Origin of the sequence: Gillisia sp. CAL575 (assembly GCF_000403785.1) — a bacterium.
In the GTDB taxonomy this organism is placed as follows: domain Bacteria; phylum Bacteroidota; class Bacteroidia; order Flavobacteriales; family Flavobacteriaceae; genus Gillisia.
This window is the reverse complement of sequence record NZ_APHJ01000027.1, coordinates 1-57,671: the sequence shown is the minus strand read 5'-3', so window position 1 is coordinate 57,671 and position 57,671 is coordinate 1. Positions and strand designations below refer to the sequence as shown.

The 57,671-nt window shown below is 33.8% G+C and carries 52 protein-coding genes and 2 tRNA genes (1 of these 54 running past the window's edge); 27 read left to right on the top strand and 27 right to left on the bottom strand.

Features of this window, described 5'->3' with window-relative positions:
* Window positions 1-1,182 carry the 5' portion of a M14 family metallopeptidase gene (locus tag I130_RS09995; RefSeq protein WP_034922656.1) on the bottom strand. It extends 570 nt beyond the left edge of the window, so 1,182 of the gene's 1,752 nt are visible here — the first part of the coding sequence; the start codon lies at window positions 1,180-1,182; the stop codon falls past the left edge of the window.
* A 167-nt stretch (window positions 1,183-1,349) separates the two neighbouring features.
* On the opposite strand from I130_RS09995, the gene I130_RS09990 reads away from it, so the two are divergent.
* Together I130_RS09990 and I130_RS09985 are read left to right on the top strand one after the other, a co-directional pair.
* Window positions 1,350-2,633, top strand: coding sequence for a PQQ-dependent sugar dehydrogenase (locus tag I130_RS09990; RefSeq protein ID WP_034922464.1), 1,284 nt, complete (start codon window positions 1,350-1,352; stop codon window positions 2,631-2,633).
* An 11-nt stretch (window positions 2,634-2,644) separates the two neighbouring features.
* On the top strand, window positions 2,645-4,939 hold the full coding sequence (locus tag I130_RS09985) for a TonB-dependent receptor (protein ID WP_034922461.1): 2,295 nt from the start codon (window positions 2,645-2,647) through the stop codon (window positions 4,937-4,939).
* A gap of 326 nt (window positions 4,940-5,265) precedes the next feature.
* On the opposite strand, the gene coaD is transcribed toward I130_RS09985, so the two are convergent.
* Window positions 5,266-5,715: a pantetheine-phosphate adenylyltransferase gene (gene coaD / locus I130_RS09980; protein ID WP_034922459.1), complete on the bottom strand. Its 450-nt coding sequence runs from the start codon at window positions 5,713-5,715 to the stop codon at window positions 5,266-5,268.
* A gap of 53 nt (window positions 5,716-5,768) precedes the next feature.
* Entirely contained in the window at window positions 5,769-6,749 is a 981-nt protein-coding gene (locus I130_RS09975) for a D-alanine--D-alanine ligase (protein ID WP_034922456.1), read from the bottom strand.
* A 101-nt stretch (window positions 6,750-6,850) separates the two neighbouring features.
* On the opposite strand from I130_RS09975, the gene I130_RS09970 reads away from it, so the two are divergent.
* The 5 genes from I130_RS09970 (at window position 6,851) to I130_RS09950 (ending at window position 14,069) form a co-directional block, all read left to right on the top strand.
* Window positions 6,851-7,483, top strand: a complete 633-nt coding sequence (locus I130_RS09970; RefSeq protein WP_034922453.1) for a PASTA domain-containing protein — start codon at window positions 6,851-6,853, stop codon at window positions 7,481-7,483.
* Entirely contained in the window at window positions 7,470-8,531 is a 1,062-nt protein-coding gene (locus tag I130_RS09965; RefSeq protein WP_034922450.1) for an RluA family pseudouridine synthase, read from the top strand. Before I130_RS09970 ends, I130_RS09965 begins: the two co-directional genes overlap by 14 nt.
* 321 nt (window positions 8,532-8,852) lie before the next feature.
* Window positions 8,853-9,614, top strand: coding sequence for a peroxide stress protein YaaA (gene yaaA, locus I130_RS09960; protein WP_034922447.1), 762 nt, complete (start codon window positions 8,853-8,855; stop codon window positions 9,612-9,614).
* Between the two features lie 178 nt (window positions 9,615-9,792).
* Window positions 9,793-13,242: a pyruvate carboxylase gene (locus I130_RS09955; protein ID WP_034922444.1), complete on the top strand. Its 3,450-nt coding sequence runs from the start codon at window positions 9,793-9,795 to the stop codon at window positions 13,240-13,242.
* A 167-nt stretch (window positions 13,243-13,409) separates the two neighbouring features.
* Window positions 13,410-14,069, top strand: a complete 660-nt coding sequence (locus I130_RS09950; RefSeq protein ID WP_034922441.1) for a uracil-DNA glycosylase family protein — start codon at window positions 13,410-13,412, stop codon at window positions 14,067-14,069.
* 16 nt (window positions 14,070-14,085) lie between these two features.
* On the opposite strand, the gene I130_RS16475 is transcribed toward I130_RS09950, so the two are convergent.
* The 12 genes from I130_RS16475 to I130_RS09900 form a co-directional block, all read right to left on the bottom strand.
* Window positions 14,086-14,220 carry a 30S ribosomal protein THX gene (locus I130_RS16475; protein WP_083932903.1) on the bottom strand — a complete coding sequence of 45 codons (135 nt, stop codon included), beginning with the start codon at window positions 14,218-14,220 and terminating at the stop codon, window positions 14,086-14,088.
* 2 nt (window positions 14,221-14,222) lie between these two features.
* The gene (locus I130_RS16895; RefSeq protein ID WP_010228758.1) at window positions 14,223-14,351 is read right to left on the bottom strand and encodes a hypothetical protein; all 129 of its coding nucleotides are present in this window, start codon (window positions 14,349-14,351) and stop codon (window positions 14,223-14,225) included.
* Between the two features lie 81 nt (window positions 14,352-14,432).
* Window positions 14,433-15,194, bottom strand: a complete 762-nt coding sequence (gene trpA / locus I130_RS09945) for a tryptophan synthase subunit alpha (protein WP_034922438.1) — start codon at window positions 15,192-15,194, stop codon at window positions 14,433-14,435.
* A 121-nt stretch (window positions 15,195-15,315) separates the two neighbouring features.
* Entirely contained in the window at window positions 15,316-16,497 is a 1,182-nt protein-coding gene (gene trpB, locus I130_RS09940) for a tryptophan synthase subunit beta (protein ID WP_034922435.1), read from the bottom strand.
* Window positions 16,498-16,507: 10 nt separating this feature from the next.
* Entirely contained in the window at window positions 16,508-17,176 is a 669-nt protein-coding gene (locus I130_RS09935) for a phosphoribosylanthranilate isomerase (protein ID WP_034922432.1), read from the bottom strand.
* 1 nt (window position 17,177) lies between these two features.
* Window positions 17,178-17,966 carry an indole-3-glycerol phosphate synthase TrpC gene (gene trpC / locus I130_RS09930; protein WP_034922653.1) on the bottom strand — a complete coding sequence of 263 codons (789 nt, stop codon included), beginning with the start codon at window positions 17,964-17,966 and terminating at the stop codon, window positions 17,178-17,180.
* Window positions 17,967-18,141: 175 nt separating this feature from the next.
* Window positions 18,142-19,137 carry an anthranilate phosphoribosyltransferase gene (gene trpD, locus I130_RS09925; protein WP_034922429.1) on the bottom strand — a complete coding sequence of 332 codons (996 nt, stop codon included), beginning with the start codon at window positions 19,135-19,137 and terminating at the stop codon, window positions 18,142-18,144.
* 2 nt (window positions 19,138-19,139) lie between these two features.
* Complete coding sequence (locus tag I130_RS09920) at window positions 19,140-19,769, bottom strand: anthranilate synthase component II (protein ID WP_083932902.1); 630 nt, start codon at window positions 19,767-19,769, stop codon at window positions 19,140-19,142.
* Between the two features lies 1 nt (window position 19,770).
* Window positions 19,771-21,165 carry an anthranilate synthase component I family protein gene (locus I130_RS09915; protein ID WP_034922426.1) on the bottom strand — a complete coding sequence of 465 codons (1,395 nt, stop codon included), beginning with the start codon at window positions 21,163-21,165 and terminating at the stop codon, window positions 19,771-19,773.
* Between the two features lie 222 nt (window positions 21,166-21,387).
* The gene (locus I130_RS09910) at window positions 21,388-21,957 is read right to left on the bottom strand and encodes a YceI family protein (protein WP_034922422.1); all 570 of its coding nucleotides are present in this window, start codon (window positions 21,955-21,957) and stop codon (window positions 21,388-21,390) included.
* 19 nt (window positions 21,958-21,976) lie between these two features.
* Window positions 21,977-22,609, bottom strand: a complete 633-nt coding sequence (locus I130_RS09905; protein ID WP_034922419.1) for an NAD(P)H-dependent oxidoreductase — start codon at window positions 22,607-22,609, stop codon at window positions 21,977-21,979.
* Window positions 22,610-22,614: 5 nt separating this feature from the next.
* The gene (locus tag I130_RS09900; RefSeq protein ID WP_034922416.1) at window positions 22,615-23,067 is read right to left on the bottom strand and encodes a MarR family winged helix-turn-helix transcriptional regulator; all 453 of its coding nucleotides are present in this window, start codon (window positions 23,065-23,067) and stop codon (window positions 22,615-22,617) included.
* A 240-nt stretch (window positions 23,068-23,307) separates the two neighbouring features.
* On the opposite strand from I130_RS09900, the gene I130_RS09895 reads away from it, so the two are divergent.
* The 4 genes from I130_RS09895 to I130_RS09880 all read left to right on the top strand — a co-directional run bounded on the left by I130_RS09895 (window position 23,308) and on the right by I130_RS09880 (window position 26,357).
* Entirely contained in the window at window positions 23,308-23,619 is a 312-nt protein-coding gene (locus tag I130_RS09895) for a rhodanese-like domain-containing protein (RefSeq protein ID WP_034922413.1), read from the top strand.
* A 10-nt stretch (window positions 23,620-23,629) separates the two neighbouring features.
* Window positions 23,630-24,001, top strand: a complete 372-nt coding sequence (locus tag I130_RS09890; protein WP_034922410.1) for a rhodanese-like domain-containing protein — start codon at window positions 23,630-23,632, stop codon at window positions 23,999-24,001.
* A gap of 190 nt (window positions 24,002-24,191) precedes the next feature.
* Entirely contained in the window at window positions 24,192-25,433 is a 1,242-nt protein-coding gene (locus I130_RS09885; RefSeq protein WP_034922407.1) for a S8 family peptidase, read from the top strand.
* 204 nt (window positions 25,434-25,637) lie between these two features.
* Window positions 25,638-26,357, top strand: a complete 720-nt coding sequence (locus I130_RS09880; protein ID WP_034922404.1) for an outer membrane beta-barrel protein — start codon at window positions 25,638-25,640, stop codon at window positions 26,355-26,357.
* A 122-nt stretch (window positions 26,358-26,479) separates the two neighbouring features.
* Here the strand turns inward: I130_RS09880 and I130_RS16995 are convergent, their stop codons facing one another.
* Genes I130_RS16995 through pepT form a run of 3 tightly spaced genes read right to left on the bottom strand, consistent with a single transcriptional unit; the run spans window position 26,480 to window position 28,268 of the window.
* A complete protein-coding gene (locus tag I130_RS16995; protein WP_083932904.1) occupies window positions 26,480-26,554 on the bottom strand; it encodes a hypothetical protein in 75 nt (24 codons plus the stop codon).
* Between the two features lie 29 nt (window positions 26,555-26,583).
* Entirely contained in the window at window positions 26,584-27,021 is a 438-nt protein-coding gene (locus I130_RS16250; protein WP_083932900.1) for a DUF1801 domain-containing protein, read from the bottom strand.
* 5 nt (window positions 27,022-27,026) lie between these two features.
* On the bottom strand, window positions 27,027-28,268 hold the full coding sequence (gene pepT / locus I130_RS09870) for a peptidase T (protein ID WP_034922400.1): 1,242 nt from the start codon (window positions 28,266-28,268) through the stop codon (window positions 27,027-27,029).
* Window positions 28,269-28,397: 129 nt separating this feature from the next.
* Here pepT and I130_RS09865 point away from each other — a divergent pair, with 129 nt between their 5' ends.
* The 9 genes from I130_RS09865 (at window position 28,398) to guaB (ending at window position 42,129) form a co-directional block, all read left to right on the top strand.
* Window positions 28,398-31,337 (top strand): TonB-dependent receptor, encoded by a 2,940-nt coding sequence (locus I130_RS09865; RefSeq protein ID WP_034922397.1) that lies wholly within the window; start codon window positions 28,398-28,400, stop codon window positions 31,335-31,337.
* Window positions 31,338-31,487: 150 nt separating this feature from the next.
* Window positions 31,488-32,510, top strand: a complete 1,023-nt coding sequence (locus I130_RS09860) for a quinone-dependent dihydroorotate dehydrogenase (protein ID WP_034922393.1) — start codon at window positions 31,488-31,490, stop codon at window positions 32,508-32,510.
* 21 nt (window positions 32,511-32,531) lie between these two features.
* A complete protein-coding gene (locus I130_RS09855) occupies window positions 32,532-33,140 on the top strand; it encodes a LysE family translocator (protein ID WP_034922390.1) in 609 nt (202 codons plus the stop codon).
* A 113-nt stretch (window positions 33,141-33,253) separates the two neighbouring features.
* Window positions 33,254-34,117 carry a hydroxymethylglutaryl-CoA lyase gene (locus tag I130_RS09850; RefSeq protein ID WP_034922388.1) on the top strand — a complete coding sequence of 288 codons (864 nt, stop codon included), beginning with the start codon at window positions 33,254-33,256 and terminating at the stop codon, window positions 34,115-34,117.
* A gap of 138 nt (window positions 34,118-34,255) precedes the next feature.
* Window positions 34,256-35,464, top strand: a complete 1,209-nt coding sequence (locus I130_RS09845; protein WP_034922384.1) for a DUF4856 domain-containing protein — start codon at window positions 34,256-34,258, stop codon at window positions 35,462-35,464.
* 54 nt (window positions 35,465-35,518) lie between these two features.
* The gene (locus tag I130_RS09840; protein ID WP_034922381.1) at window positions 35,519-36,619 is read left to right on the top strand and encodes an imelysin family protein; all 1,101 of its coding nucleotides are present in this window, start codon (window positions 35,519-35,521) and stop codon (window positions 36,617-36,619) included.
* A gap of 10 nt (window positions 36,620-36,629) precedes the next feature.
* Entirely contained in the window at window positions 36,630-37,994 is a 1,365-nt protein-coding gene (locus I130_RS09835; RefSeq protein WP_034922378.1) for an HTTM domain-containing protein, read from the top strand.
* The gene (locus tag I130_RS09830; RefSeq protein ID WP_034922643.1) at window positions 37,975-40,440 is read left to right on the top strand and encodes a TonB-dependent receptor; all 2,466 of its coding nucleotides are present in this window, start codon (window positions 37,975-37,977) and stop codon (window positions 40,438-40,440) included. Before I130_RS09835 ends, I130_RS09830 begins: the two co-directional genes overlap by 20 nt.
* A 216-nt stretch (window positions 40,441-40,656) precedes the next feature.
* The gene (gene guaB, locus I130_RS09825) at window positions 40,657-42,129 is read left to right on the top strand and encodes an IMP dehydrogenase (protein WP_034922376.1); all 1,473 of its coding nucleotides are present in this window, start codon (window positions 40,657-40,659) and stop codon (window positions 42,127-42,129) included.
* Between the two features lie 127 nt (window positions 42,130-42,256).
* Here guaB and I130_RS09820 read toward each other — a convergent pair whose 3' ends face one another.
* Window positions 42,257-42,769 carry an OmpH family outer membrane protein gene (locus I130_RS09820; RefSeq protein WP_034922373.1) on the bottom strand — a complete coding sequence of 171 codons (513 nt, stop codon included), beginning with the start codon at window positions 42,767-42,769 and terminating at the stop codon, window positions 42,257-42,259.
* A gap of 71 nt (window positions 42,770-42,840) precedes the next feature.
* Complete coding sequence (locus I130_RS09815; protein ID WP_034922371.1) at window positions 42,841-43,077, bottom strand: hypothetical protein; 237 nt, start codon at window positions 43,075-43,077, stop codon at window positions 42,841-42,843.
* Window positions 43,078-43,706: 629 nt separating this feature from the next.
* Here I130_RS09815 and I130_RS09810 point away from each other — a divergent pair.
* The 6 genes from I130_RS09810 (at window position 43,707) to I130_RS09785 (ending at window position 51,808) form a co-directional block, all read left to right on the top strand.
* Window positions 43,707-44,567: a hypothetical protein gene (locus tag I130_RS09810; RefSeq protein ID WP_034922368.1), complete on the top strand. Its 861-nt coding sequence runs from the start codon at window positions 43,707-43,709 to the stop codon at window positions 44,565-44,567.
* Window positions 44,530-45,987, top strand: coding sequence for a peptidylprolyl isomerase (locus tag I130_RS09805; RefSeq protein ID WP_034922365.1), 1,458 nt, complete (start codon window positions 44,530-44,532; stop codon window positions 45,985-45,987). The genes I130_RS09810 and I130_RS09805 overlap by 38 nt, the downstream gene beginning before the upstream one ends.
* A gap of 8 nt (window positions 45,988-45,995) precedes the next feature.
* The gene (locus I130_RS09800; RefSeq protein ID WP_034922363.1) at window positions 45,996-46,949 is read left to right on the top strand and encodes an AAA family ATPase; all 954 of its coding nucleotides are present in this window, start codon (window positions 45,996-45,998) and stop codon (window positions 46,947-46,949) included.
* A 378-nt stretch (window positions 46,950-47,327) separates the two neighbouring features.
* A complete protein-coding gene (locus I130_RS09795) occupies window positions 47,328-49,595 on the top strand; it encodes an aconitate hydratase (RefSeq protein ID WP_034922359.1) in 2,268 nt (755 codons plus the stop codon).
* An 841-nt stretch (window positions 49,596-50,436) separates the two neighbouring features.
* Window positions 50,437-51,195 (top strand): XRE family transcriptional regulator, encoded by a 759-nt coding sequence (locus I130_RS16245; protein WP_051119672.1) that lies wholly within the window; start codon window positions 50,437-50,439, stop codon window positions 51,193-51,195.
* A 52-nt stretch (window positions 51,196-51,247) separates the two neighbouring features.
* Window positions 51,248-51,808: a TlpA family protein disulfide reductase gene (locus tag I130_RS09785; RefSeq protein ID WP_034922357.1), complete on the top strand. Its 561-nt coding sequence runs from the start codon at window positions 51,248-51,250 to the stop codon at window positions 51,806-51,808.
* Here the strand turns inward: I130_RS09785 and I130_RS09780 are convergent.
* The 5 genes from I130_RS09780 to I130_RS09760 are packed head-to-tail and all read right to left on the bottom strand — an operon-like array spanning window position 51,800 to window position 56,614.
* The gene (locus I130_RS09780) at window positions 51,800-52,936 is read right to left on the bottom strand and encodes a lycopene cyclase family protein (protein ID WP_034922639.1); all 1,137 of its coding nucleotides are present in this window, start codon (window positions 52,934-52,936) and stop codon (window positions 51,800-51,802) included. The two genes, I130_RS09785 and I130_RS09780, sit on opposite strands and share 9 nt — an antisense overlap.
* Window positions 52,937-52,963: 27 nt before the next feature.
* Window positions 52,964-53,413 carry a sterol desaturase family protein gene (locus tag I130_RS09775; protein WP_034922354.1) on the bottom strand — a complete coding sequence of 150 codons (450 nt, stop codon included), beginning with the start codon at window positions 53,411-53,413 and terminating at the stop codon, window positions 52,964-52,966.
* Complete coding sequence (locus I130_RS09770) at window positions 53,413-54,252, bottom strand: phytoene/squalene synthase family protein (RefSeq protein ID WP_034922352.1); 840 nt, start codon at window positions 54,250-54,252, stop codon at window positions 53,413-53,415. The genes I130_RS09775 and I130_RS09770 overlap by 1 nt, the downstream gene beginning before the upstream one ends.
* The gene (locus I130_RS09765; protein ID WP_034922349.1) at window positions 54,249-55,715 is read right to left on the bottom strand and encodes a phytoene desaturase family protein; all 1,467 of its coding nucleotides are present in this window, start codon (window positions 55,713-55,715) and stop codon (window positions 54,249-54,251) included. The genes I130_RS09770 and I130_RS09765 overlap by 4 nt, the downstream gene beginning before the upstream one ends.
* Window positions 55,715-56,614: a MerR family transcriptional regulator gene (locus I130_RS09760; RefSeq protein ID WP_034922346.1), complete on the bottom strand. Its 900-nt coding sequence runs from the start codon at window positions 56,612-56,614 to the stop codon at window positions 55,715-55,717. The genes I130_RS09765 and I130_RS09760 overlap by 1 nt, the downstream gene beginning before the upstream one ends.
* A gap of 226 nt (window positions 56,615-56,840) precedes the next feature.
* Here I130_RS09760 and I130_RS09755 point away from each other — a divergent pair, with 226 nt between their 5' ends.
* On the top strand, window positions 56,841-57,290 hold the full coding sequence (locus I130_RS09755) for an RDD family protein (protein WP_034922344.1): 450 nt from the start codon (window positions 56,841-56,843) through the stop codon (window positions 57,288-57,290).
* 155 nt (window positions 57,291-57,445) lie between these two features.
* Here the strand turns inward: I130_RS09755 and I130_RS09750 are convergent.
* Together I130_RS09750 and I130_RS09745 are read right to left on the bottom strand one after the other, a co-directional pair.
* Window positions 57,446-57,529, bottom strand: a tRNA-Leu gene (locus I130_RS09750).
* Between the two features lie 69 nt (window positions 57,530-57,598).
* Window positions 57,599-57,671, bottom strand: a tRNA-Lys gene (locus tag I130_RS09745).

Below are 57,671 nucleotides of genomic sequence, written 5' to 3'. Positions count from 1 at the left end.
ATCATTATAATAATCTACTTCTTTTTTAAAGGGCTTTTTTCTGTCATATTTTAGTCTAGAATTTCCAGTTACATCACTGGTGATTTCTTCACCTTCAAATCCTTTAAATTGAAGCTTACTAATATTTGTGCTATCCACTTTAAAATTCACAGGATAAAAACGTTCTGTTAGATATTTTCTTTGAGCTCTGGCTCTAAGATCTTTGATCTTTTCTCTATCTCTTTCAGCAATTTCTATTATAGAACGTAAGGTTCTATAAGTACCCATAACTCTTTTCTTGTAAGGCTTAAGCATATGAGTTTCTATCATTAATCCTAAGGTGTTCCATAAAGCTGTATAACCTGTAGAGTATCTTGGAGTGTCCATAAATTGCGTAAACCCTTTTTCTGGTACCTCATTATGGACATTTACGTAAGGTGTAATGTCCCATTCATTTTCCCATAAAGAAGCTTTTAAAGACGGCATCATCTTGTCATTAAGATAAGCTCCTAATTCGCCGCCAAGTTTGTTATGTTGAGTAAAAAGATGAGTAAGAGTGTATTGATAATCTGCACCATTGCTTACATGAGTGTCAACAAAAATATCTGGTTTTACTTTATGAAAGATCTCAGAAAAACTTCTAGTATTTTTTGTATCGGCTTTTATAAAGTCTCTATTTAGATCGTAATTTCGGGCATTACCTCTAAAACCATATTCTTCGGGACCATTTTGATTAACTCTCGAAGTGGAATTTCTATTTAGCGCTCCTCCTATATTATATACTGGAATAGTTGCAATTATTGTGTTTTTTGGCACTGTAATAGAATCCTGTGCTAAATCTCTAAATAACATCATGGTGGCATCTATACCATCGCTTTCCCCAGGGTGAATTCCGTTATTGATGAGAATTATGGTATAATTTTCTCTAACTTCATCAAGATTAAAATTTTCTGAAGGATTAAAAATTGCCAAATGCAGTGGTTCGCCGCTATCAGTTTGACCAAATTCTTCAAGCTGAATTGAGGTAAAGGACTCATCTAGTTCTTCATAATATTTTATTATTTCTGAATACGTAGAAGTTTGTGTGCCTCCAGATTTTTCGAAAAGCGTCTCTAAATCATACTCTTTGTTGAGTTTGTATTTAGAAAGATCACAAGAAATAAAAACACAAGCTATTAGGGAGACTATAAAAATTTTCTTCATAAGAAATGATCCGTTTTGCGCTATAAACTTAGTTAAAACTGCAACGGCAGCCAAAACTATTATATTGGAGCTTGTTTTTATGAATGTAGTTAAAGTAAACCTAATGCCCACATAATATTTTAGTGCATTTAAATTATATCTTATTTTTAAATTTTAATTGATAAACTATGAGAAATATCACGTTCGGTTTGCTGCTTGCCGGGGCTACTTTAACCTCCTGTGCACAAATGAAAGAAGTAAAGGAATTTAATGAACAAGAAAAACATGAACTATCGCAACGACCTGCAAATACAGTAGAAACAGCTGTTGGAAAGTTAGTGATCCCACCACCCTTTCATTCTAAATCAATTCAAAAAGAAAGTAAAGTTATAGGTTGGAAAGAAGGCGAAATGCCAAAAGCACCCGCAGGTTTTAAAGTTGAAATGTTTGCAGATGGATTTGAACATCCACGTTGGACGTATGTAGCACCAAACAACGATGTATTTGTGGTAGAGTCTAACACAAAAAACAGTGCCAATAGGGTTACAATATTAAGGGATAAGGATGGCGATGGTATTTTTGAACATCGTGGAGCTTTTAAGGAGGGATTAAATCAGCCTTTTGGAATGTTGGTTTTAGGAAAGTATTTCTATATCGCGAATACAGATGGTTTATATAGATATGCATATAAAGAAGGAGCGCTAAAGTTAGAGACTGAAGGTGAAAAAATCTTAGATCTTCCGGCAGGTGGTTATAATAATCACTGGACAAGAAATTTAATAGCAAATGAAGATGGCAGTAAAATATATATTTCTGTAGGTTCGGCAAGTAATGTTGGAGAATATGGAATGGATAAAGAAGTACGAAGAGCAGGGATATTAGAAATTAATCCTGATGGTTCTGGCGAGCAGATTTATGCAAGCGGAATTAGAAACCCAGTTGGGATGGATTGGAATCCTGTTACAGGAGAATTGTGGACTGCAGTTAATGAAAGAGATAAATTAGGTAACAATTTAGTGCCAGATTATATTACAAGTGTAAAAAAAGGAGGATGGTATGGATGGCCTTATTCTTATTTTGGCCAAATTAAAGATCCTCGTTGGGAAGATAATCCTCATAACGAGTTAGTAGAAAAATCAATCATGCCAGATGTGCCGGTAGGACCACATACTGCCTCTTTAGGATTTACATTCTATAACCACGATGCATTCCCGGAAAAGTATAAAAACGGAGCATTTGTAGGTCAGCACGGTTCTTGGAACCGGGATCCGCTTTCAGGATATAAAGTTGTTTTTGTTCCATTCGTAGATGGGCAGCCACAGCCGCCAGAGGATTTCTTAACAGGATTTATAGCCAATGAAGAAACTGGAGAAGTACATGGAAGACCTGTGGGTGTAACAACCTTGCCTGATGGTTCTTTATTAGTAAATGATGATGACTCTAATGTGATCTGGAAAATTTCTGCGGAATAAAAAATTGACTATTGAATAAATTTATTTTCGTTTCTGTTTTACTATTTAGTTTTGCGGAAGTATCAGCACAAATCGTAAAAGGTAAAATAATTGACGCATCAACTTCAAGTCCTATCGAAAATGTAAAAATTTTTGAAAGTGATTCTGAAGTTTTTGTTTTTTCTGATTCTGAAGGAGTTTTTGAAATAGAGGTCAACAGTAATAGTTTTTCGTTGGAGCTTTCAGCGCTGGGATATCTTTCTGCAAAATATGAAGGAATGCCTAATTCTAATTCTAATTTAACTATTTCATTAATTCCTTCAAGAGAGAATCTTTCCGAAGTAATTGTGAATGGAGCCTTGATTTCAAAATCATTACAGAGTATGCCAGCTGCAATCAGTATTTTAACTAGTGGAGATATTCGAAAAACAGATCCTTCCAATTTCGCGCAAGTTTTTAATAGCGTTCCTGGTGTTTATGTAAATCAAGGAGCTTTAAATACCACAAAATTAAATATTCGCGGGATTGGAGCACGCTCGCAATATAGCACCAATAGAATTCAGGCTTATTTTAACGGGATTCCCTTAACCACTGGAGAGGGAGATTTAACCATAGACGATTTTGATGCCGAAGCCATCTCTACGATTGAAATTATTAAAGGTCCTACTTCGAGTATGTATGGTGCTGGATTAGGCGGAGTAATTAATATGTATGCAGGTAATGCTGAAATAAATAAAACTCAAATTGGAATTTCTTTACAAGTAGGAAGTTTTGATACTAATAAAAAAACGATCTCGGCATCTCATGGAACAGAGAACACTTCTCTATTTACAACATTTAGTGATTTGGAAAGTGATGGTTATAGAGACAATGGCTCTTATAAAAGACAATCAGGTTTAATTAGTGCTAATGTCTTTACTGAAAATGGAAACAAGCTATCTTTTTTGGGAAATTTCACCAAATTAAAAGCTTTTATTCCAAGTTCTATAAATGAAAATGACTATTTAAATGACCCTGAAAAAGCAGCTTTTACATGGGGAAGTTCTAAAGGATTTGAATCTTATGAGAGAGGATTGCTTGGAATCTCCTATTTGCATCACTTATCTAACAGTCTCACAAATCTAACTAGCATCTTTGTGAATTTTCGAGATGCATATGAGCCGAGACCTTTCAATATTTTAAAAGAAGAACGAGTAGCAACTGGAGCTAGAACTAAATTCAATCTTAAAACGACTATTTTCAAATTTGCCTCCGAATTAAGCTTTGGTGCCGAATATTACAAAGAGTGGTATAATATGCAAACTTTTGAGAATTTATATCAGGATTTTGAAGATCGAGGGAGCATATTAGGTAATAGTTTAAGTAATAATGAGCAAGACAGGAGCTATGCTAACTTCTTTGCGCAGTTGAATTTGGAACTTTCTAAGAAGTTAAATCTGGAAACTGGTTTCAACGTAAATACTACTAGTTATAGTTTGGAGGATCTTTTTATTCAAGATGAAATAGATCAATCAGGGGATTATAGATTTAGAACTGTTTTCTCTCCAAGAATAGGCTTGACTTATGAAATTGAAAAAGGGAAGAATATTTATTCGTCTGTAAGTCATGGATTTTCAACTCCAACAGTTGAAGAAACCTTAACTCCAGAAGGACAAATTAATACTGATCTAAAACCCGAGACTGGAATTAATTACGAAGTAGGTTTTAAAGGCAATTGGTTGAACCATAAATTATATACAGAAGTTGCTTTGTATTCTATTCAGATAGAAAATTTATTGGTGGCTCAAAGAATCTCGGAAGATCAATATGTAGGAATCAATGCAGGAAAAACCAATCATAATGGGATTGAAGCGACTATTAGATATAAGCTTGATTTAAATGACAAAATCAGGATTCAACCTTATTTGAATGCTGCTTTAAATTATTTTGAATTTGAAGAATTTACTAATCGAGATGTAGATTTTAGCGGAAACAGGTTACCGGGAGTCCCGAAAAGCACATTAAATACAGGCTTTGAATTAAATTACGGAACGAACTTTTCGTTTTACACCAACCTCTTAGCGGTTGGAGAAATACTATTGAATGATGCAAATTCTTTGAATACAGAAAATTATCAAGTCGTAGATATAAAAGCACGATATGATTTTAAAATCTTTAAAAATTTCGAATCAAATGTTTCTGCAGGAATAAATAATGTACTGGACGAGAAATATGCTTCTAGTGTATTGCCTAATGCAGTAGGTTTTGGTAATTCAGCTCCACGATATTATTATCCAGGAAACCCGAGAAATTATTTTGTTGGAGTTGGATTGAATTATGTTTTTTAACAAAACGATTTGGGTCTTATGAGATCCTTGGACAGGTTCAGTATGACATTTGCGCTTTTGTCACTTCGAGCGAAGTCGAGAAGTCTTTAATTTATTGATCTTGTCATTCCGACGGAAGAGGAGTCTCTAGAATAGGATATTTTAATTCGCTGAGATCCTTCGACAAGCTCAGGATGACATTTTGTGCTTTGTCATTCCGACGACAGGAGGAATCTATATATTGGAATAAATATTTACCACGAATTCACGAATAGTTTCTTTTTGTCATTTCGAGCGAAGTAGAGAAATCTTAAAGGAACCATATACTTATTCTTAAATAAAACTTTTTATTTAACGTCTTTTGGAACCATAAAAGAAAAGTCACCACCATTTTTTCGAACGTCACGTACTACGCTAGAGGAAATATGCCCTTTGCCAGACGAAGAGATTAAGAAAACGGTTTCTATCCCCGACATTTTATAATTGGTTTGACCTATGGTTTTTTCGAATTCCAGATCTATAGAATTTCTTAAACCTCGTAAGATAAATGCTGCATTTTCCTTTTTACAAAAATCTACAGTAAGTCCTTTATATGTCATCACTTTTATTTTAGGTTCATTTTTAAAAGTTTCTTCTAAAAACTGAACTCTATCTTCTAAGGAGAACATATATTTTTTATCGGAATTGGTTCCAATTGCAAGAATAATTTCATCAAAAAGTGGTAGTGACCGGTCCAAGATATCTACATGACCTAAAGTTATGGGATCAAAAGACCCTGGGAAAACTGCTCTTTTCATGAAGTTGTGTTTGTGATGTATAACAAATATAGCTAATTACACTAAGTTCAGAATTAATGAACCTTCAAGGCAGCTTCAATAGCGCTTCCAAAAAGCTGTGGTAAACTGATCTCTGCTTTTTCGGCTTGTTGAGGTAAAATACTAGCTTCGCTGAGCCCCGGTGTAGTGTTCATCTCTATAAAATGAGGTTCGTCGTTATGAAATATAAATTCTGAACGTGTAAACCCTTTCATTTTTAATTTAGAGTATATCAATTCAGCCAGATTTTGGACTTTTTTAGTTTGTTCTTTAGTAATTCTAGCAGGGGTGATCTCTTCAGACTTTCCTAAATATTTAGCTTCATAATCGAAAAATTCATTTTCAGAAACAATCTCGGTGACTGGCAATGCTAAAATCTTTCCTTTATACATAATTACCCCCACAGAAACTTCAGTCCCATCTAAAAACGATTCAATAATCACTTCGTCATCTTCCTTAAGTGCAATTTTTACCGCTTGTTCCAAGTCTTCAGCAGCTTTCACCTTAGTGATTCCAAAACTACTACCAGCTTTATTAGCTTTTACAAAGCATGGTAATCCAACTTTGGCAATAATTTCTTCCACTTCAACTTCATCTCCTTTATCAAGGAAATAGTTAGATGCAGCTTTAATTCCGTAGGGTTTTAGAACACTAATAAGATCGCGTTTATTAAAGGTAAGGGCGGCTTGATAGAATCCGCAAGAGGTTTGAGGGATGCCTACCAAGTCCAAATATGCTTGTAAAAGTCCGTTTTCTCCTGGAGTTCCATGGATGGTATTAAAAACACAATCAAATTGAATTTTTTTGTCCTTGATCTTTACTGTAAAATCACTTTTATTTATTGGATAAGGAGTGTCATCATCTGCAACTACAAACCATTCATTTTGCATAATATGAACTCTATATGGCTCATAAATAGCACGATCTAGATTTTTGTAAACTACGTTTCCGCTGTTAATAGAGATCCTGTATTCACTGGAATAACCTCCCATGGCAATGGCAATTCTTTTCTTCATATTAAATAAACAGCTTTAATTTACGTTAACAAAAATATGACTAATAGTGGGTGCTACCAAAACCCTTGCGTTTTTATATCTTTGCCTTTTATAAATAATTTATGAGCCTATTCAAATTTATCTTCAGCAAAACCTTTTTAATTCAAATAGGTTTAGCAATTGCTGCACTTGTGGTGCTAGCTTTTCTAACTATGCAATGGTTAGAACATTCTACCAATCAGGATGAACGCATAAAAGTTCCAGATTTGGCAAAATTATCCTTGGGTAGGGTAGAGATAACTTTAGATGAATTGGATCTTCGTTATGAAATCTTAGATTCGGCAAACTTTAATCCAGATTACCCTAAATACTCGGTGATAGATCAAGTGCCGCAACCTGGAAAATTCGTAAAAGAAAATAGAAAAATATACCTCACCTTAAATCCATCAGGATTCGGAAAAGTAATGATTCCAGATCTTATACGTAGAACGAGAAGACAGGTAGAACCTACTTTACGTTCATTAGGTTTCGAAATTGGATCGATTACTTATAAGCCAGACATCGCTAAAGATGCAGTTTTGGAGTTAAGACACAAAGGAAAATTGGTGCAAGCGGGAGAAGAACTTATGAAAACGGCCAAAATAGATTTAGTTCTAGGAGATGGATCTGGAAGATATACCGGAAATTTAAATGAAGATGATAGCATCGATGAAGATGCAATCGAAAATGATAATGACAACAATGACGAATTCTAAATTAATAGGTCCAGAACTGGAAGACACTCAAGACGACGATCTTTACGAACACCATAAATTTACTGCAGATAAAGGCCAACAGCCACTTAGGGTAGATAAATACCTTATGAACTATATTGAGAATGCCACGAGAAGTAAAATTCAGAAAGCAGCCAAAGATGGTAATATTTATGTAAATACCACGCCAGTAAAATCTAATTACAAGGTGAAACCGGGAGATGTAGTGCAAGTGATGTTCGAACATCCTCCTTACGAGTTTTTACTTACTCCAGAAGATATTCCGCTAAACATTGTTTACGAGGACGATTCTTTAATGGTGATCAATAAGCCGGCAGGGATGGTAGTGCATCCAGGCCATGGGAACTATAGCGGTACCCTTATAAATGCTCTTATTTTCCACATAGATAATTTACCGAATAATAGTAGCGAGCGTCCAGGATTAGTCCATAGGATAGATAAGGATACTAGCGGATTGTTGGTGATTGCCAAGACAGAGACTGCGATGACGCATTTATCTAAGCAATTCTTTAAGAAAACCAGCTCTCGGGAGTACATCGCTTTAGTTTGGGGGAATGTGGAAGAAGATGAAGGCAGAATAGAAGGAAATATAGGGAGACATCCAAAAAATAGATTGCAAAATACTGTTTATGTGGACGATCATGAGGAGCAAGGGAAACCTGCAGTAACTCACTTCAAGGTTTTAGAGCGTTTTGGTTATGTAACTTTAGTTTCCTGTAAGTTGGAAACCGGAAGAACTCACCAGATTAGAGTTCATATGAAACATATTGGACACACGTTGTTTAACGATGAGCGTTATGGAGGAGAAAAGATCTTAAAAGGAACCACCTTTACTAAATACAAACAGTTTGTAGACAACTGTTTTAAAGTACTTCCTAGACAGGCTTTGCATGCTAAAACTCTCGGATTTACACATCCTGAAACTAAGGAATGGATGAGTTTCGATTCTGAAGTTCCACAGGATATTCAGGAATGTATCGAGAAATGGCGTAAATATTCTATTAATCAAAAGGATTATATGGATTCTTAGGGCGTGCCCCCAATAAAAATTGGGGTCGGGCTTTTGGCGGTCGCTTCCCGATGAAAATAGGGAGAGCTTCAACAACGCCTTAATCCCTCACGCAACAAAAGCAACTCAAAACGATTCTTTAGTACTTAACTAGGAAGCATCAAGATAAAAATTAAGGCGACACTTCTAATTTATAAAACCCAAAAGTGAGAATAAAATCTTTCAATACTTGTATTGATAAGAAGTTAGATAAAGCGTTTTTAACTTCTGCTTAGATTGTTATTTTTGAGTTCATAATTCAGGAATTAAATTTCCGCTTACAAATAAAAAAATCAACTCTTTATGAAGATTGTTTTATCCCCGGCTAAAAGTCTCGATTTTGAAACTAAATTACCCACCTCACGTGGTACTCAACCTCAGTTTTTAGATACTGCAATAAAGATCAATCGCAAAATGTCTAGAATGTCCAAAGATGAAGTTTCTAAACTCATGGATATAAGCGATAAACTTGCAGATCTCAATTATGGGAGATATAAAGATTTTCAGGAAGAACATACTAAAGAAAATTCAAGACCCGCTATGTACGCTTTTAACGGCGATGTCTACACGGGTTTAGATGCGTATTCTTTACCTATAGAAAAACTTGATTTTATTCAAGAGAGATTGAGGATTCTGTCTGGTCTTTATGGTGTTTTAAAACCATTAGACATAATCCAGCCTTATAGATTAGAAATGGGAACCAGCGTTGGACTTTATTCTAAGAAGAATCTTTATGAAATCTGGCAAAAGAAAATAACAGATTTCTTGAATAAAGAAATGCAAAAAGAGGAGCTTTTCATAAATCTTGCTAGTAACGAGTATTTTAAAGCAGTAGACAGCAAAAAGCTAAAGGCTAGGATAATTACACCGGTTTTTAAAGACTTCAGCAAAGGGAAACTTAAAATAGTAAGCTTCTTTGCTAAGAAAGCTAGAGGATCCATGGTTCGGTTTATTGTGGATAAGGAAGTTGAAACTGTCGAGGAACTTAAGGGTTTTGACTATGATGGTTATAAATTCAGTGAAGCGGAATCTTCAAACAATACGGAATTAGTATTTATAAGATGATATAATCAGGATATATCAATTAATGAGGCCTATTTTTTTGAATACTCAAAAAGCTACCAGATTGGTAGCTTTTTTTGTTAATTCTTTCTTTTAATCGAGGTTCTTCCTTGCTGCGTACCTATTTTATTTAATAACTTTCAGAACATAAAATTATAATATCCAAAAACATAACGCATAGATGAAGATTAAAAAGGTTTTAGTAGCAAATAGAGGAGAAATAGCCATCAGAATTTTTCGTGCCTGCACCGAAATTGGATTAAAAACAGTGGGGATTTATACCTTTGAAGATAGGTACTCTTTGCACCGCTACAAAGCCGATGAATCTTACCAAATAGGGGAGGACAACGACCCGCTGAAGCCATATTTAAATATCAAGGCAATTATACAAGTTGCTAAAAAAAATAATGTAGATGCTATTCATCCTGGCTACGGTTTTCTTTCAGAAAATGCTGAATTCGCAAAACAATGTGAAGAAAATGATATTATTTTTATAGGACCAAAAGTTTCAGTTTTGAAGTCTTTAGGAGATAAAGTAATGGCTAAGAAAGTTGCTGTTGCTAATAATGTTCCCATTATAAAGAGTAATGAAAAGGAGCTAACTTCCGTAGAAATCGCTTTAGAAGAGGCAAAAATTATAGGTTATCCTGTCATGCTGAAAGCTGCTTCTGGAGGAGGAGGACGTGGAATGCGGGTGATTAGAGATGAAGAACAATTAAGAAAGGCCTTTCCAGAATCTAAACGAGAAGCGGGAAATGCCTTTGGTGATGACACAGTTTTTATTGAAAAATTCGTTGAGAATCCAAAGCATATAGAAATTCAGATAGTAGCAGATAACCATGGCAATATGGTGCATCTTTTTGAGAGAGATTGCTCTGTGCAAAGGCGTTATCAAAAAGTGATTGAATTTGCTCCTTCTTTAGGTTTAAAAGAAGATACAAAGAACAAACTATATAAGTATGCTTTAGATATATGTAGAGCAGTAAATTATAATAATATTGGAACGGTTGAGTTTTTGGTGGAAGACAATGAGATCTATTTTATAGAAGTAAATCCACGAATTCAAGTAGAGCATACGGTTACCGAAGTGATTACAGGAATAGATCTAGTAAAGGCTCAAATTTTTATCGCTGGCAATTACAAATTATCTGACGAGCAAATAAAAATAGCAGGTCAGGAAAGTTTAAAGACAAATGGTTTCGCATTACAGTGTAGAATCACTACAGAAGATCCACAAAATGACTTTAAACCAGATTACGGAACGATCACTACTTATAGAAGTGCTTCTGGTTTCGGGATACGTTTAGATGCAGGAAGTATTTATCAAGGGGTTAAGATTTCCCCATTCTTTGATTCGATGCTAGTAAAAGTTTCTGCCAGTAGTAGAACTTTAGACGGAGCTTGTAGAAAGATGAGAAGGGCCCTCGCAGAATTTAGAGTGAGAGGTGTAAAGACCAATATGAGTTTTCTAGATAATATCTTGGCTCACGATACCTTTAGAAAAGGGAATGTGACGGTGAATTTTATAAATAAGAATCCAGATCTTTTCATAATTAAGGAACCAAGGAATAGAGCGAATAAAATAGTTAGTTTTCTAGGTGACATTACTTTAAATGGTAATCCAGATGTTAAGGTTAAGGACCCTTCAGCTAAATTCTTAATTCCTAAGGTGCCTAAGTTTGATGAATTTGGGGACTATCCAAAAGGAACAAAGGATCTACTTACAGAAATGGGTCCTGAGAAATTCTCTCGTTGGTTAAGACACCAAGGGAAAGTTCAGTTTACAGATACCACAATGCGCGATGCGCACCAAAGTTTACTCGCAACCAGAATGCGAACTTATGATATGGTTAAGGTTGCAGAGGGTTTTGCAAAAAATCATTCAAATATTTTCTCTATGGAAGTATGGGGAGGTGCAACCTTTGATGTATGTCTTCGTTTCTTAAAAGAAAATCCTTGGGAACGTTTACAGTTGCTTAGAAAAGCAATGCCAAATGTTTTATTACAAATGTTATTAAGAGGTTCCAATGGAGTAGGATATACGGCATACCCAGATAATCTTATCGAGAAATTTGTGACGGAATCTTGGGAACAGGGGGTAGATGTTTTTAGGATATTCGACTCTTTGAACTGGATGAAATCTATTGAGCCTTGTATAAAATATGTTAGAAAAAACACTGGCGGACTTGCAGAAGCCTCTATTTGTTATACGGGGGATATATTGGATCCTAAAAGAACAAAATACACTTTAGAATATTACGTTCAATTGGCAAAGCAAATGGAAGATGCCGGAGCACATATCTTAGGAATTAAAGATATGGCTGGTCTATTGAAGCCATACGCTGCAGAAGAATTGATCTCTGCATTAAAATCTAGAATTAATATTCCTATTCATTTACATACACATGACACTTCATCAATCCAAGCGGCCACCTATTTAAAAGCGATAGAAGCAGGAGTAGATGTGGTAGATGTAGCCTTGGGAGGATTATCAGGTTTAACTTCTCAGCCTAATTTCAACTCTATTGTAGAAATGATGAAATTTCAAAATAGGGCGAACGATTTTGATATGGATAAATTAAATGAATATTCAAATTACTGGGAAGCAGTTCGAAGTTATTATTACCCTTTTGAAAGTGGACTAAAAGCTGGTTCCGCAGCGGTTTATAAGCACGAAATTCCTGGCGGGCAATATTCAAACCTAAAACCACAAGCCGAATCTCTTGGGCTTAGTAATAGGTTTCATGAGATCACAAAAATGTATGCGGAAGTAAATGATCTGTTTGGGGATATTGTAAAAGTTACACCTAGCTCTAAAGTTGTTGGAGACATGGCTCAGTATTTAGTGAGTAATAATCTTTCTATTGATGATGTGTTGGAAAATGGAGAAAATATCTCTTTCCCAGAATCTGTAAAAAGTTTCTTTAAAGGTAGTTTAGGTCAGCCTGTTGGAGGTTTTCCTGAAAAGATTCAGAAGATCGTTTTAAAAGATGAAGAGGCTTTTACCGAAAGACCTAATGCACATTTAGAGCCTATAGATTTTGATAAGGAGTTAGCAGAATTTAAAGAAACTTTTAAAAATGGAATGGGCAGAGAATTGGATATGTCCGATTTCTTATCTTATAAATTATACCCAAAAGTGTTTATAGAAGCCTATAATCATCATAAAGATTATGGTAATGTAATCTCTATCCCCACCAAGAATTTTTTCTATGGATTGGAAATAGGAGAGGAAATTATTGTAGAGATGGATAAGGGGAAAACTTTATTAGTAGAACTTGTCTCTGTGGGTGAATCTGATAAAGAAGGAATGGCAAGTATTTTCTTTAAAATAAATGGTCAAACAAGAGCAGTTCAAGTTCAAGATAAATCTATTAAGGTGGAAAAAGTAGTTCATCAGAAAAAAGACAAAGGGAACGATCTTGAAATTGGAGCACCCCTGCAAGGGTCACTTGCCTCAATATTGGTAAAGGTGGGTCAAAAAGTTAAGAAGAATGAGCCTTTGTTTATTATTGAAGCAATGAAAATGGAGACAACGATCACCGCACATACAGATGGAGAAGTTGATAAAGTGATCTTACCAGAAGGGCGAATGGTTTTTTCTGATGATTTGATTGTTGTTATGAAGTAAGCTAGGAAATTTAAAATATCCATGTTATAGTAGAATAAAGATGTCGTCACCCTGAATTTATTTCAGGGTCTAGTTTCATTTTATTAATTTTCTTTATTATGAGATTCTGAAACAAGTTCAGAATGACGTCTTTTACAAGTTCATAATTTTTTAAGTTCAGTCAAAAAATGTTTCATCATACGCATCCATATAAACCTTTTATTCCAAAGAATGCAACGAAATTAATTGTAGGTACCTTACCACCTCCTAGGTTTACTATGGGTGATTTAAAGCCTGATGACGTTAATTTTTGCTACGGAAGCAGAGATGGATTTTTATGGCCAATCTTAGATAGATTATTCGATCTCAATTTAAATTATGAAAATACCGAAGCTGCCGTAGTTCAGCGAAAGGATTTTTTAATAAAGCGGGGAATTGGTATTTGTGATGTTGTTGAAAGTAGTAGAAGAAATAAAATTGATGCTTCAGATCTTGGTATGAAGGAGGTGGAGCTAAGAAATTTTCTTTCAATACTTCGAGAAAATCCACTAATCGAAACTCTTCTATTTACTGGAGGAAATTCTAAGAATGGCCCTGAATATTTTTTTCGGAGACATTTACGAGAACAAGGAGAAGGGATTAAATTAAAAGTGATTTCAAATATAGTTCCTAAGGTCCATCAATTTTTGTTAGATGGCAGATTAATAAAAACAGTCTCACTTACGGCACCTTCAGGCTCTGCCAATAGAGCAATTGGGAGTATGGATCTTTATAAAAGAATGAAAATAAAGAATCCTGATTTCAATACTATTGATTTCAGGATTCTTCAATATAAAGGGTATTTCTAAATAAGATTTAACGAAGTTATTTTAGCTCTTTTTTATCTAGATCTGCAAGCGTGGAAGGTTTAGTCTTAAACTTTCCTCTTTTAGGTCTCAATTTTCCTCGAGTTCCTAAAGCTATTTTACCTCGTTTAGTTTTCTTATCTCCTCTCCCCATAATTACTTTTTATTTTGCTGATCTTTAATTGTCTTTTTATCGAAATCTACCTTATTGGTTTTTTGATTTCTATCACCCGTAGGATTAGTAGGATTTGTTTGCTCGGTTTTTCTTTCAAACTTCTTTTCCATGATATTTAGTTTTAAATTCATTTAAATATAAGGCAAATCAATCACAAAAAGTATTAATGCGTTGTTACAGTTAGGTTAAAGCTATCTAATGGTTTTGACAAAATTGGAATTTTTTCCAACTCCATTTTTAGTAAGGTGCTTGATATAGGCACTCCCGATAATCGCTCCATTAGAATATTCTGTTGCTTCTTTAAAACTTTGTTTATCACTAATTCCAAAACCTACTATCTGCGGATTCTTCAAATTCATTTTTGAAATTCTTTTAAAATAATCTTTAGTTTCAGTTCCAAATCCTGAAGTTGCCCCAGTAACACTTGCACTACTCACCATATAAATAAATCCATTAGATACAGAATCTATAAATCCAATTCTCTCTTCTGAAGTTTGAGGAGTAATTAGGAAAACATTGATAAGCTTGTGTTTTTCGAAAATAGCTTGATATTTTTCTGAATAAACGTCTACTGGAAGGTCAGGAATTATCAAACCATCAATCCCAATCTCTTCGCATTTTTTACAGAATTCTTCTACTCCGTATTGTAGCATCGGATTAAAATACCCCATTATGATCAAGGGTATTTTTACTGTTTTTCTGATATCTTTTAATTGTTGAAATAACTTCTCTGTGGTCATCCCATTTTTTAATGCCTTTGTACTGCTTTCCTGAATAGTTGGCCCATCTGCTAATGGATCACTAAAGGGCAATCCAATTTCTATCATATCTACTCCATTCTTTTCAAGATCTTCAATAATAGATACAGTATCATCAATTTGTGGATAACCTGCGGTAAAGTATATAGAAAGAAGCTTTTTACTCTCTTGTAATTTCGATTTAATTCTATTCATTTTTCAATATTTATATTTTTCAATCGTCACACTGAATTTATTTCAGTGTCTAATAAAATAGTTTCTGAAATGCCCCCACTACTTCTACTACAAAGGCATCAAAATGATCTAGGTGGTAGAATTATAAATTAAAATATTCTATATAAGTACTAAGATCTTTATCACCACGTCCCGAAAGATTCAAAACCACGATATCATCTTTCTTGAACTTGCGATCTTCAAAAATCGCAAGTGCGTGAGACGTTTCGATAGCTGGGATAATTCCCTCTAACTTGGCTAATTCCTGTCCAGCTTTCATTGCATCTGCATCGGTTATTGAAATAAACTCTGCTCGGCCAGATCTAAATAAATTAGCATGCATTGGTCCGATTCCAGGATAATCTAATCCTGCAGAAATTGAATAAGGCTCGGTGATCTGTCCATCTGGACTTTGCATTAAAAGTGTTTTACTACCGTGGATAATTCCTTCTTTTCCTAAGGCAGAAGTTGCGGCACTTTCACCAGTTAATACTCCTTTTCCAGCAGCTTCCACTGCGATGATCCCCACTTCTGGATTATCTAAATAATGATAATAAATTCCAGCAGCGTTACTTCCTCCACCAACACAAGCCACCACATAATCTGGTGCTTCTCTTCCTTCTTTTTCCAGAAGTTGAGACTTGATTTCCTCGGAGATCACACTTTGAAAACGTGCAACCATATCTGGATAAGGATGAGGTCCTACTACAGATCCTATAATATAATGGGTGTCTACCGGATTATTTATCCAATCTCTAATAGCTTCATTAGTTGCATCCTTCAGAGTTCTACTTCCAGATTTTGCTGGAATTACAGTAGCACCCAACATTTTCATTCGTGCAACATTCGGAGCTTGGCGATCAATATCTATTTCTCCCATATACACGATGCACTCGATTCCCATCAAAGCGCATACTGTGGCAGTTGCAACTCCGTGTTGTCCTGCGCCAGTCTCTGCTATAACCCTGTTCTTACCCAAACGTTTAGCCATTAAGATCTGCCCAATGGTATTATTGATCTTATGTGCTCCTGTATGGCAAAGATCTTCACGTTTTAAATAAATCTTCGTGTTGTATTTTTCACTTAATCTAGAAGCAAAATATAGAGGAGTAGGTCTGCCTACATAATCTTTCAGAAGATCTTTAAATTCTTTCTGAAAAGACTCCTCTTGCATGATCTGTATATATTGTTGCCTTAATTCTTCCACATTAGGGTATAGCATTTCTGGAATATAAGCTCCGCCAAATTCACCGTAATAGCCTTTTTCGTCTGCCTGATAGGTCATAGTGTATATGTTATGCTTGAGCTTTTAAACCCAAATTGTCTTTAAATTTTTTTAATGCATTCGCATCTTTTAAACCTGCTTCCACTTCAAATTTACTATTTACATCTACTCCATAAAGCAAACCAGCCTTATTGTTTTTTTTGAAATAAGTATAAAGTTCCAATATCTTTTGAAGTTCATCCTGCCCAATTCCGCCACTTAGAAAAAATGGAGTAGAAGAAGGATAATCTTTTAATAATTCCCAATTAAAGGTTATTCCATTTCCTCCTTTATTTTTTCCTTGAGTATCGAATAGGAAAAAATCTATAATGCCTTCATAAACTTTAAGTTCATCAAAATTGAATGTTTCTTTTACAGAAAACACTTTTATCATTTCTACTGAATTCTTTTTGCCCAATGCTGATCTTAAATTTATGCAGTATTCAGCTGATTCTTTTCCGTGAAGTTGAATTGCTCTGAACTGGTATTTTTCAACTTTCTCTAAAACAAAATCGATCTCTTCATCTACAAAAACTCCTGTTTTTTTGATGCTTGAATCTATATCAGGGATCTCCCCCGAAAAATTTCTTGGAGATCTTTCATAAAAGATGAACCCAAGATAATCTGGATTTAAAGCTGCAATTTCAAGGATATTTTCTGGTTGCTTCATTCCGCAAATCTTCAATTTAAGAGAGCTCATTTTAATTACTTGTTAATTCTTGAATAAATTGTGACGCGCTACTTCCGGGATCATCGGTTTTCATAAAGTTTTCTCCAATTAAAAAACCTTGGTATCCATATTTTTTTAGATCCTTGATAGCTTCAACACTGCTAATACCACTTTCTGAAACTTTCACAAAATCACTTGGGATCTTTTCTGAAAGTTGTTTGCTAATATCCGTACTCACTTCAAAGGTCTTTAAATTCCTATTATTCACTCCTAACATATCTAAGCTAGGCATGATAGATTTTTCTAATTCCTGTAAGTTATGAACCTCCAAAAGCACCTCTAAGTCCAAACTTTTAGCTAACTCAGAAAATGTTTTTATTTCATCTCGAGTCAATACCGCAGCAATTAGCAGAATAACATCGGCACCATGAGCTTTGGCTTCAAGAATCTGATATTCAGCAATAATAAATTCTTTTCTTAGTAACGGCATTTTTACCGCTGCTCTTGCTAAAATAAGATCGTCTAAAGCGCCACCAAAGTATTTTCCATCTGTTAATACCGACATACCGCAAACACCGGCATTTTCATATCCTAAAGCTACATCTTGTACATTTAGATCTTGATTGATCACAGATTTAGAAGGCGATCTGCGTTTATGTTCAGCAATAATTCCGCTAGAGCTATTCTTTAAAGCAGAAGCTAGTGATTTTGTTTTGTAACCAAAAAGTGGATAACGCTCCAGATCTTCAGCAGAAATCAGTTGTTTTTTAAGAGCAACCTCATTTCGTTTATCGACAATAATTTTATCTAGAATATTCATTTTATAATTTTCAGTATTAAGTAAAACCGTAAAGTCTGGTAAATGTTTTATAACGTAATTCTGAACTTGTTTCAGAATCTTATAATACATAGATCAATATAGCAACATGAGACCCTGAAATAAATTCAGGGTGACGAAACAACTATAGTGCAAAAATGGCATACAATTCAATTATTTATATAGCACTCAGTTCTTGTAATTTCTTTAGCGATTTCAGGGCCATTCCTGAATTTAGCGATTCTTGAGCCTTAATAAATCCTTCCTTCGGAGTGCATCCAGTAGAAGTCGCAATGGCCATTCCTGCATTGGCACAAACCACATTATTTTGTGGAATGGAACCATTGCCTTCCAATATATCAACAAATATTTTGGCAGAATTTTCTATGGAATTTCCACCAGAAATTTCAGAAGCATTTAAAGCTTCTACTCCAAAATCTGATGGCTCTAAAATTCCTTCAGTAGTATTTGAAATTGTTTTTGTAGCTCCAGTTAAAGAGATCTCATCATAGCCATCTAAAGCATGTAGAATTGTGAAATTCTTATCGGTGTTCTGATAGAGATATCCATACATTCTAGCAAGTTCCAGACTAAAAACCCCAACCAACTGATTCTTTGGGAATGCTGGATTTACCATAGGTCCCAACATGTTGAAAAAAGTTTTTACGGCAAGAGATTTTCTTATAGGAGCAACATTTTTCATTGCCGGATGAAAGAGTGGTGCATGCAACACACATATCCCAGATTTATCTATGCAACGTTCTAAAAAATCTGCTTTATTGCTGAATTTTATGCCTAAATATTCCATTACATTGGAACTTCCGCTTATAGATGAAACTCCATAATTGCCATGCTTGGAAACTTTAATTCCAGCTCCGGCAGTTACAAAGGAAGAAAGTGTAGAAATATTAAAAGTGTCTTTTCCGTCTCCGCCTGTACCACAAAGATCGATTGCATTATAAGCACTAAGGTCTATAGCAAGACATAGGTCCAAAAGTGCATTTCGAAATCCTTCCAACTCATCTATAGTAATGCTTCGCATCATATACACCGTTAGAAATGCCGCGATCTGGCTCTCGTTATATTCTCCTCTCGAAATGTTTACCAAGACTTCGTTTGCTTCCTGCTTCGAGATGGTTTCGTGATTTATTAACCTGTTGAGTATATGTTTCATATCTATTTTCCGCTTTCTAAGATCCAGTTCTTCATAATTTGTTTTCCCATAGGAGTCAATACCGATTCCGGGTGAAATTGAACCCCTCTTACATCGTATTCTCTATGTCGAAGGGACATCACTTGCCCATTCTCATCGAAAGAAGTAGCTTCCAAAGATCCGGGTAAATTAGGGTCTACTACCCAAGAATGATAGCGCCCTACTATAAGTTCTTTATCTAAATGATAGAATAAGCTTTCGTTTTCTACTGTAACATTGATCTTTGAAGAAACCCCATGAAAAACCGAATCTAAATTGATCAATTTTCCACCGAAAACTTCCCCGATTGCTTGTTGGCCCAAACAAACTCCCAAAATGCTTTTTGTTGGAGCATATTTAATGATGATCTCTTTTAGTAAACCAGCTTCATCTGGTATCCCCGGGCCGGGAGAAAGCAAGATCTTATCGTATTTTGCAATCATGTCCAGATCAACTTCATTGTTTCTAATTACAGTTACATCACAATCTAATTCTTCCAGATAATGCACCAAATTGTATACAAAAGAATCGTAGTTGTCTATAACTAAAACAGAAGTTCTCTTGCTAGTTTGAAATTCGATCTTTGCTGTGTTATTATTTTCGTTCGCTTTCATTTTAAATTTCTTCTGCAATTTTAACTGCCTGTGTTAATGCCCCTAATTTGTTATATACTTCCTGTAATTCATTTTCTTCATTAGATTCAGAAACAATTCCTGCTCCTGCCTGATAATGTAATTGATGATTCTTACTTACAAAAGACCTAATGATAATGGCGTGATTATAATTTCCGTTGAAATCCATGAAACCAATGGCACCGCCATAAGCACTTCTGTTTACATTTTCATATTTTTCAATTAAGGTCATCGCACTATGTTTTGGCGCTCCACTAAGCGTTCCCGCCGGAAAAGTATCTGCCACAATTTGCATGGTACCTACGTCTTTGTTTTTTGTTCCAGTTACTTTACTTACTAAATGAATAACATGAGAGAAAAATTGAACCTCTCTATATTTATCCACTTTTACATTAGTGCTATGTCGGCTAAGGTCATTTCTGGCGAGATCTACCAACATCACATGTTCTGCATTTTCTTTATCGTCTTCAGATAATTCCTTTGCTAATGCAGCGTCTTGCTCATCATTTCCAGTTCTTTTAAAAGTTCCGGCGATAGGATGTATCTCTGCTTTGCCATTAGAAACCACTAATTGGGCTTCTGGAGAACTTCCAAAGATCTTAAAGTCGCCATAATCGAAGTAGAATAAATAAGGAGAAGGATTAATGCTTCTTAAAGCACGGTAAACATTAAATTCATCTCCTTTAAAACTTTGAGTAAATCTACGTGAAAGCACTAACTGAAAAACATCTCCTCTTTGGCAGTGCTTCTTTCCTAATTTCACATTCTCCTTAAATTCTGTATCGGTTAAATTTGAAATTGGAGAATTTTCTCTTCTGAAATTATAGGTTGCAAAATTCTTTACTTTAATCAGTTGTTCAATTTCTTCTAACTTACTTTCAGAATTATAATTATGATCAAAAATATAAGCTGAATTATTGAAATGGTTGATGGCTATAATATTTTGATAAACTGCATAATAAACCTCAGGAATTTCAAGATCTCCCTTCTTTTTGGTAATCTTAATATCTTCGAAATATTGAACCCCATCATATCCAGTATATCCAAACAGTCCGTTATTAATAAACTTGAAATTGGAATCTTCTGTTTGAAATAAAGACGAGAAATTTTGAATTGCTTCAGATAGCTTAATTTCAGGAGTTATCTCCGTTAGTTTTTTAGAACCATCTGGATAAAGCTCTTGGATCTGTCCGTCTTTTATTTTTATTGAAGCAATTGGATTGCAACATATATAAGAAAAACTATTATCGTTTGCATGATAATCACTACTCTCTAGCAATAAACTATTGGGGTATTTATCCCGAATTTTAAGATAGACACTCACAGGAGTAAGAGTATCTGCAAGAAGTTTTTTATAAGTGGTCTTTAATGTATACATGTTATTATTTAAAAAAATTAAACAAAAAAAAGGCTTGTCGTGAGACAAGCCTTGTATAGAAATATACTATAGCAATGTTACTTCACGACGTTTTGACGTAAGCTACTCCACCACCAAGTATGTACTGTATTATTTTTCATTGGCTCAAATATAAGTATCATTGTTGGATTGACAAAAGTTTTATCCAAAATGATGCTCTAGATGAAATGAATTCTTCATTACTTAGAATTTCAAATTCACATCAAGATCAAAATTATCGTAAATAGTTTTGTCTCCTAAATCATCGAAAAAGCTTCCAGAACCATATTTAATGTCATATTTAGACCTATCAATAGATAGTTTAGCATTAGCAGAATTATCGTTCATCTCTAAATCGAAAGTAACCGGTTTTGTGATGTTCTTAATTGTTAAGTTACCAACAACTCCATAAGAATCATTTCCCTTAGAAGCTATGTTTGTGATCACTAATTTTGCTGATGGATGCTTTTCTACACCAAAGAAATCTTCAGATTTTAAATGGCCTTCCAGTTTTTGTTTGTTCTCTCCGGAAAGATCTGTGGTATTAATTGTTGTCATATCCATTACAAATTCACCGCCAATCAACTTCTCATCTTCCATATTGAAGAATCCGCTTTTCAAGTTAATAGTTCCTGTATGTGCTCCAGTAACTTTTTTACCAGTCCAGGTCACTTTACTTTCTTTAATGTTTATCTCTTTTTTCATTGTTGTAAATGCTAGTGTTGTTAAAACAATTACAGTAGCCGCTACTCCTTTTAATAAGTTTTTTTTCATAATGGTTCTCTTTATTAATTTATAATTTAGTTATTAAGTCTTCTTTGCTTTTTCTAACCTTCGCTGCAAACTGCGTGGTATCTTCTTCACTTCTATATCCAATAGTTGCTATTACTGCGGTAGTAAGGCCTTTTTCTTTTAATTCTAAAAGTTCATCATATTTTGCAACATCAAAACCTTCCATGGGGCAAGTATCTATTCTTAAATTCGCTGCAGCTGAAAGTAGATTTCCTAAAGCAATGTAAGCTTGTTTTGCAGCCCAATTACTCTGATCTTCTGGGTTGAGTTTCATAATAATAGATTCTAGCATACCTTTTAAACCTTCAAGATCTTCTATATTTAGACCTCTCGTATGGGCAATATCTTTTAAATATGAATCTATATAACTGGATGTGATTTGTGTTTTATTGGCAAACACTACAATTTCCGAAGAATCAGTTATTTGGGTCTGATTCCAGGAATGTGCCTTTAACTTTTCTCTTAATGCGGCATCTTTCACAACAATAATTTCATAGGGTTGTAATCCATAGGAAGATGCTGTAAGCTGTATAGCTTCTAATAAAGTTTGAAGATCTTGAGGTGAAACCTCTTTATTTGCATCAAATTTCTTAGTGGCATATCGCCAGTTTAAATCGTCTATATAAATACTCATTGTCTTTATTTTAATAGTTTTTGTAAATTATTTATAATCGTTTCTTTTTCTGAAGAGGATAAACTTTCTATGAGCGTAGCTTCAACATTATCTATGACTGGATCTATTTTATTTAAAAAATCTAAGCCTTTAGGTGTAATTGATATTTCCACTTTTCTGCGATTCTTTTCACAAACCACTCTTTCTACATATTCCTTTGTGATTAGCTTATCAACAATTCGAGTGGTATTGCTCATCTTACTCACCATTCTCTCCTGGATAGTAGAAAGATTAGCTGGTTTTCCTTTTTGCCCCCGTAAAATTCTTAACACATTAAATTGCGGTGAACTAACATCAAAAGGTTTTAATGCTTCAGAAACCTTATCGTTTATTAAATTGTTCGAAAGTAGAATACCAAGAATGAGTCTCCTATTAACAGGTAATTCAGTTTCAGATTTAAGGATCGTTTCTATTTTCATTTGTTAGTACAATATTTGTACGTACAAATGTATGAGTATTTTTTGAACAATTATAAAATGAAACGTTAATAATTTACTGCTATAATATTGTTCTGATTTATTTGAGCCAATAAGTTGAACTATTGGACGTTTAGTTTGTAAGATATTTTTGATTTTTTCTATTCTGAAATAACTAAATTATATCCTTTACATTATATTTACATTTCAATTCACTTTTAGTTAAGCATAAAAATTTTAAATATGAAAAACCTTACCCAAGACCAATGGTCCAAAGAAGTTGAAGAAGATAAAAATGCCGTTATTCTAGATGTGCGTACCGAAGAAGAATTTATTGAAGGCTACATCCCAACTGCAACCAATATAGATATTTATAAAGGACAAGGATTTTTAGATGAGATCGAGAAATTAGATAAATCTAAAAATTATTATGTCTATTGCAGGTCTGGTGCTAGAAGCGCACAAGCTTGTGCACTAATGAAACAACAAGGTTTTGAAAATGCAGCTAACCTTATGGGAGGGATTACTGATTGGGAAGGTGAAATCCAAAAATAATTTGGTGTCAATGATAAGAGTTTTTTTTAGTATAGTTTTTATCTCTGTTTTTTCTGTAGGCTGTGTTCAGTCTAAGGCAAAGGAAATTCAAGTGGTAACTGCGGATGAGGTGAATACACATATTCGTTATAGTACCAATTTGGATAAAGAGATTAAATCTAAAGATGATTTCAAAAAATCTCATTTGGTGAATGCAGAGAATATTATTGAAAATAAGGATTTAAAAGAAAATTTCAGAAATATAGATAGGGAGTCTCCTGTTGCTATATATTTCACTTCCGTAGATAAATCTAACGAAGCTGCTTTGATTCTTAGAAAATTAGGCTTTCAACAGATTTATATTTTAGATGGAGGAATTACAAAGTGGAAGTCTGAAGATTAAGCATTTTAATAAATAATATTAAAATTTAACATACTTCCGAGGCGTGCTATAAATCCTACACTTCTTGGTTTTGTGACCTAAAATAAAAGTATATATCTCCAGTATCCCCTGGAGATTTTTTTATTTAAGGATTTAAAAGTTTAGATTTGAGTTAACAATTAACTAATTTTTAACCAAAACTTAATTAAGTATGTTAAAGTCTAAATTTAAAATTGGGTTAGCTTTATTAGCTGCTTCATCATTTTTTTATTCCTGTACTCAGGATCAAAACACATCAGATACCTCTGAATCATTTACAGAAATTGATGCTAATTTCGATGCATCGAATATTAAGGGGCAGTATATTGTTGTTTTTCACAATGGAGCTTTAGATAATGTAAGTTCGAAATATCCAAAGAATTATGCAAAAGCACAGGAGGCAATGTTTTCTGAAACTAAAAAATTCTTGTCTGAATCATCAGTTACTGCAGAAATTGTAAACGTATATAGTAGTGCAATTAGTGGAGCAACTCTAAAATTGAATAAAGCTCAATTAGAAGTTTTGAAAAATAATAAAGGAGTAAAGTATATTGAACAAGATAGAATTGTGAGTTTTGCCCCACCTTGTGGAACTCCAAATGGAGGTCCTTGTGGTGATCCTGATCCAGGAACCGGAGGAGGTTCCCAAGAAACACCTTACGGAATTTTAAGAGTAAATGGAGTAGCTGAATATTCTGGAAATAACGTTGCTTTCGTAGTAGATTCTGGAGTAGACTTGGATCACCCAGATTTAAATGTTGATTCATCTCGAGCTTTCAATGCTTTTACCTCTGGAAAAGATGGAAGATCTGCAGACGATGGGAATGGACACGGAACTCACGTAGCCGGAACTATTGCAGCTTTGAATAATGGATTTGGAGTAGTAGGAGTAGCTCCGGGTGCGACTATTATCCCAGTAAAAGTTTTAGATAGCCGAGGTAGTGGCTCTTACTCTGGTGTGATCGCTGGGGTTGATTATGTAGGAGCAAATGGAAACAATGGAGATGTTGCAAATCTTAGTTTAGGTGGACCAGTTTCTCAAGCTTTGGATGATGCAATTTTAGCAGCTTCTAATAAAGGAATTAAGTTCGCTCTTGCTGCAGGTAATGAAAGTAGTGATGCTAATAATAGTTCACCAGCTAGAGTCAATGGTAATAATATAGTTACTATATCTGCTATGGATATAAACGATAGATGGGCTAGTTTTTCCAATTATGGAAATCCACCGATAGATTTTGCTGCACCAGGTGTAGCTGTTAAATCTACATGGAAAAGCGGGGGTTATAATACGATTAGTGGAACTTCTATGGCATCACCTCATGCTGCAGGAGTACTTCTGTTAGGTTCAGCGAGAACCGATGGTACCGTTACAAATGATCCTGACGGCAATGCTGATGCGATTATAGTTCATTAGAAAAAAAAATTACATTTGAAAGGTTGTTTTCTATATTGAAAAATTGTTTTCTTTATTTAGAACAACCTTTTTTATTTTGTATAACTTTAAGAATTACATAATTTTTTTATTTTTGAAACGTTTATCAGATGAAACAACTTTGTAATAGTTATTAAAACAATATATTTACCAACAATTGACACCTTTTAGACTAACCTCTTTTCTATGAATAAATTAGTTATCGCCCTCCTTATAAGCTTAACTAGCTTTACTTTTTCACAAATGAATGCTCAACAGTTTCAAGTAGGATTGAAAGGTGGGATTAATAAAACATCTGGTGGTGAAATTACCGGTATAAATTCAGGGCTTCCTGCACAATATACAAGTGATACTTTTGACGCCGTTGGAGAAATTGGTTTTCACGGTGGTGGTTGGGTTCAAGTGAATTTTGGAAAGTTTTTTGTTCGGCCGGAATTGGTTTACTCTAAATTAGAATCAAGATTTGATTTCCCTCAGGGACCAACTTTATTTGAAGTTGAAGAATTCAGTGCTCCACTTTTAATTGGGTATAATATTTATGGCCCATTGGATTTTTATGGTGGTGTTGCTTATAAAAATATAATTTCATCTACTATAGAAAGAATAGAGCCAACTGATAACCCAGCTGAAGTTGTGATTCAAAACACCCCTTTTTCTGCTCAAGTTGGTGTGAAAGCGCAATTTGGTTTCATTGGAGTAGACGTTCGTTATGATTATGCACTATCCTCGGCTGAGCCTTATAATGTAGATTTTCAATCAGATGATGCACTATTCAACGATCCCACTGTAAATAGAGCGACATTAAATGATCTTCGTTTAAACCAAATCATAGTTAGTCTTACCGTAAAATTATGGGATTCTGAAAATAAGGGAAAACGAAGAAAAGGTGGAAGTTGTTATTTTTAAACGGAAAATATAATAAAATAGAACCAAAAAAGGAGCAAATTTTATTTGCTCCTTTTTTGGTTGGTTAACAATTCAACTTTTGTATTTATCGTTTAGCCCTTTTCCTTCTAGAATCATAGGAATTATCTATCTAATCTTTTTTTTTTGGTGACTTCTCTTTTAGCATCAGAAATATACAAATAGTATTCTTTTTTCATTCCGGGAGGTAGCAGATCGAATACAGATTTTAATTTTTATACTTCAAAAAAGCTTCCTTTAATTCAAAAGGTACCAGAACCGTTTTTGTTTTTGCCTTCTTTATTACTTTTTCTTGATTATGGAGAGATAAAGTTTCGGCGATATAGGGTTTTAATGATTCTAAGTCGAATGTTGAGTTGTTATCAAATCTTATTTGTCTCATGACTTGTGTTTTCGGTTCTTGAGCATTCAACAATAACTTGGTGATCTTCTTAAGCAATGCTCCTTGAAAAAACCATAATCCATAGTGATCTTTAAATGCAGCAATCCCTACAAGATTTTTGCCTTCTTTAATGTAAACAGGAGATCCCCATTTAATAGTTTCGGATAAGCCACTAGAGAGTAAAAGTTCCTTTAGTTTAATTAACTGAACTTCCCACTTTGGATGTGTTTCTATAAATTCATCTACATTTAAAGCATTAGCCATTAAAATTATTTATGTTTTTCCGAAGTTAATTCTGCGATTTTAATAATTACCTCTGTTGCTCTTTGCATACTTTCTACAGGGACATATTCATATCTTCCATGGAAATTGTGTCCTCCTGCGAAGATGTTTGGGCAAGGTAAGCCCATAAAACTAAGCTGAGACCCATCTGTTCCACCTCTTATTGGTTTTATATTCGGTGTGATATTGAGATGATTCATTGCTTCCTCGGCAAGATCTACAATATGCATTACAGGCTCCACTTTTTCACGCATATTAAAGTACTGATCTTTGATCTCAATAGTAATAACCTCCCTTTCATGTTGTGAATTAATTTCCAGAGCTAGATTGCTTATCATTTCTTTTCTAGCTTCAAAATGATTTTTGTCGTGATCTCTAATTATATATTTTAAAGTGGTTTCTTCTACATCTCCTTTTATATCGGTTAAATGAAAGAATCCTTGCCTATCTTCAGTGTGTTCGGGAGTTTCTAGTCTAGGTAACGAATTGATGAAATCCTGTGCGATATACATACTATTTATCATCTTATCCTTTGCGTATCCAGGATGAACGATCTTCCCTTTAATTTTCACAACAGCTCCTGCTGCATTAAAATTTTCATATTCCAACTCACCAATCTGACTACCATCCATAGTATAGGCCCAGACAGCTCCAAATTTCTTTACATCAAATTTATGAGCACCTCTTCCAATTTCTTCATCTGGCGTAAACCCTACACGAATCTTCCCATGTGGAATTTGAGGGTTGTTAATTAAATACTCCATTGCAGTCATTATTTCAGTAATTCCTGCTTTATCATCTGCGCCTAAAAGAGTTGTTCCATCAGTAGTTATCAAGGTTTGACCTTTGTACTGTAATAGATCCTCAAAATAAACTGGAGAAAGAATAATATCTTGCTCTTTATTTAATACAATGTCATTTCCATCATAATTTTCTATAATCTGGGGCTTTACATTTGTGCCTGTGAAATCTGGGGAAGTATCAAAATGAGATATAAATCCAATAACAGGAACTTCATGAGCAACATTAGCTGGTAGTGTAGCCATAATATATGCGTTCTCATCAATTTCCACCTCATCCATTCCAATTTTCTTAAGCTCTACTGCAAGTTTGTTGGCAAGATCCCATTGTTTTTCTGTGCTGGGTGTATTAGTGCTATCTGGATCACTTTGCGTGTCTATGGTTACATAGCTGATAAACCTATTGATGATGTTATTTTTTGAAATCATTAGTACTGTTTAATAATTAATATTTCCTGATGTTAATATGTTGGTGATAAGTTGAGTGCTGATTATCACTGAGTTAAATTCCCAAAGATAATTTTTACCTATCTTTAGGAAAACCAAAAATATAAACTTATGAAGAATTTTTACGTAATGTTTTGCTTGTTTTTTATGGGTTTGGCAATTCAGGCCCAGACACAAGAAATTAAAGGAACGGTGATAGATGACCAAGATCAGCCGCTAGGTGGGGTTTCGGTTGCAATTGAAGGTACTAACAAAGGTACTATAACAGACTTCGATGGAAATTTTAATATTAATGCAAGCATGGGGGAAACCTTGGTGTTTTCATTTGTAGGTTTCGATACTAAAAAAGTTGAGATTCAAAATACAACAATAAATGTAGTGATGGTTTCTGGGATGGCTCTGGGTGAAGTTATGTTAACTGGATCTCGTAATCCCAATAGGACAGTTGTTGAATCTACTGTGCCAATAGATGTTTTAAACATTAAGGAGTTATCCTCTGCAGTGCCGCAGGTTAATTTAAATCAGATGTTGAATTATGTAGCACCTTCTTTTACTTCTAATACTCAGACTATTTCAGATGGAACAGATCATATAGATCCAGCTTCGTTAAGAGGTTTAGGCCCAGATCAGGTATTAGTTTTGATAAATGGAAAACGAAGACATAATTCTTCCCTAATTAATGTAAATGGAACTTTTGGTAGAGGTAGTGTTGGAACAGATTTAAATGCAATTCCTGCAGCCGCTATACAAAGAATAGAGGTTTTAAGGGATGGTGCTTCAGCTCAATATGGATCTGATGCAATTGCTGGAGTGATTAATATTGTCTTAAATAAAAGTGTCAATCAGCTGGATCTTTCAGTAACCGCAGGAGCTAATTTTACTGAAAATGCTAATGATCAAACTGGAGGCGTAGATGGTGAGACAGTAAATGTCGCAGCTAGTTATGGAATTTCATTAGGAGAAAATGGCGGATATATTAATTTTTCTGGAGATTTTGATTACCGTGAAGACTACAGCAGAATGAAGGAATGGGAAGGTTCTATTTTTAATGCTTTTAATGCTATTGAAAGAGTAGCCAATGACGCAGGTGAAAACATATCTGACCTTTATAGTAATGATGATCTTGTTAGGCAATATGCGGCTGTTTCTGGTTTAAGCTCTAGTGATTTATCTATTATAGATGGTTTTAGTGCTGAAGAATTACATACTCCTACTAGAACAGATAATGAAGGAAATGTTATTTTTTACAATCCACTATCTAATAATATAACCGATCAGGAACTGGCTTCCCGAAATCAAGAGCGAAGTGATTATAATATGAGAGTAGGTCAATCTGCATTAAGAGGCGGAAGATTCTTTGCTAACTTCTCTCTACCATTAGATGATGAAGGAACCGAATTATACTCCTTTGCTGGAATTAGTTCCAGACGAGGTAATTCGGCTGGTTTCTATAGATTACCAAATCAAAATAGAACTTTTACGCCAATATATATAAACGGATTTCTACCAGAAATCAACTCCAAGATTAAGGATAAATCAATTTCTGCTGGAATTCGAGGAAAAATCGGAGAATGGGAAGTAGATTTTAGTAACACTTGGGGTAGAAACGAATTTTTATATTTAATATCCAACACCTCAAATGCATCTTTGCAGCAGGCGAGTCCAACTACTTTTGATGCTGGAGGATTTAGTTTTGCACAAAACACTACTAATTTAGATATTTCTAATTTTTATGAAGATTTCTTTTCTGGTGTTAACGTGGCCTTTGGTGCAGAGTATAGACTGGAGAATTATGAAATTGTTGCAGGTGAAAGAAGTTCTTATGAGCAATATACTGCGAATGGGGCTCCTATTACATTAGCTTCACAATCTCCGGCAACAGATTTCTTTGGAAGTGGAAGACCAGGAGGTTCTCAGGTGTTTCCTGGATTTAGCCCTAAAAATGAATTGTCTAGAGAACGTAGTAGTATCGCTGGATATTTTGATATAGAAGCAGATCTTACAGATCAATTCTTATTAACTTTTGCAACAAGATTTGAAGACTATTCAGATTTTGGTTCTACAATTAATTTTAAGGTTTCCTCAAGATATAAGTTAACAGAAAATATTAATATTAGAGGTGCGGTTAATACAGGGTTTAGAGCTCCATCATTACATCAATTAAATTTTAATTCTACATCAACAATTTTTGATAACGCAGGAAATCCACAAGATGTTGGAACCTTTGCAAATGATAGCCGAGCGGCAAAACTATTGGGAATTCCTGAATTAAAGGAAGAAACTTCTCAAAGTTTAAGTCTAGGATTTACAGCTCAAATTCCAGATGCTAATTTATCCTTAACCGTAGATGGCTATTTTGTAGCAATAGATGATAGAGTTGTTTATACAGGACAGTTTCAACCTAAGAAAAATGAGGATGGTGAATATGTTGGAGCTCAATTAGAATTATTTAATCTATTGTCTCAAGCGAATGCCACGGCAGCTTCCTTTTTTGCGAATGCAATCGACACAGAATCTAAAGGTGTGGATTTAGTATTAACACATAATGCAACTTTTAATAATGGGTTCACTTTAAAATCTGATCTGGCAGCAACACTTTCTAAAACAAAACAAGTTGGAGCTATAAATTCTTCTGATATTTTAAGACGAGCCGAATTAGTAGGGACTTATTTCCCTGAAGATAGTAGAGTATATTTAGAAGAAGCTGTTCCTAGAACCAAGGTGAATCTAACCAATAGTTTAACGGCTGGGAATTTCAATGTTTTCTTAAGAAATGTATTCTTTGGTGAGGTTACAGAAGCAACTACAACTGTTGCGAACCAACAAGTTTTTGGTTCTAAAATAGTGACAGATCTTTCTCTGGCTTACAAAGCTTCTGAAGCACTGACACTAACAGTGGGAGCAAATAATTTGTTAGATGTGTATCCAGATAGAGCAGAAGAACAATTCGGGAATAGAAGTGATGGTAGATTCGATTGGTCCAGACGTGCTCAACAATTTGGAATTGGAGGCCGATTTTTGTTTGCTAGAATTGGATTTACTCTTAAATAGGTTTTTATCATATCAATAAAAAAAAGCAGTCCTTGGGCTGCTTTTTTTTATTTCTATATTTAAATATTCATTTGGTAAGTATTTTAAAGTCCTTCAATATATGAGCTTCAATTTTACCAAATAAGCTATTTTTGCACAAACCGTCCAACTATGTATAAATCACTGATAAGGCCTCTTTTATTTAATTTTGATCCGGAAAAGGTACATTATTTCACTTTTGATCTTCTTAAATTTCTATTTCAGATCCCAGGAGTTTCTTCAGTTTTCAGAAATAAATTTCAGCTTAATGATCCTCGTTTAATTAGAAAGGTTTTCGGTTTAACTTTTAAAAATCCGGTTGGATTGGCTGCTGGCTTCGATAAAAATGCAGTTTTATATAAAGAATTGGATCAGTTAGGTTTTGGGTTTGTAGAGATTGGAACTGTTACCCCAAAAGGACAAGCAGGAAATGATAAGAAAAGGTTGTTTCGGCTTAAGGAAGATTCTGCAATAATAAATCGGATGGGTTTTAATAATGAAGGAGTAGAGGCAGCGGTAAAAAGATTGAAAAGCAATAAAAATGTTCTAATTGGCGGAAATATTGGAAAGAACAAGATTACTCCAAATGAAGAAGCAGTTTCAGATTATACCATTTGTTTTGAAGCTTTATTTGACTACGTAGATTATTTTGTGGTAAATGTAAGTTCTCCAAACACACCAAATTTAAGAGCTCTTCAAGAGAAAGAACCCTTAACCGAATTGTTAAACACGCTTCAGCAACTAAACTTATTGAAATCTAAACCGAAACCAATTCTTTTGAAGATAGCTCCAGATCTATCAGATGATCAGCTTTTAGATATTATTGAAATAGTTGCTAACACTGGAATTGCAGGAGTGATTGCTACCAACACCACAATTTCCAGAGAAAATCTACAATCTGAAAATAAAACTGAAATGGGTGGCTTAAGTGGAAAACCATTAAAAAACAGATCTACAGAAGTAATCCGATTTCTTTCAGAAAAAAGTAACAAAGCTTTCCCTATTATAGGAGTTGGTGGAATTCATTCTGCAGAAGATGCATTGGAAAAATTACAAGCTGGAGCAAGCTTAATTCAGCTTTATACAGGATTTATCTATGAAGGCCCAGGATTGATAAAAGAGATAAATGAAGCCATTCTATCTAGCTCTAAATAATAATAGCAAAAAACCTTTTGTGTGCTACAACAACTCATTCCGTTTCTAACAGCTTCCATTTTGTTAACTTTATCCCCAGGACCGGATATTGTTTATGTTTTGGTACAAAGTATTTCAAATGGAAAAAAGGCTGGGATAGTAACTACTTTAGGTTTAGTTTCCGGAATTCTTATCCATACTAGTCTTGTAGCATTCGGAGTTTCTGCGGTTATAAAAGCTTCTCCTATCTTATTCACTTTAATTAAGATATTTGGCGCTTTATACCTGTTTTATCTAGCTTATAAAGTTTTTAAAAGTGACAGTTCTATTACCATTAACGAATCACCAAAAAAAAGTTCAAAGAATTTATTTCGTCAAGGATTTATAATGAATGTTTTAAATCCTAAGGTTACAATATTTTTTCTTGCTTTTTTTCCAGGATTTTTATGGGAACCCGACGGGAATACTATTTTTCAATTCTATTTACTGGGCTTTGTATTTATGATGCAAGCTTTATTTTTATTTGGAACTGTGGCATTGCTTGCAGGTAAGATCTCCGAATATTTAATGAAACATAGAAGATCTGGACTTTATCTGAAATGGATTCAGGTTACAGTATTTATTGGAATTGGTATTTTAATATTATTATAGATCTTAATCTAATTGCAAAATCCTAATTTTCAGGACTTAATTAACCTGGAATTTACAAGCTCAACATAATTGTTCTATGTTTTTATATAAATGCTAAAATAGTATCTTTGAGCATGGATAAAATTAAACTAATTGAATGTCCCAGGGATGCAATGCAAGGCATTAAATCTTTCATTCCTACAAAAGAGAAAGTTCAATATATCCAATCATTACTTAGATGTGGTTTTGATACAATAGATTTTGGAAGTTTCGTTTCTCCAAAAGCAATCCCACAAATGGTTGACACTGCTGAGGTTTTATCTAAATTGGATCTCTCTGCAACTCAAAGTAAATTACTTTCCATTATAGCCAATGTAAGGGGTGCTCAAGATGCCGCTATACATCCAGAGATTAAATATCTTGGATATCCATTCTCTATTTCTGAAAACTTTCAGATGAGGAACACTCATAAAACTATAGATGAATCTGTAGAGACCTTAAAACATATCTTGGAAATTGCGAAAGCTTCAGATAAGGAAGTAGTCGCTTATTTGTCAATGGGTTTTGGAAACCCATATGGTGATCCATGGAATATGGAAATAGTAGGGGAGTGGACAGAAAAATTATCTAATATGGGAGTGAGTATCCTATCATTGTCAGATACTGTTGGTAGTAGTACTCCAGAAATAATTTCTTATTTATTTTCTAATTTAATTCCAAAATATCCTCATATCGAATTTGGAGCTCATTTACATACCACTCCAAGTAAATGGCACGAAAAGATAGATGCAGCATACACTGCTGGCTGTAGAAGGTTTGATGGTGCTATCCAAGGTTTTGGAGGTTGTCCTATGGCTAAAGATGATTTAACTGGAAATATGCCAACAGAAAAAATGCTTTCTTACTTTAATTCTAAAAAAGCAGATTCTAATATTAAAATGACCAGCTTCGAATCTTCATACAATGAAGCTACCAAAATTTTCAAGGCTTACCATTAATAATATCGATACTTTCTTCAGTTTCTATCGGTAAATCTTATTTAAATTTAATCTAAATAAGTTTTGTGTAATTGGATTTCGTGTATATATTTGCACTCGAAATCAATCACTATTTTAATTCAGTCTAAATAAAACAATATGAAAAGAATATTTTTGTCAGCAATCATTGGTGGCTTAGCACTATCCTCTTGTACATCTGATGATACTCCTAATCCAGAGGTGAACACCATAGAGATTCCTGAAAATTACACATTCCAAAGGGATAACAGTTCTACTGTAGATTATAACGGTCAGACCACTAGACTACAAATGTCTGCAGAGTTGTTGGAAAAATTCACCGATTTTGATAATGCTTCTGAAGACTTATTATTAAATATGTTTTCCAATGAGAATTCTCCTTTTGAAGATATAAGTTTAAATGAATCTTCAAAAAGTGTAAAATCTAAAATTGCTGCATCTACTCAGTATTTTTCAGCAAATACTGTAGAAAGTTCAGAAATTAAAAATGATTTTGCTTCTTATATCTCTGATCAGTTTACTACTGTAAAAGATAATAAGGATGTATTAGCAGAAGCTGGTATTGCAGGGCAAATTGCTCAAGATGCTAGTGTGCGTTATGTAAATGAAAAAGGATTAGAATTAAATCAGGCTTTCGCAAAAGGTTTAATAGGTGGATTACTTGCAGATCAAATCCTGAATAATTATCTCTCTCAACTTGTATTAGATGAAGCAGACAATCGTGTAAATAACGATGCTAAGTTGTTAGAAGAAGGAGAGCTTTATACTACCATGGAGCATAAGTGGGATGAGGCTTATGGATATCTTTATGGTGACCCTTCTATTCCTACAGCTAATCCTAATTCTATTTTAAATGAAAGTGACGATCGGTTACTATTCAGCTATTTAGGTCAGGTGGATGCAGATGAGGATTTTACGGGACTTGCCGAAGGTACTTTTGAAGCTTTTAAAACAGGTAGAGCAGCAATTGTAGCTGGGGATTATCAAATGAGAGATGAGCAAATTGCGATAATTCGTAAGAATTTATCAACTGTGATTGCAGTAAGAGCCGTGCATTATCTTCAAGGAGGTAAATCTTCTCTAGCTGAAGATAACAAAGGAGCTGCTTTTCATGAACTATCAGAAGGCTTTGGTTTTATTTACAGTCTTAGATTTACTAATAATCCAGATTCTGATATGCCATACATATCAAAGGAAAAGGTAAATGTTTTTAAAGAGCAATTATTGGAAGGAAATGGTTTCTGGGATGTGTCTCCAGAAACATTGGATAGCATCTCAAATGATATCGCAACAGCCTTTGGATTTAGTGTTGCAGATGCAGCAGAATAAAACAATTAGCCGGAGCATAATTTCTATCAGCTCCGGTTTTTAATATTTTTAATTATGAAGAAAATTTCTAGAATTTTAATTTTAGCGTCCTTAATATTTACTGCATGCTCTTCTGAAAATGACGGAGCTGAGAGTAATGAGAATGGGGTTGATACTTTTGACCGCGGAGCTATGTTGGCGAATTGGGCCGACAATATAATAGCGCCATCTTTTAATAATTTCAAAAGCACAACTCAGCAATTAGAAGATCTTACACTTGCGTTTACTTTAAATCCTTCGGAAGAAAATCTTATTGCCTTAAGAAACCAATTCGAAAGTTCCTATGTTAATTTCCAGACAGTTGCGATGTTTGATATTGGTAAAGCAGAGGAATTGAGTTATAGACGTTTTTTAAATACTTATCCACTAGCTACTTCAGATGTTGAAAACAAGATAGCCAGTGGTTCTTATAATTTGGAATTGCCTTCTAGCTTTAAAGAGCAAGGTTTTCCTGCACTAGATTATCTTCTGAATGGATTAGGAGAGACAGATGCCGATATAGTTGCTAAATATTCCGCTGAAAACTATAAAAATTATCTTTTAGATGTTTCTAAAAGAATTAACTCCCTAACTGAAGAAGTAAATTCTTCCTGGCAAGGTGATTATAGAGATACTTTTGTTAGTGGTACAAGTTCTTCGAGTACTGGTTCTGTAGATAGGTTTACCAATAAATACATTATGTATTATGAGACTTTTCTTCGTTCAGGGAAAATAGGTTATCCAGCAGGTGCATTCACAGGAACACCTTCACCAATTAATGTAGAAGCATACTATTCTGCAGATCTTTCTAAAAAACTTTACTTACAAGCTATAAAAACAACTCAGGATTTTTTCAATGGAAAATATTTTAATTCCAGTAGTACTGGTATGAGTTATAAGCAATATTTAGAATTTCTGGATAGAGGTGATCTAGCAGATGATATCCTTAGCCAGTTTGGCACAATCAATTCTCAGGCTATTAATCTTAATGATAGTTTTAAAAGTCAGGTAGAAACAAATAACACATTGATGTTGGTAGCATTCGATGAACTTCAGAAAGAAGTGGTTCTTTTAAAATTAGATATGGTTCAGGCGCTTTCAATTAGCATAAACTATGTAGATTCAGACGGAGATTAATAATTAGCAGATGAGGCGGTCCGTGACTAAATATTTCAACTCTTTTACCGATGCCGCTCCATTAGCAGTTTTTCGCATAGGATTTGGAATATTGATGTTGGCTAGTATTATACGTTTTTACTTGAACGGATGGATTGAAAAACTATATATAACTCCCAAATTTCATTTTAGTTATTACGGATTTGAATGGGTGAAACCGCTTGGCGATTTCACCTATTTACTTTTTATAATATGTGGTTTAGCAGCCTTTTTTGTGGCCATAGGTTATAAGTATCGTATAGCTATCATCACTTTTTTCCTTAGTTTCACCTATATTGAACTAATGGATAAGACTACTTATCTAAACCACTATTACTTTATTAGTATTCTTAGTTTCATACTCATTTTTTTACCCGCGAATTCCTACTTTTCTTTAGATGCTTGGAAGAATTCGGGAAAAGCTTTTCAAAAAATACCACGCTGGTGTATAGATTGTATCAAACTTTTGCTTGCAATTGTCTATTTCTATGCCGGTCTTGCTAAACTTAATTCAGATTGGTTAATTAGAGCAATGCCATTAAAGATCTGGCTCCCCTCAAAATATGATCTTCCTTTTTTAGGAGATCTTATGCAACAGGAATGGATTTCTTATGCCTTCAGTTGGAGTGGTATGCTCTATGATCTTTTAATCCCTTTCTTATTGTTATACAGAAGAACAAGATTTGCTGCATTTTTGGCGGTGATCATTTTTCATGTTCTTACAAGGGTTTTATTTCCTATTGGGATGTTTCCCTATATTATGATAGTAAGTGCTTTAATATTTTTCAGTCCAAGAGTACATCACCAAATTTTGAATAAGATTTCTTCCTGGTTTAATATAAGCAAAGTTAAATTTGATAATAATAAGTTATTCCAAAATAAACCGAAACAGAAAAAGTTTACAATTTTGGTAGTTGCTATTTTCTTCATTCTACAGTTAATCCTTCCATGGCGATATTTGTTGTATTCCAACGAACTTTTTTGGACAGAAGAAGGCTATAGATTCTCATGGAGAGTAATGTTAATGGAAAAAGCGGGGTATGCCGAATTTAAAGTTGTAGATGCCGATTCAGGCAAAAGGTTCTACGTAAATAATTCAGATTTTCTAACTCCATTTCAGGAAAAGCAGATGTCTTTTCAGCCAGATTTTATTTTACAATACGCTCATTTTCTTGCAGATCATTTCAGAAAAGAGGGTCATAGCAACATTGAAGTCTATGTAGAAAGTTATGTAGGTCTTAATGGTAGAAAAAGTAAGCCCTATATAAGTGCCGATGTTAATTTGCTTAATTTTGACGACTCTTTTGAACACAAAACATTCATTTTACCATTTTATGATGAAATTAAAGGTCTTTAGTATATTTTTCTTTTTTAGCCTATTTATGAATGCTCAATATTCATTAACTGGTAATGTGACTTCTTCAGAAACCGGACAGCCTATTCCTAACGCTGAAATCTGGAATAAGACGACAGGGAAACCAAGTGTAGCTAATGAAAATGGAGAATTTAAATTCAACTCTCTAAAAAAAGGAACTTATATTTTTGCAGTATTTAGTTACGAGTATGAGATCATTGAACGGGAGTTAACGATAACTGGGAATACTGAAATTAACTTTGAACTTTCTCCTCTAGCTGAAAGTCTTAATGAAGTGATGATCACCAATAGGAGAGAGCAAATATTCGCTTTGAGAAAATTGCGAAAAGTAGAGGGTACTGCGATCTATGCGGGAAAGAAAAGTGAAGTGGTGGTCATGGATAAAGTATCCGCAAATCTAGCGGCAAATAATGCAAGACAGATTTATAGCCAAGTTGTAGGATTAAATATCTACGATAACGGAGATGCCGGTTTACAACTGAATATTGGAGGTAGAGGATTGGATCCAAATAGAACCCAAAACTTTAATACTCGGCAAAATGGCTACGATATTTCTGCAGATGTGTTGGGTTATCCGGAAAGTTACTACACTCCGCCACCAGAAGCTTTGAAAGAAATACAAGTGGTACGTGGTGCTGCTTCGTTACAATATGGTACCCAGTTTGGAGGTCTTATTAATTTTAGATTTAAAGATCCGGTGCCAGATAAAGAAATAGAGCTCATTTCCCGTCAATCTGTGGGGTCTTATAATCTTTTCACGAGCTTTAATAGTCTTAGTGGTACGGTGGGAAAATTTAGTTATTATACATATTATAATTATAAAGGCGGTAAAGGTTTTAGGCCGAATTCAGAATATGATTCTCATAATGCCTTCGCACATTTGGGTTGGAAATTTAATGAGAGAACCAAAATTAGCTTTGAGTATACTTATTTAGATTATCTAGCTCAACAACCGGGAGGATTAACAGATTCTCAGTTTTATGATGATCCAGATTTTAGCAATCGTTCCCGCAACTGGTTTGATGTTAATTGGAATCTTTTTGCATTGCAACTAGAACATAAATTTTCTGATAAAACAGATTTTAGTTTGAATATTTTTGGCCTTGATGCCACCCGTAAGGCTTTAGGATTTAGACAGAATAGAGTAGCACAGGCTGATGATCCTGAAGAGCCTAGGGAATTATTGGTAGATGATTTTTCCAACTGGGGAGCTGAAGCCAGAATACTAACCAGATATAATTTATTTGAAGAAGAATCTGTCTTGTTGTTAGGAAGTAAATATTATCAAGCTTCCAATCAACAGCAGCAAGGAGCGGGAAGTGCCTCAGCTGGGCCAGATTTTGATTTTGCAACCGCAGAATTTCCAGACTATGAAAGACAATCAGTATTTGAATTTCCAAATAAAAACCTTGCATTTTTTGGAGAGAACATTTTCAACATCACAAATAACTTTTCTGTAACTCCAGGGTTTAGGTTTGAATATATCAATACCGAGTCTGATGGTTTTTATAAAAATATAATAAAGGATAATGCAGAAAACACTTTATTAAATGAGACTATTGATGATAATCGAAAATTTGAACGTAATTTTATTTTGCTAGGAGTTGGAAGTAGTTATAATTTAAATGCCTCAAATGAACTTTACGCTAATTTTTCACAAAATTACAGATCGGTTACATTTAATGATATTAGAGTAATAAACCCGAGTTTCCAAGTAGATGAAAATATTAATGATGAAGAAGGATTTACCTCAGATATTGGAATTCGTGGTCAGTTAAAAAACTATATTTCCTATGATGTGAGTATTTTTGCATTAAAATATAATGATAGGATAGGTGAAGTTCTAAGACCAGAAGAACGCGTAAATGCTCAAGGAGTAATTGAGGAGACTGGAAGACTTGTAAGATTTAGAGGAAATATAGGAGATGCTTTTATTTATGGTCTTGAAACATTTGCCGAATGGAATATAAGAAACAGCTTTTTTCAGTCTGCAGAAAACTATCAGTTAAGTGCTTTTGTAAATGCAGCATTTACAAATTCTGAATACAGCAGTTCAGAGGAGATCAACGTTAAAGGAAATGAAGTTGAATTTATTCCGGCAGTAAATTTAAAAACAGGTTTGAACTTTGGTTATAAAAACTTTCTTGCAGGTTTACAGTACACCTATTTGTCTAGTCAGTTTACAGATGCTACAAATGCTCCACAAGTTAAATCGGAAAACAATCGAGGTATAGAAGGCTCAGTTCCAGCTTATGGAATAATGGATCTTTCTGCATCTTATAGTTTGGGTAAATTTAAACTGGAGACAGGAATAAACAACTTATTGGATAATTCTTATTTTACTCGAAGAGCTACGGGTTATCCTGGTCCTGGAATTATTCCAGCCCAACCAATAACATGGTATGCAACCTTACAAATAAAAATTTAGTTCGGGCTAAAGCTTAATAATTATAATAATTAACATCTATTTAGGCTAGCCTTATCAGGCTCAGCAAAGCAAAGCGATAGAGATCTGCTAAGGGCGGACAATTTAGCTAAATAGTTCTGAGCTTATAGATTCTGGATTATAATTACTTAACTATAAAGATTCTGCTTTTCTAAGATTTAAACCCTATATTTGCACGCAATTAAATCTTTAATTGCCATGACTGCACACGATTCCAAAATAGTAGGAGAAGGACTTACATACGATGACGTATTATTAGTTCCTGCATATTCAGAAGTTCTCCCTCGCGACGTAAGTATTCGCACAAAATTCACAAAAAATATTACTATTAATGTACCAATAATATCCGCTGCTATGGATACGGTTACTGAGAGCAAAATGGCTATTGCTATGGCTCGAGAAGGTGGTATTGGAGTGTTGCATAAGAATATGAGTATAGACGAGCAGGCTTTGAAGGTTCGAAAAGTAAAACGTGCGGAAAGTGGGATGATCATAGACCCAGTTACTTTGCCTCTCTCGGCTAAAGTTCAGGATGCTAAGAATAATATGAAGGAGCACAGTATTGGGGGAATTCCTATTGTTGATGAAGCTGGTAAATTACTTGGAATTGTAACGAATAGAGATTTAAGATTCGAAAAAAATAATAATAGGCCTATTTCTGAAGTAATGACTTCAGAAAATTTGGTAACTGTTTCTGAAGGAACTTCTTTGGAAGAAGCTGAGGTGATCTTGCAGAAAAATAAAATTGAAAAGTTACCAGTTGTAAACGATCAGGATATATTGATTGGACTTATTACTTTTCGAGATATTACAAAACTTACTTTAAAGCCAAATGCAAATAAAGATAGCTACGGAAGACTTCGTGTTGCAGCAGCTATTGGTGTTACTGCAGATTCTGTAGAACGCGCTAGCGCATTAGTAAAAGCTGGGGTAGATGCAATTATAATAGATACTGCCCACGGTCATACTAAAGGAGTTGTAGAAGTACTAAAAAATATCAAAGCTAAATTTCCAGAATTAGAAGTAGTGGTGGGAAATATTGCTACAGCTGAAGCTGCTAAGTATTTAGTAGATGCTGGTGCCGATGCTGTAAAAGTTGGGATAGGACCAGGATCTATTTGTACTACTAGAGTTGTTGCGGGAGTAGGATTCCCTCAATTCTCTGCAGTATTGGAAGTTGCAGCTGCTTTAAAAGGAACCGGAATACCTGTCATTGCAGATGGTGGAATTCGCTATACAGGAGATATTCCTAAAGCAATTGCAGCTGGAGCAGATTGTGTAATGCTAGGATCTTTGCTTGCCGGAACTAAGGAATCTCCAGGAGAAACTATTATTTATGAAGGTAGAAAGTTCAAATCTTATCGCGGAATGGGATCTGTAGAGGCTATGAAACAAGGTTCTAAAGACAGATATTTCCAAGATGTTGAAGATGATATTAAAAAACTAGTTCCAGAAGGAATTGTTGGGCGTGTTCCTTATAAAGGAGAGTTAGAGGAAAGTATCCATCAATTTGTTGGAGGCCTTAGAGCTGGAATGGGTTATTGCGGAGCTAAAGATATTGAAACTTTAAAAGAGACTGGGAAATTTGTGAAAATCACTTCTTCCGGAATTAATGAAAGTCATCCTCACGATGTTGCGATCACTAACGAATCTCCGAATTATAGTAGATAGAAGTTGTTGTATTGAACTAAGTGTAATTTTCAATTTGGTTTATTATGCTTCATTCTTAAAATATTTAAACATAAAAAAAGCTGCCTCATTTCATTTGAAGCAGCTTTTTTTATGAATATAATTCAACTTATTCTTTAGTGATTTCTATCCCTAAATTTTTCATCACAGCATCTGTAATATCATACTTTTCGTCTGAAAATGCCAAACCATTAAAACTAGCATTAAATACTTGGGTATATTTTTCTTCAGCAATAATAACTTTCATTGCTGTGTCAATTTTTAAATAAAGTGGTTGGGTTAATTCGTTACGTCTTACTTGTATAAGAACAGAGGCTTTTTGTCTGAAATTTTTAATATCGTTTTCAATAGAAATGATCTCAGATTCTTTAGTAGACTTTTCTTCTTCTGTAAACGTGGTTTTATTAGCTTGATAGCTAGCTACTAATTCTTCGTATTTCGCAATATTAGCCTTCATGTCTTCTTGAAGTTTAGCGTTATAAGTCTTTAAGCCTTCTTCAACAGATGCAATTTCGGGCATTTGTGCAAGAATATATTCTGCATCTATAGTCCCAATTTTAGTTTGCGCTTGTATGCTAATGCTCGTAATAAAAATGGCTAACGCCAGTAAAATGTTTTTCATGATATTTTAATTTTTTCAAATATAGTAGAGACAATTAAATAATTATATGTTTAATGCTAAAAAGATCATATTTAATAAACCGTTGCTCTATTGGGTTTTAATACATCCCGGTATTTTTTGATTTCAGATTCTGGCACTACCCAAAAAGCAATCGCGTGTAATTCACTTATTTCTTCAAAACCTGTTAGGTCTCTCTCTGTTATTTTTTCAGCTTTTATAAAATCCTTTAAGTGGATCTCATGATGTTTGGCTATTGGTAAAGCTTCGGGACCTCTAAAATCCCAGATAAGTTTAATTTGTCTCTCCATTAGTTTTAATGATTTAGGGCGCTTTCAGCATTTTCGGCAAAGCTTTAAAATGTTTCAAGTATTTATAAATTAGTTTTTGAAAGACCTTGGCGTCAAAAATGCAATTATTTTTATGAAACCCGATAATTCAAACTCATTATCTTATATTCATTTGGTCGAATTGTTTCCATTTTCTTCAAAATAATTCTTCTGTTTGTTAAAGACTCCTTTGGCATTATATGTTACAAAGAGTTTAATTGGGACGTTATTTCTTTGTATAGTTTCTAACATTTCTATAGTACATGAATCTTAATAACTTGGATTTCCACTAATATGTTTATAAGTTATAAAACTTAAATGGCAATGCTAAAAATTATCAAGATCTTGCATTTTAGCAATTACTTCTCTCCTAAGTAAATCGATGATAATTTCTTTTGAATATTTCATCTTGGTATCATTTTGGTTAGGTTCCTAAAATACTTCAGATAAAATAGTTTTGAAGGGCATAATTTCTCGTATTTTGAATCGTTTAGTCATTATAGCTTGTATAAGCTTAAGGAATTATTATTTTTGTGGCTGTATTTTTATAATACTCAGGTCATTCTGCTTTAATTAAAAATGCATTTTACTATTAAAGTTATCTGCCAACAATGGAGAATCATATTTCGAAATTTATAGTATCCCTTGGTTGTCTAATCCTATTGCAAAGTTGTAATTATTTTCAAACGGCAGAAGAGCGGGAAGTGGTTGCGCGGGTTAATGAAAACTATTTATATGTAGATGAAATACAGTCTCTAGTTGGGGAAGGTGTTTCAGGTGAAGACAGTACATTGATGGTTAATGATTTTATTAAAAGATGGGCTACCCAGCAATTATTAATAGATAAAGCAAAATTTAATTTAAGTACTGCGCAGCAAAAGGAATTTGATGAATTGGTAAGTAACTATAAAAACGAACTTTATAGTAAAGCCTATGCAGATGCTATGGTTGCAAAAAGATTGGATACCACTTTCAATCAGAATGAAATTGAAGAATATTACAATGAGCATCTGGAGAATTTTAGACTCAATGAAGATCTAGTGAAATTAAGATTTATTAATCTTCCTAACAATCTGGATTTTGATGATGTAAAAAGAAAGTTCATTAGGTTTAACGAAGCAGATAAATCTGATCTTGATAAAATTTCACTTCAGTTTAAATCCTACTCCTTTAATGATTCAGTATGGGTAGGTACAAAATCGGTTTATAATAGAATTATTCCTTTAAATGACGGAAATAAATCTCAACTTTTAAAAAAGTCAAATTTTCTTCAGCTTGAAGATTCATTAGAGGTATATTTGGTGTATGTAAACGACGTGTTACTAAGGAACGATCAAGCCCCGCTGGAATATGCGGTTTCCACAATAAAACAGATCCTGCTTAATAAGCGAAAAGCCAATTTGGTAAAAGAATTAGAAAAAGATATAACAAGAGATGCGATTGAAAACAAACAATTTGAAATATATAATTAAAGGAATAGCTATAGGAACACTCTTAATTGGGTTTAATAGCACGGTTAAAGCGCAAGAAGTAATAGTAACCGACAGTACAGCAATTCAGCCGACTGTAGAGTTAGCTGAAGTTAAAGAGGAGTCAGCAGATTTTCAGCGATATAAAGTAGATGGAATTGCAGCAGTTGTTGGAGGCTATGTAGTTTTAGACAGCGATATAGATCTTATGTATAAAGATCTTAAAAGTCAAGGTGTTTCTACTGAAGATATTACAGATTGCCAATTAGCTGGTAGTTTATTAGAAAATAAATTATATGCTCACCACGCTATACAGGACAGTATTCTTGTTTCTGATGCTGAAGTTAGAAATTACGTAGATCAGCAAATCACACAAATGGTAGGACAAGTTGGTTCTATGCAAAAAGTTTTGAATTTCTATAAAAGAGATTCTGAAGATGATTTTAGAAATGAATTATTTGAGTTGAATAAGCAGCAGGAGCTTTCTAAAAGAATGCAACAAAGCATTATTGAAAAAGTGGAAATTACTCCAGAAGAAATAAGATCTTATTTTGATAATATCCCAGCAGAAGAACGTCCATTTTTTGGTGATGAAGTAGAGATTTCTCAAATTATAATTAAACCTGAAGTGCCTGAAGCTGAAAAGCAAAAGGTAATAGATAGACTTAATCAATTTAGAGAAGATATTGTAGATAATGGAGCAAGTTTTGGAACTAAAGCTGTGCTTTACTCACAAGATCCAGGTTCTAGTAGTGATGGAGGTAGAATGGTGATTACAAGAAAGGATGGTCTGGATAAAGATTTTAAAGACACTGCTTTCAGTTTGCAAGAAGGAGAAGTTAGTGAGCCATTTGCTTCACAATTTGGTTATCATATAATTAAAGTTGAAAAGGTAATTGGACAGAATCTTGAGATTAGACATATCTTGTTGATACCAGATGTTACCAACGCTACTGTTGAAAGTGCAAAAGCTGAAATAGATAGTTTAAGAGTTAAAATTCAAAACAAAGAAATCACCTTTGGAGCTGCAGCTAAACAATTTTCAGATGAAGAGCAAACTGCTGCAAATAACGGTAAGTTAATAAATCCTACCAATGGTGATACTAGATTTGAACTTACTAAAATAGATCCAGAACTCTACGAGCAAGTGGGAAATTTAAAGGAAGGGGATGTTTCCTTGGTATTAAAAGACCAGGAAAGAACTGGAAAGATTTTCTTTAAAATTATTACTCTTAATAAGAGGTATAAAGAACATAAAGCAGATTTTGTTCAAGATTATATGAAGATCAAAGAATTGGCATTAAGAGATAAACAACTTGAGGCAATTGGGGAATGGCAAAATGAAAAAATCGCTAATACCTATATTAAGATCAACGGTAAATTCCGTGATTGTACTTTTGATCGTAATTGGTTAAAGAAATAATAAACTAAATGTCTGATGTCACCGCTGTAGAAAATTTAGTTGATAAACATCGACTTCTTAAAAAGGAAATAGCGAAGGTAATTGTTGGTCAAGAGGAAGTTATAGATCAAATCCTCTTGTCAATTTTTTCCGGAGGTCATGCATTATTAATAGGTGTTCCTGGCTTAGCAAAAACCTTAATGGTTAATACCATTGCAAAAGCTTTGGGACTGGATTTTAAAAGAATTCAGTTTACCCCAGATCTAATGCCAAGTGATATTCTAGGCTCGGAAATTTTAGATGAGAACAGGCATTTTAAATTTATAAAAGGCCCAATATTTTCGAATATTATTCTGGCCGATGAGATTAATAGAACCCCGCCAAAGACTCAGGCAGCTTTGCTAGAGGCCATGCAGGAGCGATCTGTGACTGTTGCGGGAAATCATTACAAGCTTAGTTTGCCATATTTTGTTCTGGCAACTCAAAATCCAATAGAGCAGGAGGGAACTTATCCTTTACCAGAGGCACAATTGGATAGATTTATGTTTGCTATTAATTTAGATTACCCATCTTTTCAGGAAGAAGTAGATGTAGTAAAAGCAACTACTTCTAATATAGAGCAAGTTGTAAATCCTTTGTTTTCAGCTTCAGAAATTATAGAAATTCAGAAATTGGTTAGAAGAGTGCCGGTTCCAGATAACGTGATTGAATATGCGGTTAGAATGGTTGGGAAGAGCAGACCCAATGGAGAAGCTACCCCAGAACTTATAAAGAATTATGTAGATTGGGGAGCAGGGCCCAGAGCCTCACAGAATTTGGTGCTAGCTGCCAAAGCGCATGCTATTTTAAATGGAAAATTCTCTCCTGATATAGAAAACATACAAGCGGTTGCATCTGGAATTCTTAGACATAGAATTATAAGAAATTATAAAGCTGAAGCAGAAGGGATCACAGAAGATCAAATTATTCAATCCTTGTTCTAAGAATTATTTTGCAATTCTTCATTTTTGAATTGAATATAATATAGGTAGGTTACTACCCACTGGAGTCGAGATATGTTATTATTTCAAGGAATCTATTTAATCATTGCGTTTAAAATTGATTATTATATAGGCGAATTACTAACTACTCTACATTTTTCATTCGAAATAGTTATTCTTTACCTAGCACTAAATATCCTTTCAATTTATCATATTCTTAAAATTGGACTGCAGATTTGATTCAAATTAAAGTATTGATATTATAAGGTCTGATTATTTAAAAATACTTTAATTATTGTTCAATTTTAGTTCTAATTTTTAAAATTCGGTTGAATTTCGTAAATTCGCAAGACTTTTTTAGAACATAAAATCAAATAAAATATGGCATACGATATAGATATGATCAAAAAGGTTTATAGTCAAATGGCAGATCGTGTAAATAAAGCACGAGATGTTGTTGGAAAGCCTTTAACACTTTCAGAAAAAATACTTTATTCTCATTTATGGGATGCAGATTCTAATCAAGCATTTAAACGTGGTAAAGATTATGTAGATTTTGCTCCAGATAGAATTGCTTGTCAGGATGCAACTGCACAAATGGCTTTACTTCAGTTTATGCAAGCTGGAAAAAAGAATGTTGCAGTTCCAACTACTGTTCACTGTGATCACTTGATTCAGGCGAAAATGGGAGCAGCTATAGATTTAGTTTCCGCTAACAAATCAAGTCATGAAGTTTTTGAATTTCTAGAATCTGTTTCCAATAAATACGGAATTGGATTTTGGAAGCCTGGTGCAGGGATTATACACCAAGTAGTGCTAGAAAATTATGCTTTTCCAGGTGGAATGATGATTGGTACAGATTCTCATACTGTAAATGCAGGAGGATTAGGAATGGTTGCTATTGGAGTTGGGGGTGCAGATGCTGTAGATGTTATGGCAGGTATGGCTTGGGAGCTAAAATTCCCAAAATTAATTGGAGTTAAATTAACTGGTAAACTTTCTGGATGGACCTCTGCTAAAGATGTTATTTTGAAAGTAGCTGGTATTCTAACGGTTAAGGGTGGTACTGGAGCGATTATAGAATATTTTGGTGAAGGTGCTAGATCTATGTCTTGTACAGGTAAAGGAACTATTTGTAATATGGGTGCAGAGGTTGGAGCTACAACTTCTACTTTTGGATATGACGATTCTATGGAACGTTATTTAAATGCTACCAATAGAGCAGATGTTGCAGCAGCAGCAAATGAAATTAGAGAGCATTTAACTGGAGATGACGATGTTTATGCAAATCCAGAACAATATTTTGATGAAGTTATAGAGATTAATTTAACTGAATTAAGACCTCACTTAAATGGTCCATTTACGCCAGATCTTGCTACTCCTATTTCAGAAATGAGAGAGAAGGCTAAAGAGAATGATTGGCCTTTAAAAGTTGATTGGGGTCTAATTGGCTCATGTACAAATTCATCTTATGAAGATTTAACAAGAGCTGCTTCAATCGCGAAGCAAGCTGTAGATAAAAAAATAAAAGCGAAATCAGATTTCGGTATTAATCCTGGTTCAGAAACTATCCGTTTTACGGCAGAGAGAGATGGATTGCTTCAGATCTTTGAAGATTTAGATGCTACTATATTCACGAACGCTTGTGGACCTTGTATTGGGCAATGGGATAGAAGTGATAGAAAAGGAGATGAAAAAAATACCATAGTTCACTCATTTAACCGGAATTTCTCTAAGAGAGCAGATGGGAATCCAAATACTCATGCATTTGTAGGTTCTCCGGAAATGGTTGCTGCAATAGCAATCTCTGGAAGACTAGATTTTGATCCTACCAGAGATAAATTACTTAATGAAGATGGAGAAGAAGTGATGTTGGATGAACCAACTGGAATAGAACTTCCTCCAAAAGGTTTTGATGTAGAAGAGGCTGGATATGTTGCGCCATCAGATGATGGAAGTGAAGTAGTGATAAAAGTTGCTAAAGATAGTGAGCGTTTGCAGTTACTTGAACCTTTTGAGCCTTGGGATGGTAAAAATCTTACTGGAATAAAATTACTGATTAAAGCATTTGGAAAATGTACTACAGACCATATATCTATGGCAGGGCCATGGTTAAGGTTTAGAGGACATTTAGACAATATTTCTAATAACATGCTTATTGGTGCTATTAACGCTTTCAATAAGAAGACAAACTTCGTGAAAAGCCAGATTACAGGTGAGTACGACGGTGTACCTGCAGTAGCTAGAAAATATAAAGCTGCTGGTATTCCAACAATTGTAGTTGGAGATCACAATTACGGGGAAGGATCTTCTAGAGAGCACGCAGCTATGGAGCCTAGACATCTTGGTGTGATGGTAGTATTAGTGAAATCTTTTGCTAGAATTCATGAAACTAACCTTAAAAAACAAGGTATGTTAGGAATCACTTTTGCAAATGAAAAAGATTATGATCTTATTCTGGAGGATGATACTTTCAACTTGGTAGATCTAGCTCAATTTGCGCCAGATAAGCCTTTAACTATTGAAGTTGTGCATGCAGATGGAAGTAAGGATACTTTTAAGGCGAACCATACATATAATGACTCTCAAATAGAGTGGTTTAAACGAGGTTCTGCATTAAACCTTATTAAGATCCAGAACAATGCATAAATAAAAGGTGAAACTCTCATTTAATACAAATAGCAAACCCAGGAAAATTAATTTTCCTGGGTTCTTTAGTTATGAAAGTTAATACCCTACTATTAACCAACCAACTAATTGTCAAAGTCTAAATGCATGTTCATTTTATATGAAACACTTTAAAAAGTGCATACATGAAATTATTTGTATAAACACAGACTGGTAAAATATTTATATTAATCTCGAATAGTGATCAATTCAAAAGAACCTGATTTTAGAAGGTAGGGATTGCAAAATCAAGTAAAAATGCTATTTTAATAAAAAAAATAAATTTAGGGATTAATTAAGCTTAAAAAAAGCAAAGTATTCGTTTAACAAATAATTAACACTTATAAACAAAAGCCTAAGGATTTGAGCATAATGTATGTTTAAAATAACCAATTTTGTAATATTTAAACAGTTGGAAGTATTGCAAATAAAAAACCCGGAAAATTTCCGAGTTTCTTTATATTAATCAGGCAACACCCTACAATTGCATAATTAATCTTTAATATAATTTATTCAAATTTCACTTCAGAATATTTAATTCAAAATCCAAGAGCTGCACTTAGTTTTCACTAAAAAGGAAAATGTTTAAAAACTGATTATTAATTTTTTGAAACTATTGATTTGTAAATAAAACTTATATTAAAATAGAGATAATTGATGTGATCAATCCAATAATGTTTAGTTTTAACATATTATTAACAATTTAGATGCTACTCTCACTACCTTTTATCATTATTCATTATAACATATTTCTTTCAGCTTTAATAGTCGATCTTAGACCGGTTGCCTGAGTTTAAATTATTAAACGGAAATAAGATTGAAAATGACGCAGAGAATATTTATTGGAGATAGAATTAAAGGATTGCGTAAGCAAAATGGCTTTTCCCAAACTCTTGTGGCAGAAAAATTATTTATTACTCAAGCTGCTTATTCTTTAATTGAGAACTCCCAAAATGGCATTGCTGTAAGCCATATCATAAATTTGAGTAAACTTTATGAAGTAACAACAGATTTTATTTTAAAAGGTGATAGGTTTTTAATTAAAATAGATCCAACGAATGGATTTATTCCTCTTATAAAAGCATCTGCACATGCTGGTTTTATTAAAAATTTTCATGAGGAAAACAGTTTTGAAGTTGCAGATTGGTACAGAATCCCTGGATTTAATCCAGCTTTTGAACAAAAATTATTTGAAGTTTCAGGAGATAGTATGACGCCCACACTGCTCTCTGGAGACGTTTTAATTTGTCAAGATCAACCTAAAATAGATAATATTTTGGATGGTTCTTTAATTTTATTAATAACTGAAAACGGGATATTAGTTAAACGTATTCGGTTAGATAATAATACAGATTATCTCCTTTTGGAAAGCGACAATGAATTGGAACCAGATCAAATAAAGAAAATTCTAAAAACTGAAATTTACCAAGCAATGATTGTGAGGGGGAAAATTAGCAGTGTAGTATTACCACATCATCAAATAGCTTCTAAAGGGAAGATACAGAACATGGAGGAATCAATAGATTTCTTGAAAAAAGAATTGTTTAAATTGAACAAAAAACTGATTGGTCTTAACAAATAGATAGTAACTTTGGGTTAATTTTTGATTCCAATACCTACAAGAATATTTTAAGATGAAGCTTTTTAAAAATCAATGGTCAAATATAATTATCGCAGTTATAATTCTTGCAATGATTATCCCCGGTACCCGTAAACCCATTCAAATTTTTGTAAATAAATTGTTGGCTTTTAGCCCCTCTGTTAATTCCGAAGATGACAGAGAATTAATTGCAGATTATAACTGGGTCTTAGAAAGAAATAATAAGGATAGGCTAGAATTCCCAGATTTAAAGAACAAAGTTGTTATTGTGAATTTTTGGGCTACTTGGTGTCCTCCTTGTATTGCTGAAATGCCAAGTTTTGAATTGTTATATCGCGATTATAAAGATAAAGTGGAATTTTTATTTGTTTCTTCTGAAGATCATGAAACCGTTCGAGGCTTTTTAAACCGTAAGAATTATTCAATCCCGGCATATAGGCCATTAAGTGAGGCTCCAGAACCTTTAAATGGGAATACACTGCCAACTACATTTTTAATTAGTAAAAATGGCGCCATCGTTATAGAAAAGGTAGGAGCTGCAGATTGGAATAGTGAAAAGCTTAGAGAAACTTTAGATAAACTACTTTTAGAATAATTTTCTGAAAAATGAGCGAACAAACTCTGGATCATAAAGGCTAAACATTATTTTTAATTCTTCAGTTAAATTTGTTTCTTCATCTAGATATCTGAATATTTCTTGTGGAGAATTCTTTGAGTAAAATTTGGTAAAAAGCTCTTCTCCTAACTCATTATGTCTATTTAAAACATCTAGAAAAATTGCATCATACCATCTAGACCTATTATTCAATAAATTATTTTTAGGATCTTTCCCAGTTTTAATATTCTGAATTAACTGCGCTACTTTTTTTTCGGTATGTTTAAAGGAATAGCCAGTAGAACCTTTAACCCAAGAGCCAGCAGTACCTATTTTAGTAACTTTTGGACTACTAGCTTTATGAAAATTATAGTCGGTCATAGGAATCACTCCATTTTCAGTCCCAATAATTTCATATTCATCCACTTTTAGAACATCTTTAATATAGGTGTTTAAATATTTGTCATATATAGATTCTTCCGTGAGAAATGGGGTGAAAAAAGTATATTCGATTAATGCTTCAGAATCGTTTAAGGGTAATATGTAGGTAAAACTAGTACTATCTGGAAATTTTATTCTGAAATCCATCATAGTAAATGTGGATTTATCAAAGACAGATGCTTTGGTTTTAATATGAAAGCCTTTAAAGTGCTGAAATATTTTAGTGGAATTTTCATCAACTAAATAGTCAGAATCAATTCGACTATCAAAAAAATGGGTTGCTATATATTTTCCTTTCTTTCCTAATGCGATTAATTTAGATTCCTCAATCTCCTGAATCTCATCTATAATAAAATCTATGTTGGTTTTATCTTTTAGGGCTGCTCTTATAAAATTATAAAAATCAATGGACCTGAGCATTTTATAAGCATAAGGAGATAGCTCTAAATTTATATGGGCTTTTGTAGAAATAAATTCGCCCTGATTCCAAGATCGTGTAATAACTTCATCCCATTGCCCAAGACCTTTTTCCCAAAAACACCAGGTTTTATCATTTGTCTTTTTTGAAGATGGATCTATGATAGCAATCTTCAAATTTTCAAAATACGGGTCTAAACTAAATGCATACGCTAATTGAAGTCCTGCTAAGCCACTTCCAATAATAATATAATCGAATTTTTGTGGCACCAAATAGGAGTTGTTTCTGTGATTAAATTATTTTCTAAAATATTTGAAAGGTACCCAAAGCATCCCAAAACATTCTCCCTCATCTTTGCCTAAATGTTTGTGATGCATTTTGTGTGCTCTCCTTACACCTTTAGCATATTTGTTATTTGCGTTTCTAAATATTTTAAATCGTTGGTGAATAAAAATATCATGAACCATAAAATATGCGATTCCGTAGGCAAGGATTCCTAGTCCAATTGGTAAACCTATCCAAAGATCATCATATCTCCATAACAGAAAAAATGAGATACTAACTATGGCATAAAAAACGAAGAAGAGATCATTTCTTTCCCACCAATGACTATGGTCTTTTCTATGATGATCTTGATGTAATTTCCATAAAAAACCATGCATTACGTATTTGTGGGTAAACCATGCCATTCCTTCCATTATTAAGAAGGTAGCAATAAAAATTACGATCCAAAGTATGAATTCCATTATATTAAATTTAATCTATATGAGATGTAAGATTTTGCTAGTAAGCCCGCTTTTTGATAATTAGGGACGCTAATGCGCTTATTCTTAATTTCTAGGGAAGGCACCTTTTTTAATTTATGTAGCAATTTGCTGTAATATATATAGGCAGTGTAAACTCCAAATTTTGCCTCTACCGGTAATTTAGCAATACCTTTTAAACCTGCACTAAAATCTTCTTCAATTTCAAAAATAATCTTTTGCTTGCTAATTTCATCTAATGCAGCCAGATTAGTATCCGGAAAATAACTTCTGCTTAAATCTTCGAAATCTGCTTTTAGATCTCTTAGGAAATTAACTTTTTGAAAGGCCGAACCCAAACTCATCGCAGATTCTTTTAACTCTTCATATTTAATATTATCTCCTTTTACAAATACTTTTAAACACATTAAACCTACAACATCTGCACTTCCATAAATATATTCTTTATAATCCTCTTGAGTAAGATATGTGGATTTGTGTAAATCTAATTTCATGCTTTTTAAAAATGCATTATAAAGCTCAGATGTTATTTGATATTTATGTACTGTTTCTTGAAAAGAGTTTAAAATAGGATTCAAACTTATTTTACGGTCTATTGCTTTATAAAGGTCTAAGGTAAACTCTTCTAGTAATTCCTCTTTATTGAAGTCATGAAAGGAATCTACAATTTCATCTGCAAATCTTACAAAGCCATAAATATTATAAATATCCTGCCGAATAGATGGAGCTAGCATTTTTGTAGCCATCGAAAACGAAGTGCTATACGAATTAGTTACAGTCTTGCTGCAGGCGCGGGACACTGTGTCGAAAATCGATTTCATATTGTAAATTCTTTTTGAATGAGACCAGACACTAATTTCCCTGAGATTAGTGCAGGAGGAACTCCTGGACCAGGAACTGTTAATTGTCCAGTAAAAAACAAGCCTTTTACTTTGCTGCTCATTAATTTTGGTCTTAAAAATGCAGTTTGTAATAGCGTATTTGCCATTCCGTATGCATTTCCTTTGTAACTATTGTACTCCTTAATAAAGTCACTCACGCAAAATGACTCCTTAAATATAACGTATTTTCTAACCTCTTGGTTTGTAAGTTTTTCAAATCTAGTAATGATTTTCTCAAAATATTCATTTCTCAATTCCTCGGTATCTTCTATTCCAGGTGCTAAAGGAATAAGGAAAAAACCATTTTCACAGTTTTCTGGTGCGGTATTATTATCTGTCACAGAAGTAAAATTGGCATAAAAAAGCGGGTCACTTGGCCATTTTGGTACGTCGTAAATATCTTTTGCGTGGGCTTCAAAATCTACATCAAAGAATAAGTTATGATATTCTATATTTTTTATTTTTTTGCTAAAACCAACGTAGAAAAGTAGGGAGGAAGGAGCAAAAGTCTTTTTCTCCCAATACTTTTCAGAATATTGGCGGTATTTAGATTCTAGTAAGGTTTCGCTGTGATGATAATCTGCTCCGCTTAAAATAATTTCTGAATATAATTCTTTTCCATCTATAGAAATACTTTTTACTTTTCCATCAGAAATATTTATTCTTTCTACAGGAGCATTTGTATGAAACTCAACTCCTAATGATTCTGCTAATGAAATCATTCCCTGAATTACTTGATTCATACCGCCCCGAGGGTGCCATGTTCCTAACCCAAAGTCGGCATAGTTCATAAAGCTATAAAAAGATGGCGTATCACTTGGTTTTGCACCTAGGAATAGAACAGGAAACTCTAATATTTGAATAAGATTTTTATTTTTAAATTCACTGCGAACATCTGATGCAATCGTCCCAAAAAACTGTCCGAGTTTTTTGATTGTGGCTGGAGTAATAAGTTCAATAGGTGATATACCTGGTCTATAAACAAGATCTTTAATTGCAATGTTATAATTGCTCTGTGCCTTATCTATAAATTTTTTAAGCTTTTTGGAACTACCTTTTTCTTCTTTTTCAAAGGCGATATAAATTTTTTCTAAGGTATCTTCAATGGTAATGCTCTTTCCATCTTCAAAAAAAACTTTATAAGCTGGGTTCAACTTATCTAAAGTGTAATAGTCTGACGGCGTTTTACCAAAATCAGCAAAAAAGCGCTCGAACACATCTGGCATCCAGTACCATGAAGGCCCCATATCAAATGTAAATCCATCTCTTTTATATTGTCTTGCGCGTCCTCCAAGCTCACTATTTTTCTCATAGACCGAGACTCGGTACCCTTCTTTTGCTAAATATGATGCTGCAGCCAGAGATGCAAAGCCAGAGCCAATAATGCTTACTGTTTTACTCATTAATTCGAAAATTGATTAGCAAATTCAGGAATAGATTTGAAGATCTTAACGTTAGATGAAAGATTGTTTGGATCTATAGATTGGATTTTACTTCCAAAAAGATTTAATTCCATTTTTTTATCCTTACTAAGAACACGATCAAATTCATTTAAGAATTCAGTTAATTCCCTAGGCTCTGTGGTTAAGTAACTTATAAAGGTAGGATTCGGATGAATATCTAAAAGATATCTCATATCATGTAAAGGCATGCTAGGGCCAAGATATATTGTCTTTTTATGATGAAAATTAAGCTCGTAATTTAGATATAGTATGCCAAGATCATGAATTTCATTTTCTGGTAAGAAAAGCACATAAAGCTCTTCTCCCTCATAATCCTCAGATGATTCTAGTTGAGCTATATTTAAATATAGCTTTTGCTTTATTAAACCCACTAAAAAGTGTTCATGCACTGGATTAATTGTGTCTGTTTGCCATAAAAGGCCAATTTCATTCAATAGAGGAATAAAAATCTCTAAAAATATTTCTCTAAAACTCTTAGAATTTATTAGATTAAGATAAGTTTTATGAAATAAATTAGAATCAAAATTTACCATAGAAATCTTAAACGAATTAATAGCTCTATTTTCTTCACTGGCGGTAGCGGCTACTTCTTTTACCATCTTACCAATTTCTGGATCAGATAATTTTGCGATTCTGGAAATCTTATATCCATGACCATTTAAAAAAGTCACGTTTAATATCTTTTGTAGGCTTTCTAGGTCGTAGGTTCTAATATTAGTTTCTGTTCTATTAGGAGTAAGTATATTATACCTCTTTTCCCATATCCTAATAGTATGTGCCTTAATCCCGCTAAGGTGTTCTAAATCTTTAATGCTGAAATTCTGTTTAATGTGTTCCATTTTAGTTATCAAGAAAGACAAAAATAGGAAATAATAAGCTTCAATAAGTATATAGAAACGTTAATTGTTTAATTAAAACAGAAAAAAGTTAAACAAAATAAATTTTTCAGATTTGTTTTTTATTGATCTATTTGGAATATTTAGCGCAATTTAAATTTTAATAGGGGTGCTGATTTATAAATGATATTTTCGCGCACAATATATACTTACAGTTAATTTATAAATAATGGAGCAGATAGGTGAATATCAATATAGAATTGCATCAAGAGGCAAGCGGCTTTTAGCACATTTGTTAGAAGGCATCATTTATCTTTTTATAACCTTAGTGTTTTATAAAATAAAAGGAAGCTCTTTGGATGACTATTTAAATAGGGAAGTAAATATGTCAGATTTTCTTTATTCTGCTTTAGCATCTATAATTACAGGCTTCATTTTTTATCCGCTATTTTCAGGAAATTTAGGTCACAAGTTATTAGGACTTAAAGTGATCTCATCTAAATCTGGAGAAGAATATAAGTTTGCTTCAGACGGTGCGTTCCGAGAATTGCTAAAATACTTGGGAGGATTCTTAATAATTCCTGTGGTGTGGTTATTATGGGATAAAGAAAATCAGAATCTATACGATAAAGTTACAGAGACTTTAGTTGTAGAAGGTATTACACAAGATAAGAAATAGATAATTTAAAAATTTTTTCAGCGAGGGTAAGCAGATCATTTTTATTTGGAGAATAAGAAATTCGGAATTTGAATAGTTTTAGACAATATTATTAAAATTATTCAAACTGAAATATAAAAATCTTAGTGGGAAAGGAATTTTGTGGGGAAAAAGTGTACCCGGAGCGGGACTTGAACCCGCACGCCCTAATGGACACATGGCCCTCAACCATGCCTGTCTACCAATTCCAGCACCCGGGCAAAATGCACGATTAGAAAAGAAATTTCTAAAGGGCTGTAAAAGAAATTTTAGTAAGTACTAAAATTTAGTGATCTGGCTGGGGCTCGAACCCAGGACCCTCTCCTTAAAAGGGAGATGCTCTACCAACTGAGCTACCAAATC

What these genes read in the sequence shown, in the direction of transcription:
- I130_RS09850 (WP_034922388.1), top strand. Translation starts at nt 33,254, where the DNA reads ATGGATAAAATTAAACTAATTGAATGTCCCAGGGATGCAATGCAAGGC.
- trpC (WP_034922653.1), bottom strand. Translation starts at nt 17,966, where the DNA reads ATGAATATTCTAGATAAAATTATTGTCGATAAACGAAATGAGGTTGCT.
- pepT (WP_034922400.1), bottom strand. Translation starts at nt 28,268, where the DNA reads ATGATTTCAAAAAATAACATCATCAATAGGTTTATCAGCTATGTAACC.
- I130_RS09885 (WP_034922407.1), top strand. Translation starts at nt 24,192, where the DNA reads ATGTTAAAGTCTAAATTTAAAATTGGGTTAGCTTTATTAGCTGCTTCA.
- I130_RS09880 (WP_034922404.1), top strand. Translation starts at nt 25,638, where the DNA reads ATGAATAAATTAGTTATCGCCCTCCTTATAAGCTTAACTAGCTTTACT.
- I130_RS09915 (WP_034922426.1), bottom strand. Translation starts at nt 21,165, where the DNA reads ATGTATACATTAAAGACCACTTATAAAAAACTTCTTGCAGATACTCTT.
- trpD (WP_034922429.1), bottom strand. Translation starts at nt 19,137, where the DNA reads ATGAAACATATACTCAACAGGTTAATAAATCACGAAACCATCTCGAAG.
- I130_RS09800 (WP_034922363.1), top strand. Translation starts at nt 45,996, where the DNA reads ATGTCTGATGTCACCGCTGTAGAAAATTTAGTTGATAAACATCGACTT.
- trpA (WP_034922438.1), bottom strand. Translation starts at nt 15,194, where the DNA reads ATGAATAGAATTAAATCGAAATTACAAGAGAGTAAAAAGCTTCTTTCT.
- trpB (WP_034922435.1), bottom strand. Translation starts at nt 16,497, where the DNA reads ATGACCTATCAGGCAGACGAAAAAGGCTATTACGGTGAATTTGGCGGA.
- I130_RS09795 (WP_034922359.1), top strand. Translation starts at nt 47,328, where the DNA reads ATGGCATACGATATAGATATGATCAAAAAGGTTTATAGTCAAATGGCA.
- I130_RS16245 (WP_051119672.1), top strand. Translation starts at nt 50,437, where the DNA reads ATGACGCAGAGAATATTTATTGGAGATAGAATTAAAGGATTGCGTAAG.
- I130_RS09830 (WP_034922643.1), top strand. Translation starts at nt 37,975, where the DNA reads ATGAAATTAAAGGTCTTTAGTATATTTTTCTTTTTTAGCCTATTTATG.
- I130_RS09950 (WP_034922441.1), top strand. Translation starts at nt 13,410, where the DNA reads ATGTTTCATCATACGCATCCATATAAACCTTTTATTCCAAAGAATGCA.
- I130_RS09785 (WP_034922357.1), top strand. Translation starts at nt 51,248, where the DNA reads ATGAAGCTTTTTAAAAATCAATGGTCAAATATAATTATCGCAGTTATA.
- I130_RS09845 (WP_034922384.1), top strand. Translation starts at nt 34,256, where the DNA reads ATGAAAAGAATATTTTTGTCAGCAATCATTGGTGGCTTAGCACTATCC.
- I130_RS16895 (WP_010228758.1), bottom strand. Translation starts at nt 14,351, where the DNA reads ATGGAAAAGAAGTTTGAAAGAAAAACCGAGCAAACAAATCCTACTAAT.
- I130_RS09905 (WP_034922419.1), bottom strand. Translation starts at nt 22,609, where the DNA reads ATGAGTATTTATATAGACGATTTAAACTGGCGATATGCCACTAAGAAA.
- I130_RS09920 (WP_083932902.1), bottom strand. Translation starts at nt 19,769, where the DNA reads ATGAAAGCGAACGAAAATAATAACACAGCAAAGATCGAATTTCAAACT.
- I130_RS09970 (WP_034922453.1), top strand. Translation starts at nt 6,851, where the DNA reads ATGAGCCTATTCAAATTTATCTTCAGCAAAACCTTTTTAATTCAAATA.
- I130_RS09860 (WP_034922393.1), top strand. Translation starts at nt 31,488, where the DNA reads ATGTATAAATCACTGATAAGGCCTCTTTTATTTAATTTTGATCCGGAA.
- I130_RS09890 (WP_034922410.1), top strand. Translation starts at nt 23,630, where the DNA reads ATGATAAGAGTTTTTTTTAGTATAGTTTTTATCTCTGTTTTTTCTGTA.
- guaB (WP_034922376.1), top strand. Translation starts at nt 40,657, where the DNA reads ATGACTGCACACGATTCCAAAATAGTAGGAGAAGGACTTACATACGAT.
- I130_RS09760 (WP_034922346.1), bottom strand. Translation starts at nt 56,614, where the DNA reads ATGGAACACATTAAACAGAATTTCAGCATTAAAGATTTAGAACACCTT.
- I130_RS09900 (WP_034922416.1), bottom strand. Translation starts at nt 23,067, where the DNA reads ATGAAAATAGAAACGATCCTTAAATCTGAAACTGAATTACCTGTTAAT.
- coaD (WP_034922459.1), bottom strand. Translation starts at nt 5,715, where the DNA reads ATGAAAAGAGCAGTTTTCCCAGGGTCTTTTGATCCCATAACTTTAGGT.
- I130_RS09895 (WP_034922413.1), top strand. Translation starts at nt 23,308, where the DNA reads ATGAAAAACCTTACCCAAGACCAATGGTCCAAAGAAGTTGAAGAAGAT.
- yaaA (WP_034922447.1), top strand. Translation starts at nt 8,853, where the DNA reads ATGAAGATTGTTTTATCCCCGGCTAAAAGTCTCGATTTTGAAACTAAA.
- I130_RS09775 (WP_034922354.1), bottom strand. Translation starts at nt 53,413, where the DNA reads ATGGAATTCATACTTTGGATCGTAATTTTTATTGCTACCTTCTTAATA.
- I130_RS09955 (WP_034922444.1), top strand. Translation starts at nt 9,793, where the DNA reads ATGAAGATTAAAAAGGTTTTAGTAGCAAATAGAGGAGAAATAGCCATC.
- I130_RS09965 (WP_034922450.1), top strand. Translation starts at nt 7,470, where the DNA reads ATGACGAATTCTAAATTAATAGGTCCAGAACTGGAAGACACTCAAGAC.
- I130_RS16250 (WP_083932900.1), bottom strand. Translation starts at nt 27,021, where the DNA reads ATGGCTAATGCTTTAAATGTAGATGAATTTATAGAAACACATCCAAAG.
- I130_RS09840 (WP_034922381.1), top strand. Translation starts at nt 35,519, where the DNA reads ATGAAGAAAATTTCTAGAATTTTAATTTTAGCGTCCTTAATATTTACT.
- I130_RS09755 (WP_034922344.1), top strand. Translation starts at nt 56,841, where the DNA reads ATGGAGCAGATAGGTGAATATCAATATAGAATTGCATCAAGAGGCAAG.
- I130_RS09990 (WP_034922464.1), top strand. Translation starts at nt 1,350, where the DNA reads ATGAGAAATATCACGTTCGGTTTGCTGCTTGCCGGGGCTACTTTAACC.
- I130_RS09835 (WP_034922378.1), top strand. Translation starts at nt 36,630, where the DNA reads ATGAGGCGGTCCGTGACTAAATATTTCAACTCTTTTACCGATGCCGCT.
- I130_RS09935 (WP_034922432.1), bottom strand. Translation starts at nt 17,176, where the DNA reads ATGAGCTCTCTTAAATTGAAGATTTGCGGAATGAAGCAACCAGAAAAT.
- I130_RS09765 (WP_034922349.1), bottom strand. Translation starts at nt 55,715, where the DNA reads ATGAGTAAAACAGTAAGCATTATTGGCTCTGGCTTTGCATCTCTGGCT.
- I130_RS09910 (WP_034922422.1), bottom strand. Translation starts at nt 21,957, where the DNA reads ATGAAAAAAAACTTATTAAAAGGAGTAGCGGCTACTGTAATTGTTTTA.
- I130_RS09820 (WP_034922373.1), bottom strand. Translation starts at nt 42,769, where the DNA reads ATGAAAAACATTTTACTGGCGTTAGCCATTTTTATTACGAGCATTAGC.
- I130_RS09815 (WP_034922371.1), bottom strand. Translation starts at nt 43,077, where the DNA reads ATGGAGAGACAAATTAAACTTATCTGGGATTTTAGAGGTCCCGAAGCT.
- I130_RS09865 (WP_034922397.1), top strand. Translation starts at nt 28,398, where the DNA reads ATGAAGAATTTTTACGTAATGTTTTGCTTGTTTTTTATGGGTTTGGCA.
- I130_RS16475 (WP_083932903.1), bottom strand. Translation starts at nt 14,220, where the DNA reads ATGGGGAGAGGAGATAAGAAAACTAAACGAGGTAAAATAGCTTTAGGA.
- I130_RS09810 (WP_034922368.1), top strand. Translation starts at nt 43,707, where the DNA reads ATGGAGAATCATATTTCGAAATTTATAGTATCCCTTGGTTGTCTAATC.
- I130_RS09770 (WP_034922352.1), bottom strand. Translation starts at nt 54,252, where the DNA reads ATGAAATCGATTTTCGACACAGTGTCCCGCGCCTGCAGCAAGACTGTA.
- I130_RS09805 (WP_034922365.1), top strand. Translation starts at nt 44,530, where the DNA reads ATGCGATTGAAAACAAACAATTTGAAATATATAATTAAAGGAATAGCT.
- I130_RS09975 (WP_034922456.1), bottom strand. Translation starts at nt 6,749, where the DNA reads ATGAAGAAAAGAATTGCCATTGCCATGGGAGGTTATTCCAGTGAATAC.